The organism is Pantoea sp. X-Soil-YNGN-785, from assembly GCF_059730585.1.
In genome coordinates this window covers 511,361-568,653 of sequence record NZ_AP035943.1, presented here as the reverse complement: position 1 = coordinate 568,653, position 57,293 = coordinate 511,361, and the positions used below count along the sequence as shown (strand labels likewise).

52 protein-coding genes and 1 pseudogene (1 of these 53 cut by a window edge) are annotated in these 57,293 nt (G+C 52.6%); 26 read left to right on the top strand and 27 right to left on the bottom strand.

All coding sequences use genetic code 11. The features are described 5' to 3' along the window. On the top strand, window positions 1–606 hold the 3' portion of the coding sequence (locus AC6I8E_RS21295; protein WP_497824806.1) for a flavin monoamine oxidase family protein. 489 nt of this gene lie to the left of the window's left edge; the window shows 606 of its 1,095 coding nt (coding positions 490–1,095); the start codon falls outside the window, past its left edge; the stop codon is at window positions 604–606. Window positions 607–814: 208 nt separating this feature from the next. Here the strand turns inward: AC6I8E_RS21295 and AC6I8E_RS21290 are convergent, their stop codons facing one another. Further along, window positions 815–1,531 (bottom strand): helix-turn-helix transcriptional regulator, encoded by a 717-nt coding sequence (locus AC6I8E_RS21290; protein WP_497824805.1) that lies wholly within the window; start codon window positions 1,529–1,531, stop codon window positions 815–817. A gap of 57 nt (window positions 1,532–1,588) precedes the next feature. Here AC6I8E_RS21290 and AC6I8E_RS21285 point away from each other — a divergent pair, with 57 nt between their 5' ends. After that, window positions 1,589–1,954, top strand: a complete 366-nt coding sequence (locus tag AC6I8E_RS21285; protein ID WP_233267977.1) for a VOC family protein — start codon at window positions 1,589–1,591, stop codon at window positions 1,952–1,954. 78 nt (window positions 1,955–2,032) lie between these two features. Here the strand turns inward: AC6I8E_RS21285 and AC6I8E_RS21280 are convergent, their stop codons facing one another. Next, on the bottom strand, window positions 2,033–2,635 hold the full coding sequence (locus AC6I8E_RS21280; RefSeq protein WP_497824804.1) for a site-specific integrase: 603 nt from the start codon (window positions 2,633–2,635) through the stop codon (window positions 2,033–2,035). A 163-nt stretch (window positions 2,636–2,798) separates the two neighbouring features. On the opposite strand from AC6I8E_RS21280, the gene AC6I8E_RS21275 reads away from it, so the two are divergent. Beyond that, entirely contained in the window at window positions 2,799–3,239 is a 441-nt protein-coding gene (locus AC6I8E_RS21275; RefSeq protein ID WP_497824803.1) for a GNAT family N-acetyltransferase, read from the top strand. A gap of 149 nt (window positions 3,240–3,388) precedes the next feature. Here the strand turns inward: AC6I8E_RS21275 and AC6I8E_RS21270 are convergent, their stop codons facing one another. The 6 genes from AC6I8E_RS21270 to AC6I8E_RS21245 all read right to left on the bottom strand — a co-directional run bounded on the left by AC6I8E_RS21270 (window position 3,389) and on the right by AC6I8E_RS21245 (window position 10,814). Then, window positions 3,389–3,895, bottom strand: coding sequence for a GNAT family N-acetyltransferase (locus tag AC6I8E_RS21270; protein ID WP_497824802.1), 507 nt, complete (start codon window positions 3,893–3,895; stop codon window positions 3,389–3,391). A 490-nt stretch (window positions 3,896–4,385) separates the two neighbouring features. Then, window positions 4,386–4,667 (bottom strand): hypothetical protein, encoded by a 282-nt coding sequence (locus AC6I8E_RS21265; protein ID WP_370422746.1) that lies wholly within the window; start codon window positions 4,665–4,667, stop codon window positions 4,386–4,388. A 35-nt stretch (window positions 4,668–4,702) separates the two neighbouring features. Continuing rightward, window positions 4,703–6,247, bottom strand: a complete 1,545-nt coding sequence (locus tag AC6I8E_RS21260; RefSeq protein WP_313677490.1) for a methyl-accepting chemotaxis protein — start codon at window positions 6,245–6,247, stop codon at window positions 4,703–4,705. A 907-nt stretch (window positions 6,248–7,154) separates the two neighbouring features. Next, entirely contained in the window at window positions 7,155–8,381 is a 1,227-nt protein-coding gene (locus AC6I8E_RS21255) for an MFS transporter (protein ID WP_497824801.1), read from the bottom strand. 108 nt (window positions 8,382–8,489) lie between these two features. Continuing rightward, window positions 8,490–9,317, bottom strand: coding sequence for a universal stress protein (locus tag AC6I8E_RS21250; protein ID WP_313677493.1), 828 nt, complete (start codon window positions 9,315–9,317; stop codon window positions 8,490–8,492). Window positions 9,318–9,335: 18 nt separating this feature from the next. Beyond that, on the bottom strand, window positions 9,336–10,814 hold the full coding sequence (locus AC6I8E_RS21245; RefSeq protein ID WP_313677495.1) for a SulP family inorganic anion transporter: 1,479 nt from the start codon (window positions 10,812–10,814) through the stop codon (window positions 9,336–9,338). Between the two features lie 482 nt (window positions 10,815–11,296). Between AC6I8E_RS21245 and AC6I8E_RS21240 the strand changes: the two genes are divergently transcribed. The 3 genes from AC6I8E_RS21240 (at window position 11,297) to arsC (ending at window position 13,500) form a co-directional block, all read left to right on the top strand. After that, window positions 11,297–11,650 carry a metalloregulator ArsR/SmtB family transcription factor gene (locus AC6I8E_RS21240; protein WP_313677497.1) on the top strand — a complete coding sequence of 118 codons (354 nt, stop codon included), beginning with the start codon at window positions 11,297–11,299 and terminating at the stop codon, window positions 11,648–11,650. Window positions 11,651–11,738: 88 nt separating this feature from the next. Further along, the gene (locus AC6I8E_RS21235) at window positions 11,739–13,022 is read left to right on the top strand and encodes an arsenic transporter (RefSeq protein WP_497824800.1); all 1,284 of its coding nucleotides are present in this window, start codon (window positions 11,739–11,741) and stop codon (window positions 13,020–13,022) included. 49 nt (window positions 13,023–13,071) lie between these two features. Next, window positions 13,072–13,500 (top strand): glutaredoxin-dependent arsenate reductase, encoded by a 429-nt coding sequence (gene arsC / locus AC6I8E_RS21230; protein ID WP_497824799.1) that lies wholly within the window; start codon window positions 13,072–13,074, stop codon window positions 13,498–13,500. Between the two features lie 43 nt (window positions 13,501–13,543). Here the strand turns inward: arsC and arsH are convergent, their stop codons facing one another. The 3 genes from arsH to AC6I8E_RS21215 all read right to left on the bottom strand — a co-directional run bounded on the left by arsH (window position 13,544) and on the right by AC6I8E_RS21215 (window position 15,789). Further along, entirely contained in the window at window positions 13,544–14,257 is a 714-nt protein-coding gene (gene arsH / locus AC6I8E_RS21225) for an arsenical resistance protein ArsH (protein ID WP_497824798.1), read from the bottom strand. A 5-nt stretch (window positions 14,258–14,262) separates the two neighbouring features. Further along, window positions 14,263–14,595: an ArsR/SmtB family transcription factor gene (locus AC6I8E_RS21220; protein WP_313677504.1), complete on the bottom strand. Its 333-nt coding sequence runs from the start codon at window positions 14,593–14,595 to the stop codon at window positions 14,263–14,265. 306 nt (window positions 14,596–14,901) lie between these two features. Further along, window positions 14,902–15,789, bottom strand: coding sequence for an NAD(P)/FAD-dependent oxidoreductase (locus tag AC6I8E_RS21215; protein WP_497824797.1), 888 nt, complete (start codon window positions 15,787–15,789; stop codon window positions 14,902–14,904). 136 nt (window positions 15,790–15,925) lie between these two features. Here AC6I8E_RS21215 and AC6I8E_RS21210 point away from each other — a divergent pair, with 136 nt between their 5' ends. The 3 genes and pseudogenes from AC6I8E_RS21210 (at window position 15,926) to AC6I8E_RS21200 (ending at window position 19,870) form a co-directional block, all read left to right on the top strand. Next, the gene (locus AC6I8E_RS21210) at window positions 15,926–16,354 is read left to right on the top strand and encodes an Rrf2 family transcriptional regulator (RefSeq protein ID WP_497824796.1); all 429 of its coding nucleotides are present in this window, start codon (window positions 15,926–15,928) and stop codon (window positions 16,352–16,354) included. Window positions 16,355–17,204: 850 nt separating this feature from the next. Continuing rightward, the gene (locus AC6I8E_RS21205; protein WP_140915679.1) at window positions 17,205–18,089 is read left to right on the top strand and encodes a PhzF family phenazine biosynthesis protein; all 885 of its coding nucleotides are present in this window, start codon (window positions 17,205–17,207) and stop codon (window positions 18,087–18,089) included. Between the two features lie 443 nt (window positions 18,090–18,532). After that, window positions 18,533–19,870 (top strand): annotated as a pseudogene (locus tag AC6I8E_RS21200) (HEPN/Toprim-associated domain-containing protein). A 27-nt stretch (window positions 19,871–19,897) separates the two neighbouring features. Here the strand turns inward: AC6I8E_RS21200 and AC6I8E_RS21195 are convergent. Next, complete coding sequence (locus tag AC6I8E_RS21195) at window positions 19,898–20,077, bottom strand: hypothetical protein (protein ID WP_313677510.1); 180 nt, start codon at window positions 20,075–20,077, stop codon at window positions 19,898–19,900. Between the two features lie 1,001 nt (window positions 20,078–21,078). Further along, a complete protein-coding gene (locus tag AC6I8E_RS21190) occupies window positions 21,079–22,719 on the bottom strand; it encodes a methyl-accepting chemotaxis protein (RefSeq protein ID WP_013196052.1) in 1,641 nt (546 codons plus the stop codon). Between the two features lie 705 nt (window positions 22,720–23,424). Here AC6I8E_RS21190 and AC6I8E_RS21185 point away from each other — a divergent pair. Then, window positions 23,425–24,591 (top strand): methyl-accepting chemotaxis protein, encoded by a 1,167-nt coding sequence (locus AC6I8E_RS21185; RefSeq protein ID WP_201251486.1) that lies wholly within the window; start codon window positions 23,425–23,427, stop codon window positions 24,589–24,591. Between the two features lie 178 nt (window positions 24,592–24,769). Here AC6I8E_RS21185 and AC6I8E_RS21180 read toward each other — a convergent pair whose 3' ends face one another. Then, the gene (locus AC6I8E_RS21180) at window positions 24,770–25,327 is read right to left on the bottom strand and encodes a GNAT family N-acetyltransferase (protein ID WP_041456465.1); all 558 of its coding nucleotides are present in this window, start codon (window positions 25,325–25,327) and stop codon (window positions 24,770–24,772) included. 740 nt (window positions 25,328–26,067) lie between these two features. Then, window positions 26,068–26,742, bottom strand: a complete 675-nt coding sequence (locus AC6I8E_RS21175; RefSeq protein ID WP_418163189.1) for a GntR family transcriptional regulator — start codon at window positions 26,740–26,742, stop codon at window positions 26,068–26,070. A 112-nt stretch (window positions 26,743–26,854) separates the two neighbouring features. On the opposite strand from AC6I8E_RS21175, the gene AC6I8E_RS21170 reads away from it, so the two are divergent. The 5 genes from AC6I8E_RS21170 to AC6I8E_RS21150 all read left to right on the top strand — a co-directional run bounded on the left by AC6I8E_RS21170 (window position 26,855) and on the right by AC6I8E_RS21150 (window position 32,561). Beyond that, window positions 26,855–27,535: a DUF2848 domain-containing protein gene (locus tag AC6I8E_RS21170; protein WP_497824795.1), complete on the top strand. Its 681-nt coding sequence runs from the start codon at window positions 26,855–26,857 to the stop codon at window positions 27,533–27,535. 11 nt (window positions 27,536–27,546) lie between these two features. After that, the gene (locus AC6I8E_RS21165) at window positions 27,547–28,878 is read left to right on the top strand and encodes an amidase (RefSeq protein ID WP_497824794.1); all 1,332 of its coding nucleotides are present in this window, start codon (window positions 27,547–27,549) and stop codon (window positions 28,876–28,878) included. Next, window positions 28,878–29,513, top strand: a complete 636-nt coding sequence (locus tag AC6I8E_RS21160; RefSeq protein ID WP_497824793.1) for a hypothetical protein — start codon at window positions 28,878–28,880, stop codon at window positions 29,511–29,513. The genes AC6I8E_RS21165 and AC6I8E_RS21160 overlap by 1 nt, the downstream gene beginning before the upstream one ends. Next, the gene (locus tag AC6I8E_RS21155; protein ID WP_497824792.1) at window positions 29,506–30,816 is read left to right on the top strand and encodes an MFS transporter; all 1,311 of its coding nucleotides are present in this window, start codon (window positions 29,506–29,508) and stop codon (window positions 30,814–30,816) included. The genes AC6I8E_RS21160 and AC6I8E_RS21155 overlap by 8 nt, the downstream gene beginning before the upstream one ends. A 674-nt stretch (window positions 30,817–31,490) precedes the next feature. Further along, window positions 31,491–32,561 carry a serine hydrolase domain-containing protein gene (locus tag AC6I8E_RS21150; RefSeq protein ID WP_370422812.1) on the top strand — a complete coding sequence of 357 codons (1,071 nt, stop codon included), beginning with the start codon at window positions 31,491–31,493 and terminating at the stop codon, window positions 32,559–32,561. 189 nt (window positions 32,562–32,750) lie between these two features. On the opposite strand, the gene AC6I8E_RS21145 is transcribed toward AC6I8E_RS21150, so the two are convergent. The 5 genes from AC6I8E_RS21145 to AC6I8E_RS21125 all read right to left on the bottom strand — a co-directional run bounded on the left by AC6I8E_RS21145 (window position 32,751) and on the right by AC6I8E_RS21125 (window position 37,070). Next, window positions 32,751–33,770: an NADP-dependent oxidoreductase gene (locus tag AC6I8E_RS21145; protein WP_313677520.1), complete on the bottom strand. Its 1,020-nt coding sequence runs from the start codon at window positions 33,768–33,770 to the stop codon at window positions 32,751–32,753. A gap of 14 nt (window positions 33,771–33,784) precedes the next feature. Further along, complete coding sequence (locus AC6I8E_RS21140) at window positions 33,785–34,177, bottom strand: hypothetical protein (RefSeq protein ID WP_313677522.1); 393 nt, start codon at window positions 34,175–34,177, stop codon at window positions 33,785–33,787. 3 nt (window positions 34,178–34,180) lie between these two features. Next, on the bottom strand, window positions 34,181–34,999 hold the full coding sequence (locus AC6I8E_RS21135) for an oxidoreductase (RefSeq protein ID WP_497824791.1): 819 nt from the start codon (window positions 34,997–34,999) through the stop codon (window positions 34,181–34,183). 130 nt (window positions 35,000–35,129) lie between these two features. Next, window positions 35,130–35,912: an SDR family NAD(P)-dependent oxidoreductase gene (locus AC6I8E_RS21130; RefSeq protein WP_497824790.1), complete on the bottom strand. Its 783-nt coding sequence runs from the start codon at window positions 35,910–35,912 to the stop codon at window positions 35,130–35,132. Window positions 35,913–35,984: 72 nt separating this feature from the next. Further along, window positions 35,985–37,070, bottom strand: coding sequence for an alkene reductase (locus AC6I8E_RS21125; protein ID WP_147788948.1), 1,086 nt, complete (start codon window positions 37,068–37,070; stop codon window positions 35,985–35,987). A 133-nt stretch (window positions 37,071–37,203) separates the two neighbouring features. On the opposite strand from AC6I8E_RS21125, the gene AC6I8E_RS21120 reads away from it, so the two are divergent. Continuing rightward, on the top strand, window positions 37,204–37,752 hold the full coding sequence (locus tag AC6I8E_RS21120; RefSeq protein WP_497824789.1) for a TetR/AcrR family transcriptional regulator: 549 nt from the start codon (window positions 37,204–37,206) through the stop codon (window positions 37,750–37,752). 313 nt (window positions 37,753–38,065) lie between these two features. Further along, the gene (locus AC6I8E_RS21115) at window positions 38,066–38,377 is read left to right on the top strand and encodes a cupin domain-containing protein (RefSeq protein ID WP_497824788.1); all 312 of its coding nucleotides are present in this window, start codon (window positions 38,066–38,068) and stop codon (window positions 38,375–38,377) included. A gap of 137 nt (window positions 38,378–38,514) precedes the next feature. Here AC6I8E_RS21115 and gstA read toward each other — a convergent pair whose 3' ends face one another. Beyond that, the gene (gene gstA, locus AC6I8E_RS21110) at window positions 38,515–39,120 is read right to left on the bottom strand and encodes a glutathione transferase GstA (RefSeq protein WP_147788946.1); all 606 of its coding nucleotides are present in this window, start codon (window positions 39,118–39,120) and stop codon (window positions 38,515–38,517) included. A 110-nt stretch (window positions 39,121–39,230) separates the two neighbouring features. Here gstA and AC6I8E_RS21105 point away from each other — a divergent pair, with 110 nt between their 5' ends. After that, entirely contained in the window at window positions 39,231–40,115 is an 885-nt protein-coding gene (locus tag AC6I8E_RS21105) for a LysR substrate-binding domain-containing protein (protein WP_187266188.1), read from the top strand. A gap of 23 nt (window positions 40,116–40,138) precedes the next feature. On the opposite strand, the gene AC6I8E_RS21100 is transcribed toward AC6I8E_RS21105, so the two are convergent. The 4 genes from AC6I8E_RS21100 to AC6I8E_RS21085 form a co-directional block, all read right to left on the bottom strand. After that, the gene (locus AC6I8E_RS21100) at window positions 40,139–41,470 is read right to left on the bottom strand and encodes a hypothetical protein (RefSeq protein ID WP_497824787.1); all 1,332 of its coding nucleotides are present in this window, start codon (window positions 41,468–41,470) and stop codon (window positions 40,139–40,141) included. 151 nt (window positions 41,471–41,621) lie between these two features. Beyond that, a complete protein-coding gene (locus AC6I8E_RS21095; protein WP_497824786.1) occupies window positions 41,622–42,626 on the bottom strand; it encodes a YiiG family protein in 1,005 nt (334 codons plus the stop codon). Window positions 42,627–42,686: 60 nt separating this feature from the next. Next, window positions 42,687–44,546 carry a M48 family metallopeptidase gene (locus tag AC6I8E_RS21090; protein ID WP_497824785.1) on the bottom strand — a complete coding sequence of 620 codons (1,860 nt, stop codon included), beginning with the start codon at window positions 44,544–44,546 and terminating at the stop codon, window positions 42,687–42,689. Between the two features lie 364 nt (window positions 44,547–44,910). Further along, entirely contained in the window at window positions 44,911–45,348 is a 438-nt protein-coding gene (locus tag AC6I8E_RS21085) for a DUF2628 domain-containing protein (RefSeq protein WP_051926572.1), read from the bottom strand. Between the two features lie 404 nt (window positions 45,349–45,752). On the opposite strand from AC6I8E_RS21085, the gene AC6I8E_RS21080 reads away from it, so the two are divergent. Both AC6I8E_RS21080 and AC6I8E_RS21075 read left to right on the top strand, forming a co-directional pair. Then, window positions 45,753–46,094, top strand: a complete 342-nt coding sequence (locus tag AC6I8E_RS21080; protein ID WP_013196080.1) for a hypothetical protein — start codon at window positions 45,753–45,755, stop codon at window positions 46,092–46,094. Between the two features lie 71 nt (window positions 46,095–46,165). Next, a complete protein-coding gene (locus AC6I8E_RS21075; protein ID WP_497824784.1) occupies window positions 46,166–46,723 on the top strand; it encodes a hypothetical protein in 558 nt (185 codons plus the stop codon). Between the two features lie 115 nt (window positions 46,724–46,838). On the opposite strand, the gene AC6I8E_RS21070 is transcribed toward AC6I8E_RS21075, so the two are convergent. Further along, window positions 46,839–47,957 (bottom strand): ABC transporter ATP-binding protein, encoded by a 1,119-nt coding sequence (locus AC6I8E_RS21070; protein ID WP_497824783.1) that lies wholly within the window; start codon window positions 47,955–47,957, stop codon window positions 46,839–46,841. Between the two features lie 323 nt (window positions 47,958–48,280). Between AC6I8E_RS21070 and AC6I8E_RS21065 the strand changes: the two genes are divergently transcribed. From AC6I8E_RS21065 to AC6I8E_RS21040, 6 genes are all read left to right on the top strand, one after another. Next, window positions 48,281–49,501, top strand: coding sequence for an extracellular solute-binding protein (locus tag AC6I8E_RS21065; protein WP_497824782.1), 1,221 nt, complete (start codon window positions 48,281–48,283; stop codon window positions 49,499–49,501). Beyond that, window positions 49,501–50,850: a carbohydrate ABC transporter permease gene (locus AC6I8E_RS21060; RefSeq protein ID WP_370425539.1), complete on the top strand. Its 1,350-nt coding sequence runs from the start codon at window positions 49,501–49,503 to the stop codon at window positions 50,848–50,850. The genes AC6I8E_RS21065 and AC6I8E_RS21060 overlap by 1 nt, the downstream gene beginning before the upstream one ends. Before the next feature lie 10 nt (window positions 50,851–50,860). Next, window positions 50,861–51,712, top strand: a complete 852-nt coding sequence (locus AC6I8E_RS21055) for a sugar ABC transporter permease (protein WP_013196085.1) — start codon at window positions 50,861–50,863, stop codon at window positions 51,710–51,712. Window positions 51,713–51,715: 3 nt separating this feature from the next. Further along, window positions 51,716–52,909 (top strand): glycoside hydrolase family 53 protein, encoded by a 1,194-nt coding sequence (locus AC6I8E_RS21050; RefSeq protein ID WP_497824781.1) that lies wholly within the window; start codon window positions 51,716–51,718, stop codon window positions 52,907–52,909. Window positions 52,910–52,951: 42 nt separating this feature from the next. After that, window positions 52,952–55,015 (top strand): beta-galactosidase, encoded by a 2,064-nt coding sequence (locus tag AC6I8E_RS21045; RefSeq protein WP_497824780.1) that lies wholly within the window; start codon window positions 52,952–52,954, stop codon window positions 55,013–55,015. A 440-nt stretch (window positions 55,016–55,455) separates the two neighbouring features. Beyond that, window positions 55,456–55,770, top strand: coding sequence for a PTS sugar transporter subunit IIB (locus tag AC6I8E_RS21040; RefSeq protein ID WP_095708039.1), 315 nt, complete (start codon window positions 55,456–55,458; stop codon window positions 55,768–55,770). Window positions 55,771–55,876: 106 nt separating this feature from the next. Here the strand turns inward: AC6I8E_RS21040 and AC6I8E_RS21035 are convergent, their stop codons facing one another. Then, a complete protein-coding gene (locus AC6I8E_RS21035) occupies window positions 55,877–57,139 on the bottom strand; it encodes a maltoporin (protein ID WP_095708040.1) in 1,263 nt (420 codons plus the stop codon). Window positions 57,140–57,293: the final 154 nt, after the last annotated feature.

Genomic DNA, 57,293 nt, shown 5'->3' with positions numbered 1-57,293 from the left:
ACCGTGTTTAACGGTGAGCATGTCTTCCTCGCTCTGCCTCCTGCCCTGGCAGCGAAAATAGAATTCAATCCGGCGATGCCGGAACAGGTGCTGTCAGGCTGGCGGAAAACCCCGACATGGATGGCTCCTCATGCGAAATATGTCGCTGTATATAAAACGGACTTGTTGCATGCACGACAGCTTTCAGGGCATGCAGGGAGCCGTGTGGGGCCAATGGCTGAGACCCACGACGTGTCCGAGCCAGACTCGGGTAAAACGGTGATTTTTGGTTTTATTGGCGTACCGGCAAAATCGAGATGGACTGTCAGCGAAGCTGCTCTCAAAAACCTTTGCCGGGAGCAGCTCATACGCTTATTTGGCGAGGATGCGGCAGAGCCCGAAGCTGAGTATATAAAAGACTGGGCGGCGGATCCGTTTACTGCAACGGACTTAGATCTTCTGCAGGAAGCCGGACACGTAATGCCTGAGCAACTTCCCGCCGGTGAAGAATGGTCTGGTGAGATAACGGGTATCGCCAGTGAATGGTCGCCGCAGTTTTCAGGCTATTTGGCAGGCGCCATTGAGTCTGCATCAATGGGGGTTCAGCGCTGGCTACAACAAAATTAAACTCGTGAGAGTGGTTGGTGGCTTTTCGAGCCGGATATAGGATGTTAAATAAACATAATGATCCCGCTGGATTCAAATTAGCTGGCTTCTGGAACGTCCGCTTTTGACACAAAGCAGACGGAGTCAGATGAACCTCCGCTAAGAGCGAAGAGCGGATATATTTATAGATAAGAACAGACCTGGTTTTTCTGGAGCAATCAGATCCATTTCAGCTACGCGTGGCAACGATGTTATCCAGACCTGCATTACGCCATATACGGAGTAAGCTATGCCGGGATTGAGGATATCCTTCCTGCAGGTGCTGAAGAGATTTTAATCGCGTTACGTCGAAATGACGGAAGTCGTTACGTTCTTCACACCATGCAGCAAGCACAATAGCGCCGTAGAAGTAACCCAGCGCGAAAGGCCATATCGTTCTTTCACTCATATTACCGAGTCTGTCTGTATAACCTGCACGGATTTTACGTCTCCACCTGATGGCGCTTCGAACTACGCTCAGGTTTTCAAAGTTGTGATGAGCTTCCTTTCTCTTTCCCACCAATAATGTCGAGTCATCAAACAGTGTCTGTAACTGTGGCGGAAGACCGTGGCGGACTTTCCCCGTTACCTCTGAAGCTGCTTTAGCTATACCCCTGTCACCATATGTGGCTACCCAGCGTAAACCGAGCGCCAGCGCATCGAGCTGTTCGGGGGTAAACATCACCGGCTGTAAATAATGGCTCCGGGAAAGGATATATCCTGTGCCAGCCTCTCCCTGAATGTCGGCACCCTGAGCGCGTAGTGCGCCGATATCACGGTAAAGAGTACGAAGACTGATTGAAAGTTCTTCAGCCAGCCTGTGGCCGCTTATCGGATAGCGATGCTGATAAAAAATCTGCAGAAGATTGAGAAGGCGTTCTGCTCGTTTCGGTCCTGATGCTGACATGTTCTGTCAATGCTCCCTGCAATAGTGAAGTCTCATTCTTTTTGGCGTGAGAGACTCATGATACCTAACCTGATCATTCTTTATGTTGATAACCCGATTGTCAGCAGTGGATTTTACCAGAAGCTATTCAATACAGAACCAGACGTGATGCTTCCGACGTGGGTGGCTTTTTCCTTTAATAACGGCCTGAATCTTGGACTATGGTCAACGACAGCGAGTGACTTTGTATCCTGTGGTGAAGGTAGCCGAACTGAATTGAGCTTTATGGTGAAAGATATTCAACAGGTTGATGTGCTTTATCAGCAATGGTCAGAGAGCGGTGTGCAGATAGAACAGGAGCCCAGACATGCTGTTTTTGGCAAGACGTTCGTTGCGCTTGATCCTGACGGGCACCGTATCCGGGTATGTATCCCGGACGAATAAGTTAAAACGCTTACCTACCCATTTTTGAACCTGACGCAATCGCTTCTGGCACAGGGCTGCTGTTGCAGCCCTAACAGGCTAGACTTCAAGTGACTCAGATATTTCCAGAGCATCATCTACTTCAATACCAAGGTAACGTACTGTGCTTTCGAGTTTTTTGTGCCCCAAAAGTAACTGGATAACCCTAAGGTTCTTCGTTTTTTTATAGATCAGATATGGCTTTGTTCTGCGCATTGAGTGCGTACTGTAGAGCGTCTCATCGAGACCCAGCTTCCCAATCCATCCATGAAAAATACGGTTATATTGTCTGGTTGAGATGTGTCTTGAAGAACCAACGCGGGACCGGAAGAGATGGTCGCTATTACTTAGTTGAGCCATTTTGATCCACGCGGCTACAGCCTCTCTGGTTCCCTTAGTCAGTTCAAACTGAACAGGGCTGCCCGTTTTCTGCTGCAGCACTGTCGCTCTGCCCGAAACAGAGTGCCCATAGGCTATATCAGAAACTTTTAGCTTAACTAAATCACAGCCCCGAAGTTTACTGTCCAGGGCCATGTTAAAAAGAGCCAGATCACGAACTTTTCCTTCCAGCTCAAGACGAATACGAATTCCCCAGATATGAGAGATCTGAAGAGGCCGTTTCTGGCCGATAATGCGGCTTTTGTTCCAGGGGGATGTTGTCATGTTCAATCTCCATTGGGTTAGGAGATGTGATTATGAGTGTCCCGTATGAGCGAAAAGGGGACATGATGTGCAGTAGCGAGTTCGCTCAAGTTTCTATGCTTACGTAAAGGTTAGGATTGCATCACTCTCAGAATTTATCTTTATTATGCATGGAGTAAGACTGATGGATATCCACATAAGACCAGCTCAATTGACTGATGTTGAGAGTATTTTTACTGTCAGAACCTCTGTTGCCGAAAATCACCTGAGCCGTGAAGAGATGCAGGAGATGGGCATCACCGAAAGTACCGTAAGCAATATGATCGAAGAGGGTCACTGCGCATGGGTTGCGACAGATGATGACGAAGTAGTGGGTTTTTCGATGATTTTAAGGGAGAAGGGCTCTCTTTTTGGTCTTTTTGTACTTCCAGCCTATGAAGGCAGAGGTATTGGTCGCAGACTTACAGAGATTGCGGAACAGGAATTATTCAAACATCACAAAGTTGCCTGGCTGGAAACCGATAAAAACAGCCGTGTGGCTAAATTCTACATGCAACTTGGCTGGGGCAATAAGACAACATTAGATGGCGCTTATATTCGATTAGAGAAACAACGTGGTAGTTAACCTCATACGGCTCTCTTTAAGTGATTAATCGGGCACATGGCAGACATGTCAGTATGTTGAGGCCAGCTATGAGCGAGGAGCGGACGTAGCCTTTGGACTACGAACGATTATGTCGCCATGATAAGCAATTATTTATCATCATGGCTTTGTTATAAGTCGTTTTCCGAGTCTCGTCTCATAAGATATTCGTCATGAAAAATACCATTAGCGTAAAGCGCAGCAGTATCAGTGGCCCAGTTAGTGAAACCGTACGACCGATAGAGTGCATATGCAGCATGATTCGTTTTGACGACGGAAAGCTTTACAGTTCTTATTGAGCTTGCAGCTTCCAGCGCAGCCTCCATTAGCCCTGATGATAGTCCCGATCCCCTCATCCCGGCACGGACATACATCCCCCAGATAGTAGCGACATGACTCAGCTTTGGTGAGGTACTGAAGCTCAAACCAATCAGGCCCTGTATGGTGTTGTGAAGGTCAAATCCACCGAAAACACAATTGGTTCGCAATTTTTCAGCAAAGAATGGTGCTGGTTTCTGGCTCCAGTCTTCGTAGGACGCGCCAAAAGCGTCCGGATGAAGGAGCAATGCTTCCAGTCTAACTCTTCTGAAATCCTCTAGATCGCTCTCATTAATGCGACGCACCGTAAATGCTTTCACTTCAGGCTCTCTCCGGTCGTAAATTTTTCACTTCTGCTAAGAGATCAACTTAACATGAGTTTTGCACCATGTTTTATAAATACCACGCCATTAACGTCCGCTTCTGGGATAAAGCGGACTTACACGTCTGCCCATATCCGCTATGAGGAAAAAGCTCCCCCTGACCTACAGGATGGTTGTCAGCCAGGAGTGCTTTCTGAAGTTTAAACTGCACTTTTGCATAAGATGACGACAGATAACGTTGATTTAATATATCCATCTGAAGGGCGGGGACACCATCAACCATTTTATTGAATCTTCTGGAGCACCTGCAATTGCGGCAGTCCTTCGTTATGCAAAAAACTGAGCGGACGTAAGGTCGTCTGCGTAGTTAGCGGCAGAAATATATCAGGTTACCGTTATCTGAAATTAGTGAATGAGGCCACACTCTGACGACACGCAGCAAAGTTAAAAGCAGAAAACCTGCTTAAACCATTGTCCCGGTTTCCATCTACAGTCCGTCAGCCTTCTGACCGATTACGCAGACCAGAAAATTATTCATCATTGCAATCGCCCGGCCGGTGGCAATCAGGTCGGCGGCAAGCAGGACGTCTTCCCGAAGGAGCATGGCCATGACGCCGGGCACCGCCATCAGCGCCTGCACGGGTTCAAAGGCTCTGTTCAGATGAACCAGATTGTTGGCAAAGGTGGAGGTCGTCAGGTAACTACCCCGAATCAGTTGGTTTACCATGAAATCCACGCCCTCCTTCAGGGCGTGAAGTGTCTTGTACATTTCCACTGAATCCTGTTCGCTGTCTGCATCGTGACTCATACTTTAAATGTTCCCACCATGGTTCGCAGGGCATGGGCCTGCTCTGAAAGCGACAGCGAGGCGGAGGACGACTCTTCAACCAGCGCTGCGTTATTCTGCGTCACACCGTCCATCTGGCTCACGGCAATGCTCACCTGCGAAATGCCCTGCATCTGCTCAGAGGAGGCCAGGGAAATCTCGTCCATCGATTCGGCCAGTTCAACGACCATATCTACGATTTTCAGGATGCTCTGTCCGGTTGATGACGCCACTGTGACGCCGCTTTCCACCTGTGTAACGGCCTGCTCAATCAATGTCTTAATGTCCTTAGCGGCCGTAGCGCTGCGCTGCGCCAGCGTTCTGACCTCACCAGCAACCACGGCAAAGCCGCGCCCCTCCTCACCCGCACGAGCAGCTTCAACCGCTGCATTCAGCGCCAGGATGTTCGTCTGGAACGCGATGCTCTCGATAACTGAGGTGATGTCACGCACCTTCGTGGCACTCACGGAGATATCATGCATGGTGTCTGACATATGTTTTACGTCAGACTCACCGCTGCGGGCCAGTTGCGCCGTTTCGCGTGCCGACTCGGCCGTCTGCCGGGCGCCGGCGGCGTTACTTTTTACGGTGGCTGAAAGCTGCTCCATACTGGCAGCAGTTTCCTGCAGGGCGGCGGCCTGCTGCTCGGTGCGTGAAGACAGCTCGGTGTTACCCTGTGAGATTTCGTCGGCGGCAAGCGCAACGGAGGCAGAGGTATCCTTGATTTGTGACACCAGACCGCGCAGGTTTGCCTGCATGCCGTCAAGGGAGGCCAGCAGGCTGGTTGAGTCGTTATGACGAAGTATCACTGGAGTTGTCAGGTCACCTGCCGCAATGGCCGATGCCAGCGCCTGAGCCTGCGCGGGTTCACCACCCAGCTGGTGCATCAGCACCCTGATAACGACAGCACAGGCAATAACGCTGACAATAATGGATGCGCCAGCCAGTAACATCAGGATGAGAGATGACTGCGATACTGAAGCACTGTGCTTCGCCACCTCAGAAGTACTGGTTTTCTGTTGTATTCCGGTCACGACCAGCAGATCACTCAGCATTGTGTCCTGTATGGGCTGTACTTCTTTTGTGAGACACTCAAAAAATTCTTTATCCCGGTTGGCCAGACCGAGCTGGCTGGCCCTGGCGAAGGTAGCAAAAAAGGATGTTTCCGTGTCGGTCAGCCTTTTAAATGCTGTGCGACCGGCCGGAAGTGAGTCCTTCTCCAGCAGGCTCCCCAGGGCCTGACGGTTAGCAGTAAACTGCGCCTGCGTTTCCTGCATACGCTCTGATACAGGTTTCATTGCGCCGGGATCAGTCAGCAGTCCAAGCGTTCTCACATCGATGGCCATCTGTCTTATTTCACCGAGCATGTCTTCTGCAATCTGATACTTTTTCATTTTGACGTTTACGATAACGTCCATACCTGTACGGGCCCGGTTCAGTGCATGCAATGCAGTCCCGGTGCAGATAACAAACAGGAGGATAAGCAGGCCAAAGCCTGCGATCAGTCGGGTAGATATTTTCATATTTTCTCGTTATGAAGTAATGCTGCTGTGTGTATTCGGGTACAGGCATTGCGATGTTCAGTCAGGGCTGCTGCTGCGCCTCCCCGACAGGCAAACATTCTGTTGGGTGTCTGACTGTGTTTCCCGCATGCTAAAAGCCCTTTAGCTACCCAGATGATCTGTTAATCAAAGCCCTGGCCAGTCGCGTCGAACCTTTATCATTTTTCCGGGTTTTATATCAGTGTGAGGAATATCGGCGGCAACAGCTGAAAACTCCAGACTCAGCCAAAAATAAATTGTGCACAATTTAATTGATGGCGATGTATTTTGTTTGTCGCATGCGAAGTGCAGGTTTGTGTGGCCAAAACCCTGTATCAGTTTTTCTCTTTCCGGGGCCATTGACGAGGATAACCATTTCCCATCCCATAAGCTGAATAAGCCGAACCTGAAACTGCCCGGACTGCGCTTTGCAAGTATCTGACGCTTCTGGTTCCGTTGAAGCAAGGCGGTATCATGGTGTCCGATTTGGGCCAGCGCCAGGATACAATCAGCCACCTGCTGAAGCAGGTTGAACTGGCAGGATTCATCAGTTGCGTAGGTAGCATTGGTCAGGATGAACGCAGGGTAGTCATCCTTCTCATCAAAGCGGATCGGACGTGTGAAAGCTGAAATGCAGATATACCTTAAGAGATGATTTGGGCAGTGGGCATCCCCAGCAAAACTCTGGACGAGCTGTTTGATAAGGTAAGAAATATTCAGCAGAAAATCATTCAGAGTGAGACTGAACGGTGAGATAAGGAGTTCTGCAGCTGACTTTTCAGCATTTTGTCAGACTTGTTAGCCTGGCGGCACAACGTCCGCTATGAGCGAAAAGCGGACATTGTGTCCTGCCTCGAGTGTCGTGTCTTTGACCGTAACAGTGTTTCGGTCAGCCAGAAATATCAGTTTCTTTTTCCGGGTCGCCAGCTCTAATCCGGGTTGCCACCAGGCTGGCTGCGAGTATGAATATGAGACATATCAGCGCCTGTACCCGAAGCGCAACATGTTGGTCAATCAGCATACCCATTACGACTGGGGAAGCGCCGCTGGCCAGTACGGTGCCTGCCTCAATGGCCGAGCGGACTTTTGCTAACTGCGCGGGGCCAAACAGCTGTACCCACAGCGCGGTCGCCAGCGTGGACGCAATGGCTGACGATATGCCGGTCATGATGAGATAAAACGGCGTGACCCACACGCTGTTACTGAGCCACAGCGCCAGCATGCCAGCGCCCTGTGGCAACAGAAACCACGGGAGCAGACGGCGCGGTGTGAGCCGGTCTATCAGAGGATCAAATGATAACAGGGATACCGCCTGCGTAACCGCGTAGACGATAAACCACGCAGCAACCCACGATAGTGCCCACCCTTTCTCCTCTGCCAGGCGCGCCTGATGGAAAAAGAAGCCCGTGGTGATAAAAGGTGACGCCAGCACCGCCAGCACCGCCGGCAGCGCCAGCAGCGGGTTCCGGTTTTTCCATATGGAAATCTCTTGAACCTTCTCTGTGCCCCGCTTTCTGAACGTCCGCAGCGGCTTTTCGGCAGCGCGCGGAAGACAACTGACAGCCAGCGCAACGCCGGCAACCAGGACAGCAGCGTTGATCAGCCAGGCCATGCGCCATCCCGTCAGATGGTTAATCTGCACGGCCGCGACCGGAAACAGCGCCTGCGCCAGCGATAGGCCCAGCGCGATAGCGCCCAGCGCCTTGCCGGCATCAAGCGGAAACTGGCGTGCAGTCGCAGTGAGTGCGGTATGCACCATCAGTCCCTGGCCGCCTAGGCGAAGCAGGTAAAAGCCGGCACAGAGCATCCATGCCGCCTGCGCACCGGATACGAGCAGGCACGCCGTCATCAGAAGCAGGGTAACGGCCAGGGTAAACCACCGTGTGGTGGTGTAATCAATCAGCCGGCCCGCCCAGGTCAGCGTGACGGCACTCAGCACGGTGCCAGCGGCATACAGCCCGCCCAGCCCGCCGTCGCTGAGCCCGAAGGCCTGACGCAGGTCCTGTCCGTAAAGCGATACGAAGTAAGTCTGCCCGAAACTCGACATCGCCATCAGTAATGCGCCGAAAGCGAGATGACTGCCGTGCTGGTACATAAAGCGAAACAGCTGACGCATGGTATTCCCTGAACACGGCTGATAAAGGCGCCGCACAAATGAACGCCTCCGGGACTGGTGTTCCGGAGGCGCGTGATGAAAAGGGCCAGGATTGCAGGCCCGTAAAGTTTATCGCAGCATCAGCAGCGGATGACGGCTTTCAGCCAGCATCGACGTGGTGTGGCTGCCGATAAAGAACCGGCGCAGCCGGGAGTGTCCCCAGGCACCAATCACGATCAGGTCCGTTCCGTTCTCCTTTGCGTAACGGCACAGGCCGCGCGGGACGGATTCATCCTGAATCAGCCGGGACTCTGCATCAATGCCGGCCGCCTGCAGGATCTGCTGCGCGTCGAGAAGTGAAGCATCGTCGCCGTTCACCATCACGACATGGCAGGTCAGGCCGCGAAGCAGCGGGCTTACGGTCAGACGGGTCAGGTTTCGGCGGCTCGCCTCGCTGCCGTCCCAGGCAAACAGCACCCGGGAGGGCGCGCTGAACGCTTCCGGCACGACCAGCACGGGCGCTTTCTGCAGGCGGATGACGCTTTCCAGCTGGCTGCCCACGGTGTGTTCCGCGCCGCGTCGTCCGAGAACCATCAGCCTGACGTCATCCAGCCCGGCAAGGATTTCATCCAGCGCGCCGTGCATCTGCAGCTGGCGCACTTCCGGCACCCCCACACGGGCCAGCCGCTCAGCGCAGCCGCCCAGAATGGCTTTACCCTGCGCCATGAGCAGGCGGCTGCGCTCGCCCTCCACTCGTACCAGCTCTTCGGTCAGCAGCTCTTTGCTGTCGATGCCAATGCTGCCGCTCAGGTCAGAGACGGCCGGATGACCGTCTTTTTCCAGCACGTGCAGCAGGGCCAGCGGCGCAGAGAGGCCGGCGGCGGCCCATGCCGCGTAGTCACAAACCGGCCCGGTTGACGGTGAACCGTCCACGCAGGCCACAACGGTATTGTTCATAGCTGAATCTCCTGTCGGTTAGTGACCGCCCATCAGTTTTTCCGCTTCTTCCGGCTTGTCGTGCACCCCGAAGCGGTCAACGAGGGTACGGGTGGCGTCGTTCATGCCCAGTATTTCCACCTCAGCACCTTCCCGGCGGAACTTAATTACCGCCCTGTCCAGCGCGCTCACGGAGGTGATGTCCCAGAAATGGGCGTGCGTGACGTCAATGACCACGCGCTCGGCCGCTTCCCTGAAATCAAAATGGCTCATAAAGCGATCGGCGGAGGCAAAAAAGACCTGGCCGGTCACGGTATAAGTCCGGGTATCGCCCTCCCGTGACGACCTGACCGTCATAAAGCGCGCTACCTTGGTGGCAAAGTTCAGCGAGGCAATCAGCACCCCGGTCAGCACGCCGAAGGCCAGATTGTCGGTGGCCACCACCACGACCACGGTTGCCAGCATGACCACGCTGGTCGACAGCGGATGGCGACGCAGGTCTGTAATGGAGCGCCAGGAGAAGGTGCCGATAGAAACCATGATCATGACGGCAACCAGCGCCGCCATCGGTATCTGCGACACCTGGTCGCGCAGGAAAATTATCAGGCAGAGCAGCACCAGTCCGGCTGTCAGGGTGGAGAGGCGCCCGCGCCCGCCGGACTTCACGTTAATCACCGACTGGCCAATCATGGCGCAGCCTGCCATGCCGCCGATAAACGCCGTGCAGACGTTGGCGATGCCCTGCGCCTTGCATTCGCGGTTTTTATCGCTCGGGGTATCGGTCATGTCGTCAACGATAGTGGCGGTCATCATGGATTCCAGCAGTCCCACCACGGCAAGGCCGGCGGAGTAAGGCAGGATAATCAGCAACGTGTCCAGGTTCAGCGGAATGTCCGGAATCAGGAACACCGGCAGGCTGTCGGGCAGCTTGCCCATGTCGCCCACGGTGCGCACGTCCAGGTGCAGCCACATGGAAATGGCGGTCAGCACCACGATGCAGACCAGCGGGGAGGGAATGGTTTTATTGAGGTACGGAAAGAGGTAGATGATTGCCAGGCCTGCGGCGGTGAGCGCATACACGTGCCAGGTAACGTTGGTCAGCTCCGGCAGCTGCGCCATGAAAATCAGAATGGCCAGCGCGTTGACGAAGCCCGTTACGACCGAGCGAGACACGTAGCGCATCAGGCTGCCAAGCTTCAGGTAGCCGGCAACCAGCTGCAGCAGGCCGGTAAGCACCGACGCCGCCAGCAGATACTGCAGACCGTGGTCTTTCACCAGGGTTATCATCAGCAGCGCCATCGCACCGGTGGCCGATGAAATCATCGCGGGGCGTCCGCCAAATATGGCCATCACCACGGGAATACAGAACGCCGAGTATAGGCCGACCTGCGGGTCGACTCCGGCAATGATGGAAAACGCAATCGCTTCAGGAATGAGCGCGAGCGCAACGACAATACCGGCGAGCACGTCATCACGGACGTTACCCAGCCAGTCCTTACGCGTTGAGGACAGCAGCATAATAATTTCTCAGATTTTGAATTTTGAATACAGTCAGCCCGTGAGGGCAAAAAATTCGGGTACGAAAAAGCACATCCGCAGACGGGATGTTTTTGAGTGCGCGACTGAGACTACTCAGTGCGACGGAGAGGGGTTACGACTCAGGGTGGCGTAAGACGCATGATTTTTTAAGTTCTCCTTTACGGCAAACGGTGCCTTCAGGACTGAATTAAGCCAGCGAAACCCTGTAGAAGGTTCGCTAACGGTGAAGCCCGATTTTATCAGGACAGGCGTTAAACTATAAACGAAAGCGATAAGAGGTCAACGTTTCAGCCCGCAATAAGGGTCGGCGACGGCAGCAGAAACATCAAAATGCCTGCGCCTAGCACATCAGATCGGGGCAGATCCGGCCCGGCCAAACATATTCGAATACATGAATGTGTATTGACGCCTTTGAGGTTAAAAGTCACACTGTTTTTTTACGTCTGCTATCGGGAACTATCATGCCACAGCTTGCTCCTCTTCAGCTCTTCAAGGGCCTGTCTGACGAAACGCGTTTAAACCTTGTCCTGCTTTTGCGGGAAAAAGGCGAACTCTGTGTGTGCGAGCTGACGCTTATTCTGAAAGAAAGCCAGCCTAAGATATCGCGGCATCTTGCTTTACTCAGAGATTCAGGCCTGCTCACTGACAGGCGTGAAGGTAAGTGGATTCATTACCGGCTTTCCCCTCACATGCCCGCCTGGGCTGCCGCCGTGATTGAACAGGCTTATCTGTGCCAGCGGGATGACATCGTTAGCCTCAGCCGGCAGGCTGAGCGGGATAATGCAACGACTAATGGCAAGCCCGTCTGCATTTAAAAATTTAACAATACATATGTGTTTTTTCATATTTATTTCTTACGTTCGCTGCGTCTGTTCTGACAGGAGCAGTATTTAAGGAGAGAGTATGCTTCTGGCGGGTGCAATTTTTATCCTGACGCTGGTACTGGTTATCTGGCAACCAAAAGGACTCAGTATTGGCTGGAGCGCTGTTATCGGCGCTGCGCTGGCGCTGCTGACCAGCGTGGTGCATATCGGTGATATTCCTGCCGTCTGGCAGATTGTCTGGAACGCCACGGCCACGTTTATTGCGGTCATCATCATCAGCCTGCTGCTGGATGAGTCCGGCTTTTTTGAGTGGGCGGCACTGCACGTTTCCCGCTGGGGAGGCGGTAAAGGCAGGCTGCTTTTCACGTATATCATCCTGCTGGGTGCGGCGGTGGCGGCGCTGTTTGCCAATGACGGCGCGGCGCTCATCCTGACGCCAATCGTTATCGCCATGCTGCTGGCACTGGGCTTCAGCCGGGGTGCCACGCTGGCCTTTGTCATGGCCGCCGGATTTATCGCGGACATGTCAAGCCTGCCACTCTTCGTGTCGAACCTGGTCAACATCGTGACGGCGGACTTCTTTAAGCTGGGCTTCAGCGAGTATGCGTCCGTCATGGTGCCGGTGAATATTGCGTCCGTGGCGGCCACGCTGGTGATGCTGCACCTGTTTTTTCGCAAAGACATCCCGGCAACCTATGACCTAGCGAAGCTGAAAGCGCCACGTGACGCTATCCGGGATATGCGGACCTTTAAAACCGGGTGGCTGGTGCTGATTCTGCTGCTGGCCAGCTTTTTTTGTCTGGAACCGCTCGGCGTGCCGGTCAGTCTGGTTGCGGCGGTGGCGGCATTTATTCTCTGGCTGGTTGCGCGCAAAGGACACGCTATTGATACCCGCAAAGTGCTGAAGGGCGCGCCCTGGCAGATAGTGATTTTCTCGCTGGGCATGTACCTCGTGGTGTATGGCCTGCGCAACGCCGGGCTGACGGATTATCTCTCTGCCATCCTGAACCGGTTTGCAGAGCACGGCATCTGGGGTGCCACGCTGGGAACCGGCTTCCTTACGGCCTTCCTGTCATCAGTGATGAACAACATGCCCACTGTGCTGATTGGCGCGCTGTCGATTGATGGCAGCACCGCTCAGGGCGTAGTAAAGCAGGCGATGATTTACGCCAATATTATCGGCTGTGACCTTGGCCCGAAAATCACCCCAATAGGCAGCCTCGCCACCCTGCTGTGGCTGCACGTTCTGGCACAGAAAAACATCACTGTCAGCTGGGGCTATTACTTCCGCGTGGGCATCGTAATGACCCTGCCGGTGCTTTTTGTGACGCTGGCCGCGCTGGCCCTGCGCCTGTCTGTTTAACCTTAACCCCGGGGCTGTGTCTGTGCAGCGCCGCAACGGAATACCGTTTATGACTGATATCACGATTTACCACAACCCGGCCTGCGGGACGTCGCGTAATACGCTGGCGCTTATCCGCAACAGCGGCGTGGAGCCCTCGGTGATTCTGTATCTGGAGACGCCGCCGGCGCGCGACGAGCTGCAAAAAATGATTGCGGATATGGGGATCAGTGTGCGCGCGCTGCTGCGCAAAAATACGGAACCGTATGTGCAGCTGGGGCTGGCAGAGGACCGGTTCAGCGATGATGAGCTGCTCGATGCCATGCTGGCTCACCCCATCCTTATTAACCGGCCGGTGGTGGTGACGCCGCTCGGCACGAAACTCTGTCGTCCGTCTGAAGCGGTTCTGGATATCCTGCCGGACCCGCAGAAAGGGGCCTTTACGAAAGAAGACGGTGAACAGGTCATCGATGAGCACGGTAACCGGATCAGCCGCTGACCCTGGGAAAACAAAAGACAAAAGCCGGCAGATGCCGGCTTTTTTATATGCTGCGCTGGTTGACCCGCTCAGACAGCTGCGCAGCACTCTCTTTCCTCTCGCTGTAGCGATCGGTCAGGTAATCACTGCGTCCGCGCGTCAGCAGGGTGAACTTCATCAGCTCCTCCATCACGTCAACGATGCGGTCGTAATACGGAGAAGGCTTCATGCGGCCGTCTTCCTCAAACTCGGCCCAGGCTTTTGCCACGGACGACTGATTCGGGATGGTGATCATGCGCATCCAGCGTCCGAGGATGCGCATCTGGTTGACGGCATTGAACGACTGCGATCCGCCGCTGACCTGCATGACCGCGAGCGTTTTTCCCTGAGAAGGCCGGACCACGCCGGACGTCAGGGGTATCCAGTCTATCTGTGCTTTCATGATGCCGGTCATCGCGCCGTGCCGTTCCGGCGAGCACCAGACCATGCCTTCCGACCAGAGCACCAGCTCGCGCAGTTCCGTGACTTTCGGATGCGTCTCCGGGACATCGTCGGGCAGAGGCAGTCCCGATGGATTGAAGATTTTCACCTCTGCGCCCATGGCCGTCAACAGCCGGGCGGCTTCTTCCGTCGTCAGACGGCTGTAAGAACGTTCACGCAGCGAGCCGTAGAGCATCAGGATGCGGGGCGGATGTGCCACTACCGGGGCATGTAGTTTCTCTTCCGTCAGCGGCCCATCCAGAAGTGCAGGGTCAATGTTTTTAAGGGTATCGTTCATGTTGTTCACAATGGGGTCTCTTCGTGAGTCGTCGCGGGTGACAGGCCGCAGCTGCCGCCTGCACAGCATTCTTCTGTCAGAAAGGCCATTAGCTGCTCAAGCTGTGCATAGCAGGGTCTGCAGAACAGAGTGCGGCTCTGCCTTTCCTGGCTGATCAGGCCGGCGGACATCAGCGCAGAAAGGTGATGGCTGAGTGTGGAGGGCGGAATGCCGAGGCGCTTCTGCAGTTGTCCGACCGGCAGGCCCTCATGGCCCGCCTTAACCAGTTCCCGATAAATGCCCAGGCGTGTCGGGTGTCCTAACTCCCGCAGTGCGTTTGCTGCAGTATCTAAATCCATATTACCTCCAAAACTGTATTTCCAGAATATTAGAAATATAGTCAGAGTCAAACAAGAACAACACCTTTGTATTTGAGCGATCAGTTAAAACTGGACGTCCGCTTCTGGCACATAGCGGACATGAGTAACAGGAGTATCCTGATGGCCTTCCCAGCTCTCTGCCGTTGCAGGTTCGTTGAGCCTCAGTCCTCTAACTGGCAAAATCGTTATCAACGTTGAATATTCTCTGACGTGGAGCCACCCTGCAGGAAAGGAACAATTGTTATTCTCCATCCTTTCCTGCTCAAAAAATAACCTCGCTCGCTTTCAGCGAAATATCAGAGACTGATGAGCGGCGGCACCTGTGCGCGCGCCGTCGCCGACGGCAATGGCCACGTTGCCTGCGGCAACCGCCACATCCCCGCAGGCAAATACGCCGGGAACGTTCGTTTCGCGCATAGTATCCACCTGAATAAATTCTCCGGTCGGCCCTGCTTCCAGCTTACATCCGAGCTGAGTGGCTAAAGGAGAACTCAGGCGTGTCCGGGGCTGAATAAACAGCCCGGCAAGCCTGATGACTCGCCCGCTGGCGAAAGTGATATCAGCCTGATCTTCGCCGATGGCCAAAATCGGCTCGGCTTCTACCGTTACGCCACGTCGGGCCAACTGGGCAAGTTGGGCGGCATCCGGTGTGAAGGCATCATTAAGGAACAGTGTGGTTGGCCCCCAGTCCGGCAGCATCAGCGCCTGATGGATAGCCAGCGGCGATGATGCCAGCACGCCGATCATTCCGCCATTCAGTTCATATCCGTGGCAATAGGGACAGTGAAAGATCTTCTTTCCCCACAGTGCGCTGAGTCCAGGAAGAGACGGCAGCTCATCTTTCACCCCCATCGCCAGAATCAGGCGCCGGGCCGCAAGCGACTGCGCGGATCCGACAGTGATGGCATAACCCTCTTGATCCGCTTTTGCATGTATGGCGGTGTCTGTCACCCATTCGACCGAGGGATAGGCCATCAGTTGCTCACGCGCCTTGCTGGCTATCGCGCCGGGATGCTCTCCGTCTTGCCCCAGAAAGCCATGCGAGCTTTCAACAAAGCGATTGCGGCGTTGTCCTGCATCAATGACCAAAATTTGCCGGCGCGCCCGTGCGAGCTGCAGCCCTGCGGAAATCCCGGCATAGCTGCCGCCAACGATAATCACGTCATAAACCATCTTGCTCTCCTGAAATCTGCTAAGGCAGAATGAGTTTCGATACAACATAAGTTACGTGATAATGAGATGTCAATACTCTCGTAACTTATGCTGTTTCGAGTTATGATCATCGCCAGTTCTTCAGGAAGCGATCGACATGAGAAATGACACCCGTCTTTCCCGCATGCTGCACATATTAATCCACATGTCCCGGCATGACCGGCCTGCCACGTCGGATACCATCGCGGAGATACTTAATACCAACCCAGTGGTGGTGCGGCGCACCATGGCGCTGCTGAAAGAAAAAGGCTATGTGCATTCGGAAAAAGGCCATCGGGGAGGCTGGACGCTAGCGAAGACGCTGGCGGATATCACCTTGCTTGATATTCATAAGGCGCTGGGCTCCTCTTCACTGTTCGCGATCGGCTTGTCGACCGACCATCCGGAATGCCTGGTTGAGCAGACGGTGAACGCCGCGTTAACCGAAGCGTTCGACGCGGCGCAGACGTTGCTGTTACAACGACTCGAAAGCGTCACCCTGGCAGAGTTAGCCAGCGATTTTGAACGCCGCTATCTGACGCGTTGAGAGTGTCTGCAGGAGCGGACTGAGAGCCTGAGGATGTTTGCTCCTGAAATGAACCGGTCACAACTTAGGTTTCCCGGTGCGCTTCTTATTAACATGTCCGCTTTTGGCACAAAGCGGACATGGGCTGAACAGGGTCAGCTTTATGCAAAAGGCTGACGAAACACGAAAAAGCCGCCTGCTGTTGGCCTGTCTAATCTACCAACTCTTATTAGGGCTACTCTTTGTCATAGAACCGCCGTCTACAGTGGCATCAATGGCGTTGCGAAAGTCTTCGGTGCCGCGCGGATGGAAGGCTTTACTGCATTTGCTTTGCGCTCTTTGTCGTGTGCCTTGTATCAGTCCTGGCTCTGTGCGCCCGTGTCGCGGCCAGTAAGCAGCGTGGCGACTGTCTCAGAAAATGCCGCCTTAAGGGCGGTTTTTTTGTAGGCAGGAGTATAAGGTTATTCGGCAGAATTGGCGTTTTATTAAATGGCGGAAAAAGAGAGAAAAGGCCGCTTTTGGTTGGCAAAAAAATTAGGGGAATAAATGAAATGCTCTTAGGATCTGACTAGTACCGGAAACGGCATATCTAAGGCGAAAAAAACTCGGTCTGGTAAACCGATTTAATTTTCTGTACCAAGCGCGGCTGGTGACCGTAGCCAATGCGTGAAATTTACAGCGTCTTCAATTCCAACGGTGCTTAAGAAACCGGTGCCCATGAGCATAATGAGTTCATGCTCATGGTGCCCGAGCATGCGCTGCTACGTTTCAAAGGTGAGCAAAACGGACGCACGACGTCTGTAGCGGTATACACAGACGCTATCGTAGACGCAGTTGCACCTAATATGCCTCAAGCTCAAGGAATGTCAAAATGACGCCAGAAGTTCATTTGATTAATGTCTTTCCTGCTGCCCGTAACGGCGGTAATCCGGCTCCCATCGTGGCTCATGCTGATGGCATGACCTCGGCAGATATGCAGGCGGTCGCCCACGCGTACGGGCATGAATGTGGCTTTGTTTGTTCACCGCCGGCCAATTCGGACTGTGATTTCGCGTTCCATTTCTGGGTGCCTAATCATGAGATGGATATGTGCGGACATGCCACGGTCGGGGCGGTATGGTTGTTGGACAAACTCGGACTGCTGCCGCAGGATCAGTTGTCAATCTGGACTCTGAGTGGCCGGGTAGAGGCGAGAGTGTCGCGTGACGAAGCCCATATGGTGCATGTTGAAATTACCCAGCCTCAAGGCTTAGTTGAGACACTTTTGGCGCCAGACATCGAAGCAGACATCCTTTCGGTGCTTGGCATCAGTTCAAATGAATTAGCACCGCTACCAATCCAGAATGCCTCGACCAGCAGGATCAAGACTTTAATCCCACTCAAGAACGTAGCAGTGCTGGACAGTTTGAAACCTGATTTCCGCAGGATGAAACAGTTGTGTGAGCGTATTGGCTCAACCGGTTTATATCCCTACGCTGCCTCGGATCTTGATGCCCGACAATTCGATGCGCGGCAGTTTCCTAAGTCCTCCGGATATCCCGAAGATGCAGCAACCGGCATTGCTGCGGCCGCACTGGCCTTCGGACTGTTGGAGCACGGCCTGGTCAGCGCAGATGATCGAACGGTGAGGATTCGGCAGGGCAGAGCCATGGGCCGCCCTTCCGAAATTTCATTGCGCTTTCGGCGCAATGCCGAGGGGCAAGTTCAGGGCTGCTGGCTCGGTGGAAATGTAGGTTTTGTCGAAGAGAAGATATGAGTCATCATGCAAAGCTGAGAGAGATGAATCTGCAGTTGCCCGAACCACGGGCCCCTAAGGGTAATTATGTTCCGGTGCTAGTGCACGGCGGTGTTGCTTATGTCAGTGGCTAAGTATGTCGCCTGGCTGAGAGCGTAATCGAGGGGCCTGCTCGCGCTGACGTTAGTTCATAATGACAACAACTAAGCCATGACATTTGGGTATACCCAGCCAACTTTTACGCTTTGAGGTTAACCATGGCGGATTTCCAATAGAATTGGCGTAGCGCGATCAACTGTAAAGAGTTCTAAATGTCCGCCATGAGCGAGAAGCGGACGCAACCGGGGTGACGTTAGTCCAGTTTGCTTGAAACAGAATTTAAAAGCCAGTTCAAATCATGGATGCCCAATCGGTGTATTGGTAGTATTCCGGTACAATGGAAAATGCCATTCAAAGGTTGAACTATGGGTACCGTAATTTCTCTTGAAGTGTCAGGAATGGGGATAGATTGGAGTAAGAATTCGCTGGGTATAGATCATGGAGGCCTGTTTCAAAGTGCTGATCATCACGTCAAGCCATTAAATGAAGATCAAATAGAGGAAAGAGAGGACTTCGACACTCCTGATGGCATCCTCAGTCGTACTGTGTTGCGTAAGCCTTTGGGGCAAGTAGCCTACCGATTGGAATTGTTGGGTTTCACTCTTGAAAATTTACGCTATGAGTATGAACTCATGGTTAAAGATTCAATTGAATACCAAGAGGAATTTAACGAATCCTGTCCGGAATATGCAAAGCCAATTAGTAACATGATGAGCTTTGATGAATTTGTTAACTTCATCAAGAGCGTAAACATTAGCGAACTAAACGAAGATTATATTAGCTTAGAAGATAGGGAAAAAGAACGCGAACTTATCATGGGTCGATTTAATAATGTTGAATTATTAAGCAGGATACCCAAATTCGACAATAACTTTGATAATGCATGATCTGAAAAGACTGCTTTTGGGACTTTAGTTAGCATACTACATCCATACTCAGTGATGCGACTTTTGGCCGAAAACCCCAATAATTATAATGAATCAGTCACTTGGGATTACGGAGATCTAGTTTCTGCTGGTTATGCGAATATAAAAGATATTCAGGTAAATGCTCGCAGACGTGACAGATTCCTGATTGCCACCGAGGGAAGCACCGACTCCAACGTCATCAAATACGCATTGCACCTCTTACGGCCTGATATAGAAGATTTTTTCCATTTTATCGACATGAGTGAAGGGTACCCGTTCACTGGTTCAGGAAATCTGGTTAAGTTCGCTGCGGGGCTCGTAAAAATCGACATTCAAAACTTGATTGTTTTCGTGTTAGATAATGATTGCGAAGGGATTGAAGCATATGACAAGATCCGCAAACTCGCATTGCCTCACAATATTAATTGCATTCATCTTCCTGACCTTCCTCATTTCAATCAATTTCCAGCTATTAGTCCTCACGGCATTACCTATGAAAACATTAATGGCCGGGCTGTAGCGATTGAATGCTATCTGGATCTAAAATTTTCTGATTATGTTGAAGCACAAATCCGGTGGTCCAATTACAAAAAGGAAAGCAATGCTTATCAAGGTGCGCTGGAAAATAAAGACTATTACACGAAAAAATTCATGAAACTAAAACCAGGGAGTAAGGATTTTAGCAAATATGATTTTTCCAAGCTCGCTATTGTATTGAATACATTGATAAAGGTGTGTTCAAAAATCTCATCAAAGATTCGAAAAAATGAAGTAGATGTTCAATATCCGGACTAAAAAGGCCGCATGCGCGGCCTGTATGAGTTAGCCGATATTGCGATGGCCAATGAGGAACATCACTCGCTGGTAATGTACCTGCCGGTTGCGGTGAAGTTGTAGCCCCTGCCCCCAAGCAATATCTGCAACCCTCTCCGCATCGGATCCGGTGCGTTCGTTTTCGCCCCTAGATTGCCAGAGTTTCAAAATCTCAGTATTCACGTTCATTTTCTGTTTCCTGTGTGTTTGGGAACACTCAGCGTCGTGTCACGACAGTGGGAACGCCAACATAATTTGGTGCGGGTAACGAAATATCTGCATCTGCTATTATCGTCAGCTGAAGGTTTGACCTATTCCCGGTTGAACACCACATTTTGATATCAGCAATGTCCGCTTCTGGCACAAAGCGGACATTCTGAGATCCAGAAAGTCAACAAGGGCGAAATCAGGTCTTAGTGCCGGATTTCACCCTGACTGACAGATGTTCATCAGATTATTTTCTCAACAGCAACACTACTTCGAGGCTTGTTCCGTTTATTCCAGGAGAACCGTCGTGACCTCCGTTGCTGTCTTACTGTAAATCCTGAGTGCCTAATCCGCCGGGTCCCGCTTTGCCGCCATTTCCCCCGTTATTAGAACTATCACCATTACCGCCGTTTCATCAATTCTCGCCTTTGCCTCCAGCAGAGCCACTTCCACCGGCATCACCATTACCGCCATCGGCTATTTGATGAACCAGGTGGGAAGTCTGCAATACATTTTTTTTCCTTATTTGCCCACGCATTTTCCATAGAGTTGAGAACCATCACACTAAAATGCTCAACGTGAAAACTTATTTAATCTGCTGTTCATCCGTAAGCTCCAGGCGCACCATTTCCGCCATTTGTGTTATCGATATTTGTGTTGTCGCCATTTAAACGTTCTGTTTAAACAGCCTGACCGGCCCGCTTCGGGTCCGTAAAAAAATGTCCATCATTTTTAATGGACATTATCGTGTCCAGCTCCTGACATGACGTCGCTGACGTGCATCTCTTCCATTTTGATTAAACGTTATCCTGTACCGGGCCATGAAACGATAAGGTCTCTCCCAAAACCAACATTAGTAAGCTCTTTATTCACTTCCGGCGTGCTGTTCTGTTAAAGAAAATGGTAATAGCGCAGGTCCACGGTACGACAGAAATGTTACGGATAGAGGAGGGCGGCTGCGCCCCGCAGGACGCAGCCGGATATCAGAAGGTAGTCCAGTTTCCGTCTGCATCAGCAGGCGTTTCTTTCTTAACTGTGGCGGGTACAGATACGATTGCTTGCCGGGTGACTGGGGGAGGTGAGACCGCCGCAAGCGTGAACACCGACACCGACTGCAGCAGCAGGGATGCCTGTTCGCGCAGGCTCTGCGAGGCTGACGTCGATTCCTCGACCAGTGAGGCGTTCTGCTGCGTCACACCATCCATCTCAGTTACGGCGATGCCAACCTGCTCAATACCGCGGGCCTGTTCGGCACTTGCAGCGGTAATTTCCTCAACGGTGTCACTTAACTGGCCGACCGATGACACGATATCTGCCATCGTGGTCACAGATCGGTTCGCCAGGATGCTGCCTGCACTTACGCTTGCCGAGTTTGCCTCAATCAGCTGACGGATTTCACCGGCCGCCGTGGCGCTGCGGCTGGCCAGCGTGCGTACCTCACCGGCGACGACGGCAAAACCTCGTCCCTGTTCGCCTGCGCGTGCTGCCTCTACTGCCGCATTAAGTGCCAGTATGTTGGTCTGGAAGGCAATGCTGTCAATCACCGATGTAATGTCCGCAATCCGGCCGGAGCTTTCGCCGATAGATTTCATGGTGCCGGAGATGTCGGCAGTGACCTCGTTGCCCTGACGGGCGACTTCCCTCACGTTGACGGCAAGCTGTGCCGCCTGGCGGGCATTGTCGGCGTTATTTCTGACTGTCACGCTGAGCTCGCTCATGGTAGCAGCCGTCTGCTCCAGCGCGCTGGCCTGCTCCTCGGTGCGCTGCGACAGGTCCGAGTTCCCCTGCGCAATCTGCAGGCTGGCTGCGGCAACGCTCTCGGCGTTCCGGCGTACTGTGCTGACCGTCTGCGCCAGCGAGTCCTGCATCTCAGCCACTGCGGTGAGCAGCATGCCGGTTTCATCCCGTCCGCTGACAGGTACAGCCTGGCTCAGGTCGCCGCGTGCGATGCGTTGTGCGGCAGCAAGCGTTATGTTCAACGGGCGGGTAATGCTGCGGGTGATGAGCCAGGCTGCGGCCGCAGCTAGCAGAACAGCGGCAGCACTCAGCGAAGTCAGCAGAATAGTGGCCGTATTTCGCTCATCTTCAGCAGCACTGCGCGCCGTTTGCATCTGTTCTTCCTGAAAAGAGACCAGGTCTGCAATAGTTTTCAGATAGTCAACCTGGGTCTGGTAGCGCGGACCAAGAAGAAGTTGCGCGGCCTCGTCCCGCTTACCCGCCATTCCCAGCGCGACAACATCATCAGAAAAGGCCAGATACTGAGTGCCGGTGCTCCTGATTGATGCAATCAACTCCCGGCTTTTGGGCGCCTTCAGCATGGCGTCGACCTGATCAACCGTCGCAGTGATTTTATCATGTACCCTGTCATAATCTTTTTTAAAGACTGCCTTCCGGTCAGGAGCATCTGCCAGAACAACGTTACGGACCAGCCGGCTAAGGTCAGTTGAATAGTAACGCAGATTAGTTGCAGCTGAGGCCTTCTGATAACGGCTGCCGGCAAGCGTATCCGCCGTTTCTCCCAGAGACTGAATGCGGCTAAATCCGGTAAATGCAACGATGACCAGAAGAAGAAGGATGAAGGCAAACGCAGCACCAAGCCGCGTGCCTATTCTGATGTTGTTCATAATGTTCCTGACTGAAATAACGTTTGTTTAATAAAGCGTTACATGGGCAAAACGCTTCTCTCTTATTTTTGTAAGGTCGTTCAGAGGCTGTTGTGGGCTATTGCTGTATGCGGCTTGCGCAAAAAGTCGGACTACAGGGAATGCATATCGATGCACTTACCTGTTCATACTTTGTTGATTTCGTAAAGATTAAAACGGGTATTGCCCGGCAGGGCTGGTGACAGAAATAAAAAAAACGACACAGAGCAATCAAGCCGGGAACCGCTTCTTAGAGGACAAACGCTGTCAGTGACAGAGGCAATCATACCGACAGGCATAGCTTTTATCGGTTCGCTTATCGAAAACTTTATTGCTGGTGAAAGATTACACCTGAGCGAGCGTATGCATTTCCGTTGGTAAAGGGTGAGTGCTTCTGCCGGAATCTTTATCTCCGTGAAACATAACCCTATTGATGTTCGCTTTAATCGAGAAGCGGACATTTTTATCAGGGCTGGATGCTCCCGGAGTGTTGTAACCGGTATTACTTCATAACGTCGAACAATCCAGCCACACACCAAGGGACTAAAGTCAGGTGCTTTTCTCAATTATCTGCAGACAGATTCGCCAGGCTAAACAGTAGAAAAATTAACTATTTACTTTGCTTATGCTGTTTGTGATCCGGCCGATAACATCAGTGTCATTATTTTTTACTCACAGGGAGCAATTATGTTAGGCAAGTTATTTGGAAAGCCTGCCTCCGTTCAGGAGGCCAGGCTGCCGGTATTACCTGAAGTGCCAGCTGAAGAGCTCCGGCCAGATAGTACGTTACCCGCCTCTATGGACAGTTTTCTGGCTCTGATGCCAGAGCTGTTGTGGATGTGTGAGGGTAAAGAAATTACCGACAGCACCAAATTATGGATTTCATCGGCTGCACCATTGGGTTTGCCACGTGGGAGTGGCGATCTCTCCACTCTGTCGGCGCTCTGTTCGCTTGTTCATGATGAAGATAAAAATCATTTCAGACAGCTTTTACGAAATGCTCAGCCTGGTCCTTCTCCGGGTACAAAACATGAATGCCGTTTTATGACGGCAGGCGGCAGCTATGAATGGTTTCAGGTAGCGGTAAAACGTGAACGCAGCGCCGATGGTACCAGCCAGAGACTGGCGGGGACGCTGCTGAATATCAGCAATGATAAGACGCATGAAAGTGAATATGACATTGTGATGACACGCTTCAACCTCTCGCGTGAAATGCTGAATGACGGACTCTGGGACCTCCAGATTATCAATGGTGATGCTCTGCACCCGAATAACGTTTTTTGGTGGTCTCCACAGTTCAGAAAATTGCTGGGATTTGAGACGGTTGAAGAATTCCCTGATGTCATTGATAGCTGGGCTTCGCGTCTTCATCCCGACGACAGTCAGCATACGCTGGATGCCTTCATTAAACACCTTAACGACCATTCAGGTGCAACAGGTTATGACGTTGAATACCGTGTCAGACTCAAAAATGGTAATTACCGTTGGTTCCGTGCTCGCGGTCAGACCCGACGCGACAAGGACGGTATACCTCTGCGGGCGGTCGGTGCACTGATTGATATACAGACGTTAAAGGATCAGGAGGTACAGAATAATAGCGAACGTCAGCGAAGAGATGACGCAGCGGCTTCTGTCAGAGAAATTGCTGATTTAGTCTCTGAAAATGCCAACATCGCTGCCCAGATTAAACTCATCTCACTGAACGCAAGCATTGAGGCCGCAAGAGCGGGCGTTCAGGGACGGGGCTTTTCTGTCATTGCCAGTGAAATTCGCGAACTGGCAGACAGAACCGCTGAGATAACAGAAAACATAAGCCGCCTGCAGGTCCGGCTTGATGCTTCTTCGCGCCTTTAAAGAGCATTGTGCAGCATGAGGTTCAAAAGCACATTTCCAGGTTTACGCCTGTGAAGTGTGCTCTTTAGTTAAAAGAAAATCGAATTATTAACGTGGGCAGATCAAATCAATTATACCGCTGCTTATTCTGTCCGCTTTTGTAACTAAGTAGATGCTGAAACTTCAGGCCACGATATAATCAGCTGCTGAATTTATAAATAAAGGTATCGTCAATCACTCCCATGCTATCCAGTCTATCAGAAGCTAATATGGCTTCAGGTTTGAACCCACACTTTAATGCAACAGACTGACTGCGCACGTTACGTCGGGCAGTGCGAATTTCGATTCTTATAGCGTTAAAAAATTCCGAGGCTATTTTTGTAGCCAGCTTGCATGCTTCGGGCATTATGCCTTTTCCCATCGCATCCGTGGCAAGCCAGTACCCGATCTCGAAATAAGGAATAGCACGATTTCTTATGAATAAGCTTATACAACCTAATAGCTCATCTGACGTACAATCAATAATCAAAAACTTATATTCTGCTCTGTCATTCAGGAAGTTTTCTGCTGCTTCCAACATATTCTCCCTGACTGAAGAAAACGAATGAAAGCCAGGAGACCAGAGTAGAAACTCATGATGAAACGAACTGAATTCATTTAGTTTACGTTGCATTTCTTCTGAACGACTCAGGTCTGGCGCAGTCAGATAAAAACGGTCGTGTTGCAATAAATAAGCAGGAATTTCATCAATATGCATCTTCACCCTTCCATTTATACAACCTATTGATTTACTTAGCACACGCCGGAATAAATTGCATCCGATTTATACAGAACAGGCTAGTGAAAGAATGGATTACTCAATGACAAGCAGGAGCCGTGTACAGCTAAAAGTATTACCGAAAGATTTTAATCCAATGGGCGGGTAACGGGGTCCGCTTCTGGCACAGAGCGAGCGGGCCCCCATTTCAACGCGATTGCGCCAGGCAAGATAGTGAACCGGCGACACCCTCCCTACTGGCATATCATGCTCATGAGCGCCACCGATGATGCCCTGAAGACTGTATTAGCCGATAACCATCATCAGCGCGCCGCACTCGGCAACCCGGTCATGGATAAACCTTAATCGATCAGGCATACGACCGCTTTTTAGCCAGGCGTCAGGGTGCAGCTGTAGCGTATTCGACCCCTATCCAACAGGACAATGACCGGCCCCTGTGGAGCGTATCAGTCGCCAGGGGAAACTCGTGGCGGATGTATTGGCCGGCATAGGCCTGACGGTAGTCGCCAGCACGCCTGAGCAGACGTCGACGGTTTAATTATGGCCCGGGCGATCCCACATCATCACAACGATTGATGATCTGGGCGTTTGCACCAAAGCCATTACACTGACGCGGGTAAAATGGTGCGACTTAGTAGCGGATAAGCAGGAACCAGTTCAGCACCTGATTGATCAGGCGCTGTCAGAAGGCAGACTTGTGACGGCACGCGGTCTGGCCTTTAAGCGGAAAGTAAGGCGCGCTTAAATGAGAATATATGCGCACGTGCGGCTTCGGCTGCGCGTTGCGTATCGCCTGATTCCAGCGCCGCAATGATTTCATTATGCTCAGCGATCACTTCATCCATATGCGCCACGTTGGAAAGTGTGGTGGCCCAGAAACGCTGCGCTTGTGCATGAATCACGCTAAGGATATCAGCAAGATGACGATTATCGGCAATCTCAGCCAATACCTGATGAAACTCGCGATCCAGCAGCATCATCTGTTCGCGGCTGCGTAACTGGCTCGCCTTATCAATTTGCTGATTAAGATGACGCAGGCGCTGAAGCTGCGTATCCGTCACCTTCTGGCTGCCAAGCTCAATACAGAGCGTTTCATTTACCAGCCGTACTTCAATCAACTCCAGTGCGTCATCAATCGATAATGGCGCCACCATTACTCCTTTACGCGGGATAATTTGCAGTAGACCTTCGGTTGCGAGGCGATGAACCGCCTGATTAACCGGTGTACGGCCTATCGCCAGATCGTCCATTACCTGAGCGGTGTTAAGGTATTCGCCAGGCTTGTAACGCAGCGTAATGAGCTTGTGCCTGAAAGCCAGATAGGCTTGTTCATTAAGAGAAAGGCTTTTATCTGCGCTGCCTGGGTTCACATTTTCCGCCACTGATTCACTCATCACCACGTTCCTTTTTTTACCTATGAGACATCTTAACAAAAATCTGGCATGAAAATCGCTAGTTTAAAATTACTGTGAAATTTCACTGTAATTTCAAACCGGAGGTTTTCTTATGCAGTTGCGATTCTCTACGGGCGACAAAGCCGCTACCACACTGAACGTGGACGTTACACATTTCATTATTGCTGGCTGGGCTGGCCGCGACAGTGAAGCCGTGTTGCACCATATCCGTGAATTAGAAGCGCTCGGTGTGCCCGCTCCCGGTGCAGTACCACTTTTTTACCGGGTTGCGGTTAATCAACTCAGCCAGCAATCACAGCTTGAAGTGGTTGGCGAGCATACCTCCGGCGAAGCCGAACCATTCGTCTTCTCGCATCGCGGCGAGTTGTGGGTTTCACTCACGTCTGATCATACCGACCGCCATCTGGAAACCTTCAGCGTTGCGCTCTCTAAGCAGGCGTGTATCAAGCCGGTCGCCAGCGTCGCGTGGCGTATGAACGACGTTACCGAACACTGGGATGTGCTTGAACTCAGCTCATGGATCAAAGAGCAGGGTAAATGGGTCATTTATCAGCAGGGCACGCTGGCATCACTGCTGACACCACAGGATTTGCTCGCGCGCTATTTTAATGGCGGTGTCGCGGAAGAGGGCGTTGCTATGTCCTGCGGCACGCTGGGCGCAATTGGCGGCATCCGGCCATCCAGCGAATTCCGCATGGCGCTGCACGATCCGGTGCTTAATCGCACGCTGGAACACGCCTACACCACCGGCGCGCTGCCGGTGGTGGCATAAGGAGACTGCCGATGACCACACTCTGGCAAGCCAGTCAGCAGTTGCAGAGCGGTGATGCTTTGCCCGAAGCATTTACTGAATCCGCGTTGCAGGCCGCACAAAATCCTGAACAACAGGGCTCATTGGTGTTCACGCAACGCTATGCAGCTTCGGGCAGCGCGGCAAATGCTCGCTGGCAGGCGAAGCAGGCGTTAAGTGCCATTGATGGACTGCCTGTCAGCATTAAAGATCTGTTCGATGTCCAGGGAGAGGTGACCACGGCCGGTTCACGCTTACTGGCCGATGCGCCAGTGGCAGTTGCTAATGCCAGCGTCGTCGATAAGTTGCTGCTGGCAGGTGCCGCTATTGTCGGTAAAACCACTATGACGGAGTTCGCTTTTTCGGGCTTAGGCATCAATCCACATTACGGCACGCCAGTCAATCCGTGGCAGCGCGAGCAGCAGCGTATTCCCGGCGGATCATCCTCTGGCGCGGCCGTTGCGGTTGCTGAGGGCATGTGCCTTGGTGCCGTTGGCACCGATACCGGCGGTTCGGTACGAATCCCTGCTGCACTCTGTGGCCTGACTGGCTTCAAACCCACGGCAGAGCGCATCAACCAGAGAGGAACGTTACCGCTTTCGACCTCACTCGACAGCATCGGCGTGATCGCGGACGACGTGCGCAGCTGCTGGTTGCTGGATAGCATCATTGCCGATCGGCCGCTGGATTTACAGTTGCTGGATCTGCGTAACGCGCGCTTTGCCGTGCCGCAAACGCGCGTGCTGGATGGTCTGGATCAGCATGTGGCGCAGGCCTGGCAGCATGCCATCACACGTCTTAAGCAGGCGGGTGCGACAGTTATCGACATCACGTTGCCTGAGCTGAATGAGCTTAACAATATGAATGCGCGTGGCGGCATCACGGCTTATGAAGCCTGGCAATGGCATAAAAAAACCGTGCAGGCACAACCTGAAACTTACGATCCCCAGGTGCTGGCGCGCATCCAGCGCGGCAGCCTTCTCACCGGGCAGGATGCAGCTGAACTTTACCAGCAGCGTGCTGCCTGGCAACAACGCATCAACGCAGCGCTGAGTGATTTTGATGCGTTACTGATGCCAACTGTTCCGCTTGTCGCGCCCACTATCGCGTCACTCAATGATGCGCAGCGCTATATGGAGATTAACGCGATGATGCTGCGCAATCCCAGCATTATCAACATGCTGGACGGCTGTGCTCTCTCTTTGCCCTGCCACCGACCGGGTTCTGCTCCGGTTGGCCTGAGCCTTGCTTCGATTCATGGTGATGACGCCAGCCTGATCAGCTGGTCGCTTGCTGTGGAAACTGCCCTTAACCGGAGATCCTGATGATGACTAAACCCCACGGCATGCTGTATGTCGCCACCAACATTGGCGCTGAAGATGAGGCTGACTTTAACCAGTGGTATGACCATGAACACGTAGAGGAGCGGGTAGCCATTACGGGATTTTTGAGCGGTACACGCTATCAGGCAATAAACGCTGAGCGTAAATATCTCGGTTTATATGAAACCGATTCGCTGGAAGCCTTTACCAGCGCCGATTATCACGCCGCATTTACGCACCAGACGGCATGGTCGGTAGAGAATCTGCAAAAAATGGTGAATCCCATGCGCCGGGTGAGCGCAGTAGTGCACAAGCATGGCAAAGGCACGGGCAATCAGTTAGCTGTGTTGACGCTGCAAGCGATCAATGACAGCGCGCTAAGCGCCTGGCAGCAGCAAATAAGCCAGACGCCGGGCTACATCTCATCCAGCGTGCTGATGCCAGACAGCGTCCTGAGTTCGCCATTACCGAAAGAAAGCCAGGATCATCGGAAAATGCAGCCGATGCTGCTGATTCATTGCAGCGATGCACTGTGCTGCGATCGCCTGGCTGCTGCCGCGGCACAGGCATTTGCGGGAGATATACAGCGTTATGCCCTCAACTGGCGGTTAACAAAACAGGAGCTGACCCATGGCTGATACCGATTCTCTGCACCATGCGGCAGGCGCAGTGCGTACCAAATCGAAGACCGGGCGTCTGGCTGCTGCCAGTTCGATTGGCACCGCGCTCGAGTGGTACGACTTTACCGTTTACAACATCATGGCCGCGCTGGTGTTTAACCATGTCTTTTTCCCCAGCTTCGATCCGCTGGTCGGTACCATTCTGGCGTTTTCAACCTATGCGGTAGGCTATATTTCACGTCCGCTAGGGGGCTTCGTGTTCGGCCACCTTGGCGATGTCGCGGGGCGCAAAGCGGTGTTGATCATCACGCTGTTGATTATGGGCGTTACCACGGCGTTAATGGGCTTGCTGCCGGGCTATGCGGTCTGGGGCATCTGGAGCCCTGTTCTGTTAGTCGCACTGCGGTTTGTACAGGGCATCGCGCTGGGCGGCGAATGGGCAGGGGCCGTGTTGTTATCGATGGAGCATGGCGACGCGAACAAACGCGGGCGTAATGCCTCATTTGCGCAGGTTGGCCCATCCTGCGGCACGCTGATCGGTACTGGCTTTATTACGTTGGTTACAGTAATGATGAGCGCCGATCAGTTTCAGGCGTGGGGCTGGCGCATTCCTTTCCTGCTAAGCCTGGTACTGGTAATTTTTGGCCTGTGGCTGCGTCGCGGTGTGGAAGAGACGCCAACCTTTGTCGCCATGCAGGAACAAGAGAAAACCACGCACACGCCGTTAAAAGAGGTTTTCGTAAACTATCCGAAACAGTTATTCATTGCCGGTGGATCGCGTATCGGATCCGATGTGCTTTACGCGCTGGTGGTCGTTTTTACGCTGACCTACGTCACCACCGTGCTGCAATTACCGCGTCCGCTGGCATTAATGGCCACGATGCTAGGCGCAATAGTTAACGCGATCACGGTGCCGATGTTTGGCGCGCTTTCAGATAAGTGGGGGCGACGCCCGGTTTACATTACCGGTGCGCTGCTGGCGGTTGTCTGGTCTTTTCTGTTCTTTGTGTTGCTCGATAGCTCGCATCCGGTGCTGATCGTGCTGGCGGTGATTGGCGGTTTGCTGATCCACGCGATGATGTACGGACCGCAGGCAGCGTTTGTCACTGAGCAGTTCCCAGGTCATGTGCGTTACGCGGGTTCATCCCTGGCATACACCCTGGCGGGAATTGTCGGCGGTGGTTTTGCGCCCCTGATCATCACTACGTTATATAAAGAGACGGGCAGTACGCTGTGGGTTTCTTTGTACGTCAGTTTCGCGCTGGCGATTACGCTATTCGCTTTGTGGAAAGCTAAAGAGACGGCTCATCGTCAGGATTAAGGTTGTCATGGCGAAGGATTGCCATTATCTGTTCAGCCCAGCGAAGGTATCTCTATCTTCGAAAGGGAAACTGGAATTTCGCCTTTATTTTCATGCCTGAATTCAAGAGCGCATAAATATACCTTACGTTAAAACATGATTTTCATGTGTTTAATCACTTAATTATATGAACGACTGGTTGCTGCTTAGAAGTCTGCCGCTGGCACAGAGCGTACGGATGTCAGGCTATCAAATCACGGGACATCTGATTTCCTGAAAGGGAAAAGCACCTCGCTGAGATGACAGAACAACGCTGATGAGCTTACTCAATTTACAAAAGCAAACCACTTGCCCGAAGCATGCAATTCTTAACTTTTCTGAACACTGTCTATGCTTTCTCCCGCGCTGTTTTTTTAGCGTTGTCAATTACCCTACGTAAATAAACACCATGCGTCGTTTCTTCAGGAAGGCATCCCAAACATGCTCTTTTGAATGTCGGCTTCTGGCACAAAGCGTACATACGTGCTGCAAGGTCCGCTGTGAGCGAGAAGCGGACATTTGTTTTATACTGATAACATCAAGTGATTGTAATATGTTACGATAATAATCGGGTGTAAATATGTATAATTAGTTATTTTGAATATTGATTCACAGTTGGCATTTTTACTTATCGGTTAATAAAAGGATTTTATAATATGAATTTACAGCTAAATGAGAAGCTGGGTGTTTTGTTAAATGAAGTTTGTGATGATGAACCGGGTGTCGTTCTCATGGCCAGATTTGATGACGGCAATGAGTATTATCTGGGGCGCGGTAAGGCTGATGTAGAAAAAGGTATTGATGTTAGTAAAAAAACGGTGTTTAACATCGCCTCACTTTCAAAGCAATTCACTGCTTTTTGTATTCACTTATTAGAAAGCGAAGGTCGAATTTCTTTAAATGATACTATAAAAAAATTCATACCGGAGCTTCCTGACTATGCCAGCCTTATAAAAATCGACAATCTAATTCACCATACAAGTGGATTAAAAGATTATATCGACATAGCGGAAGAAAGAGGTATTTCACTATCTGGAAGCTTGTCTCCAACAGAAAGTTTGAAAGACGTCTGCGATTGCAGTAAGCCAGATTTTATCGCAGGGCATAAATTCGCTTACTCCAATACGAACTATTTCCTCCTTTCAATTATAATTGAAAGAGTTACAGGCAGAAAAATATCACAATTTGCGCGTGATATGATTTTCACACCCCTCAATATGAATGATACGTTTTATAACGAATCGTACCCTATCGAAATAGAAACAGCTAAAGGATATAGTCCTTCGGAGTTGACAGGATGTTATGAACATAATGAAAGCTTATGGACACAAACTGGCGATGGGGCTGTTTACTCTACACCAGAAGATTTGATGAAATGGGGTGGGAATTTCTCAAGTGTTAAATCAGGAAATAGCAAGATAATAGACATGATTTCTGATCCTTTCGATGAACTAATAGCTGATGTTAATTCTAGGGTTGCGAGTTATCAGGCTTATGGATCAGGTTTATTTGTTCAGCATGATTTTAAAGAAAAAAGCCTGTTGCACTCAGGAAGCTGGATAGGCTACGCTTCATTTTTCGTCAGACATGTTAATTCAAAGTTAACAGTAGTTGTGCTTTCAAATAGAGATGATTTTAACGCTGGGAAAGCCGCTTATCATGCATCAGAATTGCTACTCAATATAGACCTGAATGACTATGATTCTCAAAGTGACTTTGGATATTAATTAATTTTTTCTGAACACCGTCATAACGTCCGCTTCTGGCACCAAGCGGGCTGATACGTAGGTCAATGTCCGCTATGAGCGAAAAGCGGCCATGCCGCATCTCTTCCATGAGGCAGTGGATTTAGTTCCTGAGGCAACAGACTTGAGCGGTTATCTCTTATCGTGGGCAGACGCAAACCGTCATTGTTGTCACTCTTGTAACATAACAACAACTTTGCCCTTCGCATGTCCCCGGGCAAGATAGTCAAGAGCATCCTTTGTCGCTGCAAAGGGAAAAACCTTATCGATCACAGGGATGATGTGTTCCGCTTCTGTGAGTTTGCTTATTTGAGTTAATTGAGCGCCGTCAGGTCGAACGAAGAAAAATGAATAGGTCAGGCTTCGTTTTTTCGTAAGACTTATAATCTTACGACTCATCAGCCAGAACACAAAACGCAGTAAGAAGTTCAATCCCCGGGCCTGTGCGAACGCGGCATCTAACGGCCCGATGAGAGAAATGATCTTTCCGCCTGGTTTAAGAGTTTGAGTGGACTTTTCAATTGCATTCCCTCTCACAGTGCCCAGAACAATATCGTAGTCACTCAGTACATTTTCAAATTCCTGATTTTTATAGTCGACTACTTCATCTGCGCCAAGACGATTTACCCACTCGACGTTTACTGAACTTGTTGTTGTTCCTACCTTCGCACCAAGGAGCCTGGCCAGTTGGATCGCAAAGCTCCCAATTCCTCCGGACCCTGCCGGGATGAAAACCTTCTGTCCAGGCTGCAGATTCGCTCGCTCTGTGAACGCCTGCCAGGATGTGAGGCTCACCATCGGAAGTGAAGCTGCCTGCACAAAATCCAGATTTGCCGGTTTAAGAGCAGCCAGACTTTCAGGAACCACAACAAATTCGGCCAGAGAGCCCATTCCCGTATCGAAAATACTGGCAAAAATTGCGTCACCCGGGATAAAACGGGTCACACGAGCCCCCACTGCAACGACGACACCGGCCAAATCACTTCCCAGCGTCGCAGGGAGTTTAAAATGCAATACCGGCTTAAACATTCCGGTTGGGATCATGTTGTCAATGGGGTTAAGGCCAACAGCGTGTACCTTCACCAGGATTTCATCAGCACCGGGGGAAGGAAAATCCACGTTATCGAATCCCTGATCAGGGGATTTACCATAACGTTTAAACGTAAAGGCTTTCATCGTCCTGCTTTTCATTTGGTCTTTACCCTTTAATATTTGCCAGTAACATTTTTCACAGGGGGCTTGTTGCTGAGTAAAAAAGCGGTACCAAGGAACAGCTCGATTAATACGGCAAAAAGGATCTGCCCGCTAACGTGCCCTTCACGCCATTCAGCGATGCCCAGCACGGCTGAAATAAACGCTGTTGTGCTGATGCCCGCGGCCAGAGCATAACGGACCGGGGAAGGCTCGGCATTTCTGGCTAAGAAACACATCACGCTTATTCCTGCAAAAAATGCGGCCGAGCGGCGACAAATAACGTCAGTACCTGGCGTGGGCTCAATGCCCCATTGCGTTAAAAGCTGTTCCGGGAAAAACATCCATGCCGTGGCCAGGATGAAAAACAAAACCGCAGTCAGAACAGCCAGTTGAGAAAATTTCATTTTTTAACCTTTCGCATCCAGCTGAAGATTTTTACGCACGACCTTATCCAGGAATGAGGCAGGCGCGACCCTGAGGAGAAAATTCAATTTACCGGCCAGCGTTCCCGCCGTGTATCGCACTTTTGGATGTAAAGCCTGAGCGGCTTTAACCACAACTTCACCTACTATCTCAGGGCTTTCCGCTTCGGTCATGGCCTTGCTAAGCACTTTTGCCAACTTAGCCCGGATCAGGTCATACTCTTCAAGCTTGGCATCCGGCTCTATCGTATTGGCTTCAAACTGCGTTTTCATGTAAGCAGGTTCGATGACAGAAACCCGAATACCCTGCGTGCGTAATTCATGATCCAGTGCCCCCGTATACCCCTCGACCGCATACTTACTGGCAGCATAAAGTGCCACATACGGAAACGGAACGACCCCAAGTATCGAGCCGATGTTAATAATGCGCCCGCTGCCCTGGCGGCGCATGTGAGGGATCACCGCCCGAGTCAACCTGACGATGCCCAAAAAGTTGGTGTCGAACATAAGTCTTGCCTGTTCGACAGAACTTTCTTCCGCAGCGGCTGGTGCGATCCCAAAGCCTGCATTATTAACCAGACGATCGATTCGTCCCTCCAGACGAAGTAACTTCTCAATGGCGGCCCTGACAGAAGCGCCGTCTGTTACATCAAGCGTCAGCAAGGGAAACGGATGCGTTCCTTCCATGGAGCCACGCCGACTCGTGCCATATACCGTATACCCCGCTGCTAAAAATTTAATAGCCGACGCTTCGCCGATGCCTGAGGACGCACCGGTAACCAGTGCTACACGTTTTTTTGCCATACTGAATAAGGCCTCACGATGTGTTTGGGAATGCTCATCGCTGATGAGACGTCACGCTGTAATGCATGGGGATAGGGTTTGTTCTCAGCAGAACAGCCCAAAGGGCGTTCTGCTGAGCGTACCTGATTGACTAAAGTGCTTTATATCGTTCAGCAACTTCATCTTGTTTGATGTCAGAAAGCAGAGTTTGACGCGAGGTATCGAGAGTGTCCCAACGTTCAGCCATCTGTAGTGGTGGGATGGTGACAAGCTCACGGCGATCAAAGCCAACCAGTGCGGCATCCACTAACTCGCCAACTTTCATGAATTGTGCCGCGTTACTGATATCGATACCCGCACGGTCCCAAATTTCCGTGTAAGTGCCGGCAGGGAGCACAGCCTGAATATATATGCCTTTAGATGACAGCTCTACATTCATTCCCTGAGACAGGAAAAGAACAAAGGCTTTGGTTGCGCCGTACACTGTCATGGCAAATTCCGGGGCCAGGCCTACTACCGAACCAATGTTGACGATTGACCCTTCACCCGCCTGCACAAACCGCGGCGTCACGGCACTGGCAAGCCTTGTCAGGGCAGTGACGTTGAGTGCGATGAGACTTTCTATGGATTCAGGCGTTTGCTCTGCAAAACTACCTGACTGCGCGATACCCGCGTTATTGATAAGAATGCCAATCTGTGTGTCTTCACGCAGGCGAGCTTCAACCAGCGCTAGATCACTCGTTTTCGTGAGGTCGGCAGGCAGAACGTCGACAGAAATGTCATTTTCCTGTTGCAGACGCTCGGCCAGTATCTCTAACTTCGCTTTGTCACGTGCAACCAGAACAAGGTCGTGACCCCGGCGGGCAAACCGTTCTGCGTAGCCAGCACCAATACCCGTGGAGGCACCTGTAATGAGAACTGAAACTTTAGTCATGTCGATCTTCTTTTATGATGTGTGAACAGAATTCGCACTGCGCGATATAAGTAGAACCGTGACACCACAGATCTACTTGCTGCTCTCGGCAAGCGACGGATAATCGGTGTAGCCTTGGGCACCACCGCCATAGAGTGTTTCAGGATTGATTGGGACCAGAGGTGCGCCCGTCTTCAGCCTTTCGACCAGATCTGGATTGGAGATGAACGGGCGACCGAACGCGAACAGTTCGGCTTTGCCTTGCGCAAGTTGAGTGGACGCCAGCGCCAGGTCATAGCCATTGTTGCCGATCCAGGTGTTTTTAAAGCGCTGGCGTAGTGCGTCGTAATCGAACGGTGATACATCTCGCGGGCCGCCCGTAGCACCTTCAACCACATGGAGGTACACAATACCTAATGCATTGAGTTGTTCAGCGAGGTAGTCATATTGTGGCTGCGGATCACTGCACGAAATCGCATTAGCTGGTGAAACTGGTGAAATGCGTACGCCAGTGCGTTCTGCGCCAATCTCATCCTTTACTGCCGCCGTGACTTCCAGCAGCAAGCGCGCACGATTTTCGACAGAGCCGCCGTATTCATCATTACGCTGGTTTGCGCCATCTTTCAGGAATTGTTCCAGCAGATAACCATTTGCACCGTGGATCTCAACGCCGTCAAAGCCGGCGGCAATGGCATTGGCGGCAGCTTTTCTGAAATCGTCGATAATCCCCGGTATTTCCTGCAGCTCAAGCGCACGTGGTTCAGAGACGTCCGTAAAACCATTGTTCACAAAGGTCTTGGTCATGGCACGGATAGCGGACGGGGCGACGGGCGCAGCGCCGCCCGGTTGTAAATCGACATGCGAAATTCGTCCTACGTGCCATAACTGTACAAATATGCGCCCACCTTTTGCATGCACCGCATCCGTTACTTTGCGCCAGCCATCAATTTGAGCCTGTGTATAGATACCCGGCGTATCCTGATAGCCCTGCGCCTGGGCGGAGATCTGCGTGGCTTCAGTAATCAACAAGCCTGCTGTGGCGCGCTGGGCATAGTAGGTCGCCGCCAGTTCGCTGGGTACCAGACCGGCTCCGGCCCGGTTACGCGTCAGCGGTGCCATCACGATATGATTGGCAAGTGTTATTGGGCCGAGATCATAAGGTTGAAACAATATCGTCATGATTATTCTCTAGCTAAGTGGTAGGTAAAAGGTCAAATTAATGATGATGATCATAATCTATAAAGTCAAATGTTTTGATTATGATCATCATCAATGTATACTTAGCCCCTATTTTTGAGAGGTGTAGCAAAGCATGAAAGTGTCAAAAGAGCAGGTTCGGGAAAACCGGACACGCATTGTTGAAACGGCTTCAGAACTTTTTCGTGAACGCGGTTTTGACGGCGTAGGCGTTGCAGAACTGATGTCAGCGGCAGGGTTAACCCACGGCGGTTTCTACAAACACTTTGGCTCTAAGGCTGACCTGATGACGGAGTCAATGAACTGCGGTTTCACGCGTTCAGCAGAAAGCACGGCAGGTGTGGACCGGGAAAGATTTATTGAATACTACCTCTCCCGACCGCATCGCGATGATAGGGGCAAAGGCTGCGTGATGTCGGCACTGGGTGCCGATACAGCCCGGCAGTCTGAATCAATCAGGGAGACGTTTGCCGCCGGAATTGAACGTCAGTTGGCAGTTTTAGAAAATGAACATGAAACGCGCACAGACCTGATAGATACCATAGCGCATCTTGTCGGTGCCCTGGTGCTATCCCGAGCCTGCCCGGATAATTCCGCTCTTGCTGACGAAATTCTGGACGTGTGCCGCATGCGTCTCCTCCGTCAGGATGCCTGTGAGGATTGAACTGCCAACGTCTGCTTCTGGCACGAAGCGGACGTCGGCTCTGTCCCGGGTCTGGGATCTTCCGTAAGAGTGCGTTAGCCATACACAGAGATCATCAGGCAGTCATCTGATAAAAAACAGGATTCGGACTTCGAAACGCCCTGATTCTAAGAGCATCACATTTTCCGGCCCCTCGTTCTCTGATCCCACATCCCAGCTTTGCCATCAAACGGACAACCCAGGGACAAATCAGGACAAAATACGGCAAGCGTGTAGAACCCATCAACGCTCTCTGCTATTCATGACGTTAAATCACGTTTGTGAGAGAGAAAAGATGAACTTTTATCGCAGTAAAGCATTTACCGGCTCAAAAGCCTGGGATGCTCAACACATTGCCAGCTTCGACAATATCAGCGTGAAACTTCACTGGACCGATCAGCCCTATAAATGGCACATCAATGACGGACAGGAGGTTTTTGCTGTCATGGATGGGTGTGTTGAGATGCAATACAAAGAAAACGGTGAGATCAAAAGCAGGGAACTCAACACAAATGATATTTTCTATGCCAGCGAAGGGACAGAACATATTGCGCGTCCGCAAGGTGTCGCCCGCGTGCTGGTCATTGAAAAAGAGGGTTCCGTTTGATTAAGGTCTGCTCCGTTAGCCGGCAAAGCCGGATGTCAGTGTCCGCTTTGTCTATCAGGCGCCCTGTAGGCAAGATGTAAGCATCTGAGCAGATCAGACCTGCTATGTATCCCATTATGGCGAAAACGATGCCGGATTTACTGTAACGTCTCTGCCAGTAAGGCTGCCTGAACAGCAGGGCGCGTATTGATCGCTGCCCTGTAAGCCACCAGCGCAGACCAGCGATCGAGTTCAATATTGAAGTACTTGCACCAGCCCAGTACGGTAAAAAGGTAAGTATCGGCAACGCTGAATGACTCCCCCATCAGATACGTTTTATCCGTCAGCACCTCCTGCAGATAGTCGAATCGTTTAAAGAGCTTCTCACGAAAGATTGCCAGAACAGCGTCTGGAAGTGTCGTATTGAACAAGAGCGCGGACCCCGCGTGGATTTCGCTGCTGATGAAGTTAAGCCACTCCTGCAGCCGAACCCGCTCCCAGCTTCCTGCTGGTGGTGCCAGCCCGCTTTGTGGCATCAGATCGGCAAGATACTGCACAATCGCCGGCCCTTCAGTCAGTATCTGACCATCATCCAGCTCCAGCGCAGCGACATAGCCTTTAGGATTGATGAGGCGAAAATCGCGACCGTCAGCGGTGAGTTTGCTCCTGTTATTGACTCTGATCAGTTCAAACTCCAGTGCCAGCTCGCGCAGCACGATGTGAGGTGAAAGCGAGCAGGTAGACGGGGCGTAGTAAAGTTTCATCGGTTCTCCGTTAAGAATGAGTGCTGTTCCCCGACATACTATGTTTAACCTGAATGCTGCTGTAAAATTAATGATTCATAAGTCAACTATTAGCCGAGCTACTGATAAAGATGATGAATCTTGTGCACTGGCGCCTGATGGTGGCCGTGGCCGACGTCCGAAACATCTCACGTGCCGCTGAAGCGACAGGCATGACCCAGTCCGCTGCCAGCCAGGCGATTGCCCAGCTGGAGTCGTCACTCGGGTTCCCGGTGTTTGTGCGTGAGCGTCGGCACATCAGTGTCACCGCGCTGGGTGAACAGGTGATTGAACATGCGCGAACAATGCTGGTGCAGCTCAATGCGATCCGTGAGCTTGCTGATGAGAGTCGGGGGTTACAGGGCGGGCGTATCAGGCTTGCCAGCTTTCCCTCTGTGACCTCCACACTTCTGCCTGGCCTGTTGCGGAACGTCAGGCGTCTCTATCCGGGCATCGAGGTTGTGGTGCTTGAAGGAACAGACGAGGAAGTTGAGGAGTGGCTCGCAGCAGACACCGTTGAGCTGGGAGTGGTGATGAATCCCGCGCCCGGACGTGCAGATGTGATATTAGGCCGGGACGCATGGGTCGCGGTGATGCCAGTCAGCTACCCGCAGTCTGGCGCGAACGGGATAACATTGCAGGAACTGGCAGACCAGCCCTTTGTGCTGGCAACAGGCGGGTGCGTGGTGAATGGCAAAAGCCTGATCGAACAGGCGGGGCTCCAGCTCTCTGACGTGCGCATAAAAGTTCGCGACTGGATCAGCGCCTGCATGCTGGTACGTGAGAACATGGGTGTTGCGCTGGTTCCCGAATCAGCCCTGCCGGCAGAACGGCGCGGCCTGTCTGTCGTGCCGATAACCCCTGCGATACACCGCGAGTTCGGACTGGTTTGTTCGCTCTCCGGAAAGGCTTCTGATGTGACGCAGGCACTGCTGAAAGGTATGCGCAAAAGGCTGAGTAAGGAAGCGGCTTCGTGACCCGGCCGTAGAAGACCTAAACCTCAGAATCCGCGTATCTGGTCGAACAGCTGGTAAAGACGCGACTGATTCACAAGTGAAGCGCCTTGTTCGCCCAGCTTCTGCTCCAGCGGATTCAGGACATCGAACAACACACTGTAAATCTCTTCACGTTCCACGGTCTCGATCGCCTTCGAACGCCGGTCGATGAGATTAAAGGCTTCGGAGTAGGCGGTTACGGCGGCCGTCAACAGGGCTGCAACATCCATGTTGCTGGTAATATTCTGTGTCGCAGTCCGCAGGTTTTTGTAAGCCAGCGCCGCTTTTCGGGCATGCGTGGCCGAAATATGTTCGCGACCATCCCAGTCGCGTAACGGATTATGCAGGTTTTCAGTCAGCCACTCCGGCTTGCGGGCCTTACTCAACGAGAGGTCCAGCCCCAGCGTTGTCGCCTGCTTATAAGCGATTCTGACATAACTCACCAAATCAGACGGGACGCTGGTCATCCACAGGCTGGAGAGATTCGGCAACTGTCCGGGACGGGGAAAGTCGGCCGCGCTAAAGCCAAAAATGTTGGAGAGGGTCAGCATCTGCAACAGTGGCAGTGCAGCAATACTCTGCATTTGGCTGACCACGCCGGGGTTCCCCCAGAGACGCAACTCAGTCAGACAGGGAAAACGCTCCACTACAGGTGCCAGATCGATCGCTCTTACGCCCGTCAGTGACAACGCCCCGAGCCGATCCAGGCCCTGCAGTAACGGCAAACCCAGTGAACATTGCAGACAGAGGTTACGACCTTCCTGATGCGTCTCTACCTGTAAATCTGACGAGGGTGTTGCGGTGAGTGACAGCAGGGCGAGATCAGGATTCAGCCGCACATGGCTCACGCCTTTCGGGTTCAGAATCAGGCGCGACAGGCGGGTTGCCGCGACATCGATCGCGCTGACCACGGCGGACTGCCAGTGTAGTTCGTTGATAAAGGGATGCTGCCGGATATATGCCATCAGCCCGGGCGTGCTATGTGCGGTCTCAAGGGTCATCAGACAGGGCAGTCGATCCAGTTCAGAGAGATCAGTCAGGGTTTGCAGGATGCTGTCATTGACGCGGGTGGTGTTCTCACGACGTGTCTGACCACCGACGATGACGTTGCGTGTGCCAGAGACGACCTTAAACTGCGCACGCCGGACCGGGTCGATTTTCTCCCAGCTGCGCTGAAGCGCCAGACTGTCTCCCACGTCCCAGCCGAATTTATAGGTGCTGACGTCGTTGTCTGCCAGTGGCGGCAGGTTAGCAATCAGCACGTGCCCCGGTGGCACACTGGCGGGAACGTAACCCTGATCCAGGCTCTCTTTGAGAAAATAGTAGCTGCAGCGCAAAGGCTGCAGACGGCTGGCTTCGGTTTTGTCGGGCAGATGTTCGCCCGCCCAGTCGAGTTGCAGAATGGCTGCAAGGGCTTTGCCACTGGGATTAGCAGGCTAACAGACTGTGCCAGCCCGCCCCGGAATCTCATGGGGGCGGGCAGCCAGCTTACAGGCGGTTACTGGCCTCGACCAGTTCGTTATAGGACTTTAAAACGCGCATCGGTGAACCCGATACCATCCAGCCCGTATTACCGCTTCCTTTCAGCAGACTCTGCTCACCTGTGCTGTAAGGCGTTTTATCGCGGACCCGACGCATGCGATCTTTGCAGTCTTTCAGGAAGGTTCCTGCATTCTCCTGGAAGATGGACCAGGTTAATGGCTTGCCCGCTTCGCTGGCCGTTGCCTTTCCTGCCTCAGCCAGCAGCGCACTGTAAGCATCAATCGATTTTGTCATCTCCGCCACATCGGGCGCGGATGCGGTCAGCACGGTCGCCAGCTGTTTAGCCTGAGTGACTAATGCCAGGCGATAGTAGCGACTATGGCGGCCCTCAGACTTTTCAATTTCAACGAGCTGCGCAGCGGTGAGGGCATTGTTCTCTTTCTCAACTTCGGCACCGAACTGGTCGCTGGATTTCATAAAGCGGTCAAAGGCCTGCATGAGCGGCTGATGCATCTGCTTGCCTTTCGCGAAGCCATCATCCTTGTAATCGTCCTGACTGTAGTAGAGGTGTGCCTCTGAAACCAGCGGCTGCAGTGCCGTTAAATCCGCCAGATACTGTGTGGCTGCCTCATCCAGCGCCGGCATTTTTGGGCTGGCCTTTGATGCCTCATTGATAGCTTTAGTACATTTATCCAGTTCGTAAGGCGTGACATCCCCCAGCAGGTTGACGCTGCGCTCCTTGCCGGTGGGGCCCTTTTCAACATTCGCAATCCAGCTTACATAGCGCAGAGCACTGTCACGGACCGATCCATCGGTGGTGTTAAAACACGCCACATAGGCGTTCAGTTTAGTGGTGAGTTGCGCAGTTGTATCCTCTGCAACGACCTGCGGCTGGCTCTGCGGAGCCGGTTTTGCATCCGCTTTATCACTGTTGTCGCATGCGGCCAGTGGCAGTACGAGGGCGGTTACCAGCATCCCGGGTAATATGACCCTGCTTGCTCTTTTAAACACAATAGCTCCTTTATTTGTTGAGTCAGAAATACAAATTCTGAATAGATGATGCGCTGTGCGTCAGGCGCTTTGCGCCGCTGCCGCTGCTTCTTCTTTCAGTAATGCCCGGACCGTCTGATGACGATGCCAGTACAGGCCGAGGATATTCTTGAAGGCTTCAATCTCCTTCTTCAGGCCCGGCAAGGGAATCTCACTGCGCTTTTTGCCCTTAGTGTTCGGCTGCTCATGCTGCACGTAGAGCTTATCCCGGCCGAAATTACGAATGACGTTGATGTTTTTAACGTTATCCCAATCCAGCAGTTCGCCGGTTTTCGGCGACACGATGCCCTGCCAGGTGATGACAATCTGCGAGCCATCTTTCAGCGTGTAAGGCACATTGGGGAAATGCTTCAGTACCAGCGCGGTTTCCATCTCTCCTTCAGGCTGATAGCGCCAGGCCAGGCTCTCCTCATGCACCGAGGAGAAGTCGCGTTCATATTTCTGCCACAGCTGCTGTTCGATCTCATTGGCAACCGGCATCAGATCGACCCAGCTCTCGTCCGGGAAATCGGCGGCGACCATGGCATAGTCGGCTTCGTCGATGTTGTAGCCGACGTTGCGCATCCTTTCTGCCAGCGGAGGGTGGGAATCAAACGGATGCGGCACATTCTGTTCGCGGACAATGCTGATAAAGTCTGGAGTGGCGACATGCGCTGGCAGACCGGCAGCGATAGCTTTGCTGATGCCCAGTTCGTTTTCGTGCAGCGTCCGGTCATTAAAGAAGTTACGTTCAACTTCGCTGCGGTAGCTTGCATAGGCCGACACTTTGAGCAGCGATTCGATAATCGCGGCCGGGGAGACCAGGGTTGAGGCATTACGGTCCGCCACAAACTCACGTTCACGGCTGTTGCGCTGCCACGCCAGCTCAAACAGCATGCGATAGAGATAGAGCGGGTAGTAGACTATCAGCGTAGCCAGGTTCTGACCCATCAGCTGCATATAGAGGTCAAAGCGATGTAGCTTCGGTCCCAGCAGTGCGCCAGAGGCGGTGTCGCCTTCGTGAAGGTGTGTCAGCTCATGAACCATCACACCATCCGCCTGCGCCACGGTGAGCTGACGCAGCAGTGGAATACTGACATAGAGCTTTCTACCGCTGAGCGGGTGTCCGTTTACACTCAGTGGGGCTTCCGTCACGTAGAAGTTGGTGTCGATGCCCGCAACGATATGATCGGGTGGTGTGGTGCCGACTCTGGCGGCCAGCATATCAATCTGTGACCAGAGTGCCGGAGCGGCTTCGCGGGTCACGACTTCGCCTTCAATACTCTCTTCCGGCGGAAGTTTTTTGAAGATGCCTTTGATCATGTAATACATGCCGGCCAGCACCAGCAGGCCGACCGCCATCACCAGCTTTGGATAGTAGGTTTGCGTGAAGAAAGCAGTACCCCAGAACGACAGCCAGACCAGCATGGCGCCCTGAACTATGACTTCCAGAGAACAGGCCAGCATCAGGAATTTACGGGCCAGCGCCAGACTGATGACCTGTCCCCGGCGGCTTTTAAAGGCCAGCGCGCTGAACAGCAATACCATCAGCAGGACGACCCCGCTGCTGATCAAGGTCCAGATGGCCACTTTATCCATCATATAAAACTGCCACAGCTCAGATTGCGGTGCGCAGACGGCGTTTTTGTAATCCTGCAGATTTTCATCGACCGGACCACAGACGCTGGACGGTGGATTCTGCTGCAAAAATGCCTGCAGTTTGCCGGTATTCTGCTGTTGCTCCTGCGCATCGTTCATGAATAACTGGGTGTACTGCTGGTCAAGTTGCGAGTTGCCATATTCAGCAAAAACCAGGGTGATCACGGGGACCAGAAACAGTGTGAACAGCAGCCAGAGAAATACCTTGAGATAACCCTTTTTCAATTCCGTTAATGATTTCAAAATAACAACATCCTATATGTCAGTGAAAGGGGAAGCTGCTTTTTAAGGAAATTCTGAAAAGAATGCCCTTGACCCGGCTACACTTTGCAGGACATGTTTGCGAGCTTCAGCGATATGATAATTAATGCAAAGTGCTCTAAGCCAGTCAGCACCTGTTCATAAAAGCGCAGAAAAATATTTCATGGGCTTGTCAGGTTGCCAGCAGATTATTATCCTGACGGCACCCTGTTGTTCTGCCGCGACAGTAATAATTTGAGTTAATATTCATTATTTATTTCGGTCAGCCTCCACCATGAAGTTAAAAAAGCTGCCTGTCTGCTGACGCTACACCAGATTTACTATTTTGCCAATTGCGCTGAAAAAATTACCAGCGCATCCCCTTAAAGGGATTCCAGCCGTTATCGTCTTTTCTCTCTTTCAGGTAGTAACTGTAATTCGTGCTCATGCCGTACAGGGCATTAAATCCATAACCCAGACCGACCTGGAGATACCGTGGGAATTCTATGCCCGCAATCGCTAAGCCGATGATTAATACAGTATAAACAGCCACCATAATTAAAATCAGCGAGATGTTTTTCTTCCACAGGCCGAGTACAAACAGATAAATCGGGCCGAACAGGAAGGCAATTAAATTCATGTTCACTCTCAATTTTTGCCTGAAAGGAAGTTGTTTTAATGCCTGTCTGAAAGCGGGTGTACTGGGAGCACCATAACGGTCAAAAAAATCAAAGCGGGCCTGCCACTTCGCACTGTACGCTTTAGCAGTATTGATGTTTTCAATATTTTCAATCGGTTGTTTCATGTTTTCCTCACTACCCTGTGCAAAAATCTGGCGACCCCGAGCCTATTACAGGCGGATGACAGCAATTAAATTACTGCTCAATGCCCGCCGGAGCCGCAGAGACGAATTTTAAAAACAGTCATGCTAGCGTCGCAATTCATTCGCGCCGATATAATATCGTTACGAAACAAATAGCCCCGCCGCACCCTGGGGGCAATATTAGCGTGCTAAGTACGTAATTCAGGATAAGCAAATCATTGGGAAATAACCCTGGCAGCTCCAGGTGTTTTATTATGAAGCTGGCATGGCAGCCCGATTGGAACAAAGCCAATATTAACACCAAAGAAAATATCGCCACAATGATAAAAATATGTTAATTTTCAGAAAATCATTCCTCGTTCCTCACCCATTTAAAGGATATAAAGATGATCGCATGGAGCGGAGTCGGATTTTTTGTCGCATTATTAATTTGTGCCGCCTATCTGCTGTGTAAATGGGTGCTGGATTTTTATTACTACGACGGTTTCTTCCTGGCGCATTTATGGGCGACAGGCGCGACGCTCATCGTTGCCGCTCTTTTTTGTGCGGTTTTCGTCTGGGCGCTCCGGCAGGAAAAATGGCTGGACTCCATCGCTACGGCGACGAAAAGCGAGCCGATGATGGCCCCTGAAAAAACCCACAACTTCTTTTTTATCCCCGTTCTCTACTGGCCGATTATTCTGTTACTGCTCGGCTCAGGGATCTGTATTTACGACCTGACCCGATAACGCCTCTGCCTCACCGACACCCGATGTGGTGTCTGTGAAATGGAAATATCCACTACACGAAGGAGTTCACGGTGAAATTACGTCAATCATTAAACATTATGGCTGCAGTCTGCCTGACTGCTGCTCTTGGCAGCGCTCCGATGATTGCATCGGCAGCCGAAGCGAAAACAGCACAAGCCGCAAATCCGCAGACTCAGACGCTCTCTCTGCTGGATGGCAAACAGACTTTCACTCTGCAGGGCTATGAAAAGCAGCCTGTTCCGGGCGGCGGACCAGGTACTATGTATGTGAACAAGCAGGAAAAACGTGTGTTGATTGTTGGCGAAGAAGAGATCCCGGTGATTGCCCGTGGTGCCAGTGACGCTGATTTTCTCAACGGCATGAAGTCGATCAAAGACAAGCAGAAGCAGGCTTCACCTTCTTACACGGTGATTAGTGAGAAGACCGAAAACGCCAATGGTCTGCCGGTCTATCATATTGAAGCTACTGACAAGATGGGTGGCAACGATGTGCAGCAGGCTACTCTGCTGGCGGTCGCCAACAAGAAATTCACCGTTATCCAGGTGATTTCAAATCATAAAGACAAGGCTGGTCACCTGAAAGCAGTTAAAAATATTCTCGGTAAATAAGCCGGGTTAGCTGTGTGAATAAGTTATTCGTTGCTGTCAGATTCAGCCTTATTTAAGTTTGTCAGCAGTGTGAGGCCGTTTCCGGCCTCTTGTTAAATTCCTCCAGACACTCACTTCAGGCCGCGCGCACCTGCGGCATCGCAATATCTGCGCTGATACGTGCGCCGTCGGCGTCAAACACCATGCAGTGATGCGGATGGAAGCTGGGCCGCAGCGTCTGATAAGGGCGGAAATGCACATCGCCCGGCAGCAGCATCTTAAAGCCGTCGTGGCCGTGGCTCTGTCCAAACAGATACGTATTGTTGCCGAGCCGTTCGACGACCTCGCAGTGGAAGTCGATATTCAGAGGCGCATCGCCGTTGATCTGCAACTGTTCCGGTCGGATACCCAGGGTGATCTCATCTCCTGGCTGCAGCTGGCGGATGGGTGAGGGGAGTTGCAGCCGGTGTTCGCCGTCATTGATCAGGGCGACCAGCCCGCCAGGGCTACACTGCTCCACGCACGCGGGCAGGAAGTTCATCTTCGGGGAGCCGATAAAGCCCGCGACAAATCGGTTGATTGGATTGTAATAGAGTTCCATCGGCGAACCGACCTGTTCCACCTTGCCGTAGTTCATCACCACAATCTTGTCGGCCAGCGTCATCGCTTCCGTCTGATCGTGCGTCACATAAACCATGGTGGTTTTCAGCTCCTGATGAAGCTTAGCGATGTGCAGACGCATATCGACGCGCAACTCTGCATCCAGGTTCGACAATGGCTCATCAAACATAAATACCCGGGGATTACGCACGATGGCGCGACCAATGGCGACACGCTGACGCTGTCCGCCGGAAAGCTGTTTAGGTTTGCGATCCAGCAACTGTCCCAGCTGCAGCGTCTTCGCCACCATCTCCACCTGATGCTGAATCTGCGCCTTGGGCAGCCCATTCACTTTCAGGCCGTAGCCGATATTCTCCGCCACCGTCATATGGGGATAGAGTGCATAACTCTGGAACACCATCGCCACGCCCCGGTGCGAAGGTGCCACATCATTCATCACCTCATCGGCAATCAGAATCTCACCGTCACTGATCTCTTCCAGCCCGGCAATCAGCCGCAATAGCGTGGATTTTCCGCAGCCTGATGGACCGACGAATACTGCAAACTCACCAGCTTCAATATCAAGTGCGATATTTTTCAGCGTTTCTGTTTTACCAAAGCGTTTGGTGACATTTCTCAATCTGATGCTGGACATGCTGAACCTCATGGCAAGGAGTTTGGTGGCTGAAATGTACGACGTATAACAGTTGGCCATTTTCCACGTCAGCCCTGATGGTGCCTGCGTTGACTATAACGTTCCGTCAGGGCACACCCTATCGCTGTTTTTGATTTCTGTAATACCGATCACACATTGGTGCGAACGGGCTGGAGCACGTTACGCATTCCGCGTAGCGTATGGCGAAAATGCGATACGTTATTCACGTTTTATATGACCGATGAACCCTGTTCAGCATGTGTCTGAAAAAAGAACAACAGCAAATGACAGTTAAAATGTCATACCTTCACACGAGGCCGGTAATGAAAATCAAAATCAGCGTTACGCTACTTCTGTCAGCCATGATGCTTAATCAATCCGTCTGGGCCGCTCAGCAACTCACCGTCTGGGAAGACATTAAAAAATTGGACGGCATCAAAACGGCGATCGCCGATTTTCAGAAACAGTACGGCGTTGAAGTGAAAGTGCAGGAGATGCCCTTTGCGCAGCAGATTGAGAAGCTGCGCCTGGATGGTCCGGCAGGTATCGGCCCGGATGTGCTGGTGATCCCCAACGACCAGCTCGGCAGTGCGGTGGTGCAGGGCTTGCTGGCTCCGCTGAAAATCGATGCGTCAGAGCAGAGCGCTTATACGCCTTCGGCGATGGCCGCGTTCACACAGAATAACGTGGTCTACGGGGTGCCTAAGGCAGTTGAAACCCTGGTGCTGATCTACAACAAAGATCTGCTGCCCGCGCCGCTGAAAACCCTGGATGAGTATCGCGCGTTCTCGCAGAAGCAGCGCGAGGCAAAACAGTATGGCCTGCTGGCGAAGTTCGACCAGATTTACTACAGCTGGGGCGTGATGGCACCAATGGGATCTTACATTTTTGGTAAAGACGCAAAAGGCGGGATTAACACTCAGGATATCGGGCTGAACACCCCAGGCAGCGTGGAGGCGGTGACATACCTTAAGCGCTTCTTCAGCGAAGGATTGCTGCCTGGCGGCATCATGGGCGACAACGGCCTTAACGCTATCGACTCGCTGTTTACCGAGAAAAAAGCGGCGGCGGTGATCAACGGGCCGTGGGCGTTCCAGCCTTATCAGGCGGCCGGGATCAACTACGGCGTAGCGCCCCTGCCGCTGCTGCCAAACGGCAAGCCGATGAGCTCCTTCCTGGGCGTTAAAGGCTATGTGGTATCGACCTGGAGCAAAGATCAGGCGCTGGCACAGAAGTTCCTTACCTTTATCAACCAGCCGCAGTACGTGAAAGCGCGTTATCAGAAAACTCAGGAGATCCCACCGGTTACTGCGCTGATGAACGATCCGATTATCAAAGATGATGAGAAAGCCAACGCGGTCGCGGTGCAGGCGGCGCGAGCCTCAGCCATGCCGGGTGTGCCAGAGATGCAGGAAGTGTGGGGTCCGGCCAATGCGGCGCTGGAGCTGAGCGTTTCCGGCAAGCAGGAGCCAAAAGCGGCGCTGGATAACGCGGTGAAACAGATCACCATGCAGATTGAAGCGATGCAGGCCAGCAACCAGTAATGCCGGTTCACGGGATAACCGTACAGGATAAGGATCAGAGTGTGGCTATATCTTCCGATGAACATCTGGTGACCGCTAAGCGTCCGCGTCGTCATGCGACGACCGGTGCGCTGCTGGCACTGCTGCCTGGCTTCGGCCAGTTTTATCACCGCCAGTGGGCGAAAGGCCTGTGCTTTCTGATTCTGCTCAGCAGTTTTACCGGCATCTTCCACGATTTTCTGCGTGTAGGATTCTGGGGGCTATACACGCTGGGTGAATCGGTGCCGCGCGATAATTCCATTTTCCTGCTGGCGGAGGGAATTATCAGCGTGCTGATCGCCGCCTTCGGTGTGGCGGTCTGGGGATTGTCGGTGCGCGATGCCTGGGTCAATGGCGTTAAGCGCGACAGGGGGCTACCGCTTAACAGCGTGCGCCAGCAGTATCAGCTGCTGCTGCGCGACGGCTTCCCCTACCTGATGATTTCGCCAGGCTTTATTCTGCTGGTTTTCGTGGTGGTGTTTCCGATTCTGTTTGGTTTTGCCATCGCCTTCACCAACTACAACCTCTATCACACGCCGCCGGCGAAACTGGTGGACTGGGTAGGATTCAAAAACTTTATCAACATTTTCACGCTGTCGATCTGGCGCTCCACCTTCTTCGATGTGCTGCAGTGGACGGTGGTCTGGACGCTGCTGGCGACCACGCTGCAGTGCACTGTCGGCGTGATGCTGGCGATTCTGGTCAATCAGAAAGACCTGCGCTTTAAACCGCTGATCCGCACCATCTTTATCCTGCCGTGGGCGGTGCCGGGTTTTGTCACAATTCTGGTGTTTGCCGGGATGTTCAACGACAGCTTTGGGGTGATCAACAACGCGATTCTCGACTTCTTTGGCATTGCACCGAAAGCCTGGATGACCGATCCGTTCTGGACCAAAACCGCGCTGATTATGATGCAGACCTGGCTCGGCTTCCCGTTTGTCTTTGCGATGACCACCGGGGTGCTGCAGGCGATCCCGGACGACCTCTATGAGGCGGCAATCATGGATGGCGCCAGCGCCTGGACGCGGCTGAAAACCATCACGCTGCCGCTGGTGCTCTACGCCATTGCGCCGATCATTATCACGCAATACACCTTCAACTTTAACAATTTCAACATCATTTATCTGTTTAACAACGGCGGTCCGGCGGTGGCGGGATCGAATGCCGGAGGCACGGATATCCTGGTGTCATGGATCTACAAGCTCACCATGTCGTCGTCGCAATATGCTATCGCCGCCACGATCACCATTCTGCTGTCGATTTTCGTGGTAGGTCTGGCGCTGTGGCAGTTCCGCGCGACCCGGTCGTTTAAACAAGATGAGATGGCGTAAGGGAGCAGTTATGGCGAAGTCCGGCAGTATTAAACGCGAAAGGTGGATACGCCTGTCGCTGACCTGGCTGGTGGTGCTGGCCGTCTCGACCATCATCATTTATCCGCTGGTCTGGACGGTAGGGGCATCACTGAATGCGGGCAACAGTCTGCTCAGCAGTTCGATCATTCCGGAGAATGCGTCGCTACAGCATTATCGCGACCTGTTCAACGGCACGGTGCCTTACCTGACCTGGTACTGGAATTCGATGAAAATCAGTTTCCTGACCATGGTGCTGACGTTAATCAGCGTCAGCTGTACCGCCTATGCCTTTTCCCGCTTTCGGTTTAAGGGACGGCAGAACGGACTGATGCTGTTTCTGCTGCTGCAGATGATCCCGCAGTTTTCAGCGCTGATCGCGATCTTCGTCCTGTCGCAGCTGCTGGGATTAATCAACAGCCACCTGGCGCTGGTGCTGATCTATGTCGGCGGGATGATCCCGATGAACACCTATCTGATGAAGGGCTATCTCGATTCGATTCCCAAAGATCTGGATGAGTCAGCGCGCATGGATGGCGCGGGCAATTTCCGCATCTTTGTTGAGATCATCATGCCGCTGTCGAAGCCGATTCTGGCAGTCGTTGCGCTGTTCTCGTTTACGGGGCCGCTGGGCGATTTCATTCTCTCCAGCACCATTTTGCGCACGCCGGAACAGTTCACGCTGCCGATTGGCCTCTACAACCTGGTGTCGCAAAAAATGGGTGCCAGTTACACCACCTATGCGGCCGGAGCCGTGCTGATCGCTGTGCCGGTAGCCGTGTTCTATCTGGCGCTGCAGAAATACTTCGTCTCCGGCCTGGCCTCAGGCAGTACTAAAGGATAAATCATGACGCCCAAAACATTGATTCTCGCCCTGGCACTGGCCTGGGCGACGCCGCTGCTCGCCGCCGATCAGCCTGTCATCGCCTCAGCCGGGCCGTGGCCCGTCGATTTTATCAAAGGTGCGGACATCTCTTCACTGGCAGAGCTCGAGAAGCAGGGCGCGAAATTCTACAACGCGGATAATCAGCAGCAGGATGCTATCGCCATTCTGAAAGCCAGCGGCATCAACACTATCCGGCTGCGGCTATGGGTCGATCCCACAGACGGCAGCGGTCACACATACGGCGGTGGCGGCAACGATCTGGCGACTACGCTGGCGCTGGCGAAGCGGGTTAAAGCGGCGGGACTGAAGCTGCTGCTGGATATCCATTACAGCGATTTCTGGACCGATCCCGGTAAGCAGTTCAAGCCCAAAGCCTGGCAGTCGCTGGCTTTTCCGCAGCTGGAAACGCGGGTGCATGACTATACCCGCGACACTATCGCCCGTTTTAAAGCGGAAGGGGTGCTGCCGGATATCGTGCAAATTGGCAACGAGCTTAATGGCGGCATGCTCTGGCCGGAAGGCAAGAGCTGGGGCCAGAACGGCGGCGAATTTGATCGGCTGGCGGGCCTGCTCAAGGCGGGCATCAGCGGGTTGCGCGAAAACCTCAGCGATCCGCATCAGGTGAAGATCATGCTGCATCTGGCTGAGGGTACTAAAAACGATACCTTCCGCTGGTGGTTCGATGAAATCGTTAAGCGTGATGTGCCGTTCGATGTGATTGGCCTGTCGATGTACACCTACTGGAACGGCCCCATCAGCGCCCTGAAAGCCAACATGGATGATATCTCCCGGCGCTATGACAAAGACGTGATGGTGGTGGAAGCGGCCTATGGTTACACGCTGGAAAACTGTGACAACGCCGAGAACAGTTTCCAGGCAAAAGAGGAGCAGGCAGGCGGCTATCCCGGCACGGTCGCGGGGCAGGCGGCCTATCTGCATGACCTCATTAAAGCGGTGCTGGCGGTGCCGGACCATCGCGGCAAGGGCGTGGTCTACTGGGAACCGGCGTGGATCCCCGCGCCCGGCAATACCTGGGCTACGCCCGCCGGCATGAAATATATCCACGACGAATGGAAACAGGGTAACGCCCGCGAGAACCAGGCGCTGTTTGACTGTCACGGCAAGGCGCTGCCTTCGCTACAGGTTTTTCATTAACTTATCAGCATTAACGCTGATCTCTTCCTCTGAGGAACAGGTATGAATAAATTTCCCCCGCTGAGCGCCCGGGTTAACCGGCTGCTGCATGGTGCTGACTACAATCCGGAACAGTGGGCGCACCAGCCGGGCATTATTGATGACGACGTTGCGATGATGAAGCAGGCGAACTGTAACGTAATGTCAGTGGGTATTTTCAGCTGGGCGAAGCTGGAGCCTGAAGAGGGGCGCTATGAGTTTGGCTGGCTGGATGAGGTGATCGATACGTTGTGGCTGCAGGGGATTTCCGTGTTTCTCGCCACACCGAGCGGGGCACGTCCGGCCTGGATGTCGCAGGCGTATCCGGAGGTATTGCGGGTGGGGCGCGATCGCGTTCCCGCCTTGCACGGTGGCCGTCATAACCACTGTATGACCTCGCCGGTTTATCGCCAGAAAGTGCAGGCGATGAATAGCCGCCTGGCCGCGCGTTACGCGCATCATCCGGCGGTGGTCGGCTGGCATATCTCTAATGAGTATGGTGGTGAGTGTCATTGCGATCGCTGTCAGCAGGCCTTTCGCGGCTGGCTGCAGCGTCGCTATGAGACGCTGGAGAAGCTGAATCTCGCCTGGTGGAGTGATTTCTGGAGTCATACCTACACAGAGTGGTTACAGATTGCGTCGCCTGCTCCGCAGGGCGAAATGTCGATTCATGGTCTGAATCTGGACTGGCGGCGGTTTATGACCGATCAGGTCACTGACTTCTGTCGGGAGGAGATTAAGCCGCTGAAACAGGCGAATCCCGATCTGCCCGCGACCACCAATTTCATGGAGTATTTCTACGACTACGATTACTGGAAGCTGGCACCGGCGCTGGATTTTATCTCCTGGGACAGCTACCCGATGTGGCACAACGAGAAGGATGAGACCACGCTCGCCTGTTACACCGCGATGTATCACGATTTGATGCGCACCCTGAAGCAGGGTAAACCGTTTGTATTGATGGAATCGACGCCGGGATCAACGAACTGGCAGCCGACCAGTAAGCTGAAGAAGCCGGGGATGCATATTCTCTCTTCACTGCAGGCAGTGGCGCATGGTGCGGACGCGGTGCAGTATTTCCAGTGGCGCAAGAGTCGGGGGTCGGTCGAGAAGTTTCACGGAGCGGTGGTCGATCATGTCGGTCATATTGATACGCGAACCGGGCGTGAAGTGAGTGAGCTGGGCCGGATGCTGGCAGCGATGACGCCGGTGATGGGCAGTCGGGTTGAGGCGCGGGTGGCGATTATTTTCGACTGGGAGAGTCGCTGGGCGATGGATAACGCGCAGGGTCCGCGCAATCTCGGCCTTCATTATGAGCACACGGTGAACGAGCATTATCGGGCGTTCTGGGAGCAGGGCGTTGCGGTAGATGTGATTAATGGCGACAGCGATTTCAGTGGTTACGATCTGGTGATTGCGCCGATGCTCTATATGGTGCGCGACGGTTTTGCCGCGCGAGCAGAAGCGCATGTTGAGCGGGGCGGGCATTTCGTGGCCAGCTACTGGAGCGGCATCGTGAATGAGAGCGATCTCTGTTATCTGGGAGGATTCCCGGGTCCGCTGCGTCCGCTGCTCGGCATCTGGTCAGAAGAGATCGATAGTCTGACCGATGAGGAGTTTAACGGCGTGCGCGGGGTGCGTGGCAATGAGCTGGGGTTGAGCGGGCCATATCAGGCGCGGGAGCTTTGCGAGCATATTCATCTGGAAGGGGCCATGGCGCTGGCCAGTTACGAGAGTGATTTTTATGCCGGAACCCCTGCGGTGACGGTGAATCGGGTCGGTGAGGGTAAAGCCTGGTATATCGCGTCGCGTAATGATCTGCCGTTCCATCGGGATTTTTATGGTGCGCTGATTAAGCAGCTGGGATTGCCGCGTGCGCTGGCGACTGAGCTGCCGCCAGGCGTGGTGGTACAACGCCGTACTGATGGTGAGAAGGCTTTTCTGTTTGTGCAGAACTTTACGGGGCAGGCGCAGCAGTTATCGTTGCCTGCCGGGTTAAGGGATTTAATCGATGGCTCGGGTGTAGGGGGAACGCTGATGCTGGGGCCGTGGGGATGTCGGGTTTTGAGTGTGCTTCTGGAGCAATGATGAGCGCTGGCTCAGGGGGGATGTTGGCGCTTTCTGGCAGTCTGAGCACATGCTCAGGGGGTATATGCCTTCCGCAAAGGCGCAAAAGATGGCATCCCTGCCCGCTCAGCACGGGCAATTACGCACCTCATCCCTGAGGTGCGCCCGTTCCCGGGCCAACGCTTTGCGTTGTTCAAAAACGCTCCCGGCGTTTTTGTCCCTGGCCCGTGATGCTTTGCTACAGGCATATGCCCCCATCGCTTTTGAGACCGGACATTGTCTGTAGGAATAGCTGGGTTTTACTGTTGATGTAGGGCAGGTTTTTTAGAGCCTGATTGCAGGATGGGTGCAGGAAGCGTGTATATTTAGTGAGCAGTCCCGGGCATGTATCCCGCGTTTTCGTTTATCAGTGGTGAGTGGCGGGCAGCAGCCCGCCTTTTTATTATCTGAAGGAGAACAACATGGTGAGTCTGAAATCATTTAAGCAATATTTCAGTCGGCAGCCGCTGACGGTGGAAGAGCTTGAGGTAGACAGCGCGCTACTGGAGCGTCTGGTGAACTGTTTTGGCGGGCGTGACAATATTCAGCAGGTGGATGCCTGTTTAACGCGGCTGCGGGTAAAGGTGACGTCGCTGAAGGCGGTAGATACGGCGGGATTACAGAAGGCGGGCGCGATTGGCGTGGTGATCCTGGGGCATGAGGTGCATGCGATCTTTGGTAAGCAGTCTGACCAGCTGCGTCAGCTGCTGGAAGAACGTTTCTTTAAACCGGAGTAACAGCCGCCAGTGAAATACGAATAAAAAAATGGATAACCGTCGCCGGTTATCCAAATAAGCCCCTGCATAAGAGCTTAGCAACGATCACAATGAGGAGACTGCTCGATTACCACCAGGCTTCGACCTGTACGCCGAAGTTCCAGGTGTTATTACTGGTGTTGTCTTTGAAGCTGTGTCCATCTTCTGAGTCATTCAGGTAAGAGGCAAACAGACGCAGTTCCGGACGTGACATAAATTCAGGACCGGCTGCCAGGCCTAGGGCCAGCGTATATTTCTGACCCGCCTGTTTGTAGTCGCTGCCCACCTTATTCTCATCTTTCTGCCAGAAGCTGCCGACTTCGCCGATGCCGCGAACATACTGCGTAAACTGATACTGACCACGACCCACCAGCGACAGCAGGGTGCTTTTGCTGGTCTGCGCGGTGATATCATCCGCCGATCCCCAGGTAAAGACCTGATTCAGGGAGAACTTATCGGTGATTGGGAGCAGACCGGTGTTAATCACGCGGTAGCCAGTGGCGTTTTGAGTATCATTCCACATGTCATACCAGCCGCCGCCCTGCGAAATCATGTTCTGCGCCAGACCTTTGTTGGCGTACTGGAACACCAGCTTCTGGTAGCCGCCCCACATGTCCTGACTGATTTCACTGGTGAGCATGACGCCGTTATCTGCGTCATACAGGCCACCATATTCTTTCTGTTTGTTGGTGGTGTTTGGCATGGCGTAATCGATACCAAATTCGGTCCAGGCACCGTTCCAGGGTTTCCAGCCGGCATAGCGAAGATCGAGGTAGTTAATGTTGACGTCGTTGTCGCCATCGACACGGTAATCCACGTCATTCGCATCGCCACGAATCCAGGCAAAGGAGATAGCGCCCGGACCGAGCGTGTAGTTTTCGATACCGGCACCTGACCCCGAGATGTTCCAGTACTTGGTATCAATGATGTGCAGATCGTGACGCTGGTAGTAGCGTTTACCGCCCCAGATCACCGCATCTTTATCACCCGGCACCAGTCCTTTGATCTGCAGGTTGAGCTGACGCAGGCCAAACTGCGCATCATCGCCGAAGGTGGTTTCGTTATCGTTTGAGCCGTCGGAGAACATACTGACCATGGTGTCGACGTAAAAACTGACATCATCCTTTTTGTAGACTTCGCTGCCCAGCTCAACCTCGCCATAAGTGTCGGCTTCATTGCCGAGACGGCCAACCTTGTTCTTTTGATACTCCTCAATACCGCCATCCTGTGAGACGCCCACGCCACCACGCAGATAGCCATGGAAATCGATGTTGTCGATGGCGGCATAGAGCGTCGGGGAGGTCAGGGCCGCAGCAAGCGCCACAGCAGCAGTACGTAACCTTGTTTCCATGTTATCCTCAATTTTATTTGTAATACGTTCACATGACAGCGGCAGTAAACGCCTTTTGTCGGATGAGTGACAAATAAAATCGCGATAATGTGTGATGCACTGCAAATAAAGTGACGCAATCTGTAACGATTAGTGAATCAGATCACCAAATTTC

Excerpts from the sequence above, each read along its gene's own strand:
- AC6I8E_RS21290 (WP_497824805.1), bottom strand. The coding sequence starts at position 1,531 with ATGTCAGCATCAGGACCGAAACGAGCAGAACGCCTTCTCAATCTTCTG.
- AC6I8E_RS21285 (WP_233267977.1), top strand. The coding sequence starts at position 1,589 with ATGATACCTAACCTGATCATTCTTTATGTTGATAACCCGATTGTCAGC.
- AC6I8E_RS21280 (WP_497824804.1), bottom strand. The coding sequence starts at position 2,635 with ATGACAACATCCCCCTGGAACAAAAGCCGCATTATCGGCCAGAAACGG.
- AC6I8E_RS21275 (WP_497824803.1), top strand. The coding sequence starts at position 2,799 with ATGGATATCCACATAAGACCAGCTCAATTGACTGATGTTGAGAGTATT.
- AC6I8E_RS21265 (WP_370422746.1), bottom strand. The coding sequence starts at position 4,667 with ATGTACAAGACACTTCACGCCCTGAAGGAGGGCGTGGATTTCATGGTA.
- AC6I8E_RS21260 (WP_313677490.1), bottom strand. The coding sequence starts at position 6,247 with ATGAAAATATCTACCCGACTGATCGCAGGCTTTGGCCTGCTTATCCTC.
- AC6I8E_RS21255 (WP_497824801.1), bottom strand. The coding sequence starts at position 8,381 with ATGCGTCAGCTGTTTCGCTTTATGTACCAGCACGGCAGTCATCTCGCT.
- AC6I8E_RS21250 (WP_313677493.1), bottom strand. The coding sequence starts at position 9,317 with ATGAACAATACCGTTGTGGCCTGCGTGGACGGTTCACCGTCAACCGGG.
- AC6I8E_RS21245 (WP_313677495.1), bottom strand. The coding sequence starts at position 10,814 with ATGCTGCTGTCCTCAACGCGTAAGGACTGGCTGGGTAACGTCCGTGAT.
- AC6I8E_RS21240 (WP_313677497.1), top strand. The coding sequence starts at position 11,297 with ATGCCACAGCTTGCTCCTCTTCAGCTCTTCAAGGGCCTGTCTGACGAA.
- AC6I8E_RS21235 (WP_497824800.1), top strand. The coding sequence starts at position 11,739 with ATGCTTCTGGCGGGTGCAATTTTTATCCTGACGCTGGTACTGGTTATC.
- arsC (WP_497824799.1), top strand. The coding sequence starts at position 13,072 with ATGACTGATATCACGATTTACCACAACCCGGCCTGCGGGACGTCGCGT.
- arsH (WP_497824798.1), bottom strand. The coding sequence starts at position 14,257 with ATGAACGATACCCTTAAAAACATTGACCCTGCACTTCTGGATGGGCCG.
- AC6I8E_RS21220 (WP_313677504.1), bottom strand. The coding sequence starts at position 14,595 with ATGGATTTAGATACTGCAGCAAACGCACTGCGGGAGTTAGGACACCCG.
- AC6I8E_RS21215 (WP_497824797.1), bottom strand. The coding sequence starts at position 15,789 with ATGGTTTATGACGTGATTATCGTTGGCGGCAGCTATGCCGGGATTTCC.
- AC6I8E_RS21210 (WP_497824796.1), top strand. The coding sequence starts at position 15,926 with ATGAGAAATGACACCCGTCTTTCCCGCATGCTGCACATATTAATCCAC.
- AC6I8E_RS21205 (WP_140915679.1), top strand. The coding sequence starts at position 17,205 with ATGACGCCAGAAGTTCATTTGATTAATGTCTTTCCTGCTGCCCGTAAC.
- AC6I8E_RS21195 (WP_313677510.1), bottom strand. The coding sequence starts at position 20,077 with ATGAACGTGAATACTGAGATTTTGAAACTCTGGCAATCTAGGGGCGAA.
- AC6I8E_RS21190 (WP_013196052.1), bottom strand. The coding sequence starts at position 22,719 with ATGAACAACATCAGAATAGGCACGCGGCTTGGTGCTGCGTTTGCCTTC.
- AC6I8E_RS21185 (WP_201251486.1), top strand. The coding sequence starts at position 23,425 with ATGTTAGGCAAGTTATTTGGAAAGCCTGCCTCCGTTCAGGAGGCCAGG.
- AC6I8E_RS21180 (WP_041456465.1), bottom strand. The coding sequence starts at position 25,327 with ATGCATATTGATGAAATTCCTGCTTATTTATTGCAACACGACCGTTTT.
- AC6I8E_RS21175 (WP_418163189.1), bottom strand. The coding sequence starts at position 26,742 with ATGAGTGAATCAGTGGCGGAAAATGTGAACCCAGGCAGCGCAGATAAA.
- AC6I8E_RS21170 (WP_497824795.1), top strand. The coding sequence starts at position 26,855 with ATGCAGTTGCGATTCTCTACGGGCGACAAAGCCGCTACCACACTGAAC.
- AC6I8E_RS21165 (WP_497824794.1), top strand. The coding sequence starts at position 27,547 with ATGACCACACTCTGGCAAGCCAGTCAGCAGTTGCAGAGCGGTGATGCT.
- AC6I8E_RS21160 (WP_497824793.1), top strand. The coding sequence starts at position 28,878 with ATGATGACTAAACCCCACGGCATGCTGTATGTCGCCACCAACATTGGC.
- AC6I8E_RS21155 (WP_497824792.1), top strand. The coding sequence starts at position 29,506 with ATGGCTGATACCGATTCTCTGCACCATGCGGCAGGCGCAGTGCGTACC.
- AC6I8E_RS21150 (WP_370422812.1), top strand. The coding sequence starts at position 31,491 with ATGAATTTACAGCTAAATGAGAAGCTGGGTGTTTTGTTAAATGAAGTT.
- AC6I8E_RS21145 (WP_313677520.1), bottom strand. The coding sequence starts at position 33,770 with ATGAAAAGCAGGACGATGAAAGCCTTTACGTTTAAACGTTATGGTAAA.
- AC6I8E_RS21140 (WP_313677522.1), bottom strand. The coding sequence starts at position 34,177 with ATGAAATTTTCTCAACTGGCTGTTCTGACTGCGGTTTTGTTTTTCATC.
- AC6I8E_RS21135 (WP_497824791.1), bottom strand. The coding sequence starts at position 34,999 with ATGGCAAAAAAACGTGTAGCACTGGTTACCGGTGCGTCCTCAGGCATC.
- AC6I8E_RS21130 (WP_497824790.1), bottom strand. The coding sequence starts at position 35,912 with ATGACTAAAGTTTCAGTTCTCATTACAGGTGCCTCCACGGGTATTGGT.
- AC6I8E_RS21125 (WP_147788948.1), bottom strand. The coding sequence starts at position 37,070 with ATGACGATATTGTTTCAACCTTATGATCTCGGCCCAATAACACTTGCC.
- AC6I8E_RS21120 (WP_497824789.1), top strand. The coding sequence starts at position 37,204 with ATGAAAGTGTCAAAAGAGCAGGTTCGGGAAAACCGGACACGCATTGTT.
- AC6I8E_RS21115 (WP_497824788.1), top strand. The coding sequence starts at position 38,066 with ATGAACTTTTATCGCAGTAAAGCATTTACCGGCTCAAAAGCCTGGGAT.
- gstA (WP_147788946.1), bottom strand. The coding sequence starts at position 39,120 with ATGAAACTTTACTACGCCCCGTCTACCTGCTCGCTTTCACCTCACATC.
- AC6I8E_RS21105 (WP_187266188.1), top strand. The coding sequence starts at position 39,231 with ATGATGAATCTTGTGCACTGGCGCCTGATGGTGGCCGTGGCCGACGTC.
- AC6I8E_RS21085 (WP_051926572.1), bottom strand. The coding sequence starts at position 45,348 with ATGAAACAACCGATTGAAAATATTGAAAACATCAATACTGCTAAAGCG.
- AC6I8E_RS21080 (WP_013196080.1), top strand. The coding sequence starts at position 45,753 with ATGATCGCATGGAGCGGAGTCGGATTTTTTGTCGCATTATTAATTTGT.
- AC6I8E_RS21070 (WP_497824783.1), bottom strand. The coding sequence starts at position 47,957 with ATGTCCAGCATCAGATTGAGAAATGTCACCAAACGCTTTGGTAAAACA.
- AC6I8E_RS21065 (WP_497824782.1), top strand. The coding sequence starts at position 48,281 with ATGAAAATCAAAATCAGCGTTACGCTACTTCTGTCAGCCATGATGCTT.
- AC6I8E_RS21060 (WP_370425539.1), top strand. The coding sequence starts at position 49,501 with ATGCCGGTTCACGGGATAACCGTACAGGATAAGGATCAGAGTGTGGCT.
- AC6I8E_RS21055 (WP_013196085.1), top strand. The coding sequence starts at position 50,861 with ATGGCGAAGTCCGGCAGTATTAAACGCGAAAGGTGGATACGCCTGTCG.
- AC6I8E_RS21050 (WP_497824781.1), top strand. The coding sequence starts at position 51,716 with ATGACGCCCAAAACATTGATTCTCGCCCTGGCACTGGCCTGGGCGACG.
- AC6I8E_RS21045 (WP_497824780.1), top strand. The coding sequence starts at position 52,952 with ATGAATAAATTTCCCCCGCTGAGCGCCCGGGTTAACCGGCTGCTGCAT.
- AC6I8E_RS21040 (WP_095708039.1), top strand. The coding sequence starts at position 55,456 with ATGGTGAGTCTGAAATCATTTAAGCAATATTTCAGTCGGCAGCCGCTG.
- AC6I8E_RS21035 (WP_095708040.1), bottom strand. The coding sequence starts at position 57,139 with ATGGAAACAAGGTTACGTACTGCTGCTGTGGCGCTTGCTGCGGCCCTG.